Origin of the sequence: Stenotrophomonas sp. SMYL8 (assembly GCF_036320065.1) — a bacterium.
Taxonomy (GTDB): domain Bacteria; phylum Pseudomonadota; class Gammaproteobacteria; order Xanthomonadales; family Xanthomonadaceae; genus Stenotrophomonas; species Stenotrophomonas maltophilia_A.
On sequence record NZ_JAWIRR010000034.1, the window covers coordinates 1 to 47,915 of the forward strand.

36 protein-coding genes are annotated in these 47,915 nt (G+C 65.9%); 28 read left to right on the top strand and 8 right to left on the bottom strand.

The window, feature by feature from the left end; translation table 11 throughout:
* Positions 1 to 262: 262 nt before the first annotated feature.
* From V3B25_RS19265 to V3B25_RS19295, 7 genes are all read left to right on the top strand, one after another.
* On the top strand, positions 263 to 625 hold the full coding sequence (locus V3B25_RS19265; protein ID WP_329811380.1) for a NirD/YgiW/YdeI family stress tolerance protein: 363 nt from the start codon (positions 263 to 265) through the stop codon (positions 623 to 625).
* 337 nt (positions 626 to 962) lie between these two features.
* On the top strand, positions 963 to 1,472 hold the full coding sequence (locus V3B25_RS19270; RefSeq protein WP_329811381.1) for a CS1 type fimbrial major subunit: 510 nt from the start codon (positions 963 to 965) through the stop codon (positions 1,470 to 1,472).
* Between the two features lie 51 nt (positions 1,473 to 1,523).
* The gene (locus V3B25_RS19275; protein WP_329811382.1) at positions 1,524 to 4,256 is read left to right on the top strand and encodes a TcfC E-set like domain-containing protein; all 2,733 of its coding nucleotides are present in this window, start codon (positions 1,524 to 1,526) and stop codon (positions 4,254 to 4,256) included.
* Positions 4,253 to 5,389 (top strand): CfaE/CblD family pilus tip adhesin, encoded by a 1,137-nt coding sequence (locus V3B25_RS19280; RefSeq protein WP_329811383.1) that lies wholly within the window; start codon positions 4,253 to 4,255, stop codon positions 5,387 to 5,389. The genes V3B25_RS19275 and V3B25_RS19280 overlap by 4 nt, the downstream gene beginning before the upstream one ends.
* A gap of 17 nt (positions 5,390 to 5,406) precedes the next feature.
* Positions 5,407 to 6,114, top strand: coding sequence for a pilus assembly protein (locus V3B25_RS19285; RefSeq protein ID WP_329811384.1), 708 nt, complete (start codon positions 5,407 to 5,409; stop codon positions 6,112 to 6,114).
* A gap of 61 nt (positions 6,115 to 6,175) precedes the next feature.
* Positions 6,176 to 11,668, top strand: a complete 5,493-nt coding sequence (locus tag V3B25_RS19290; protein WP_329811385.1) for an ESPR-type extended signal peptide-containing protein — start codon at positions 6,176 to 6,178, stop codon at positions 11,666 to 11,668.
* Positions 11,669 to 11,737: 69 nt separating this feature from the next.
* Positions 11,738 to 12,481, top strand: coding sequence for a hypothetical protein (locus V3B25_RS19295; RefSeq protein WP_329811386.1), 744 nt, complete (start codon positions 11,738 to 11,740; stop codon positions 12,479 to 12,481).
* 281 nt (positions 12,482 to 12,762) lie between these two features.
* Here the strand turns inward: V3B25_RS19295 and V3B25_RS19300 are convergent, their stop codons facing one another.
* Together V3B25_RS19300 and V3B25_RS19305 are read right to left on the bottom strand one after the other, a co-directional pair.
* Complete coding sequence (locus V3B25_RS19300) at positions 12,763 to 13,407, bottom strand: hypothetical protein (RefSeq protein WP_010484059.1); 645 nt, start codon at positions 13,405 to 13,407, stop codon at positions 12,763 to 12,765.
* A gap of 368 nt (positions 13,408 to 13,775) precedes the next feature.
* Positions 13,776 to 16,199, bottom strand: coding sequence for a penicillin-binding protein 1A (locus tag V3B25_RS19305; RefSeq protein WP_329811387.1), 2,424 nt, complete (start codon positions 16,197 to 16,199; stop codon positions 13,776 to 13,778).
* A gap of 219 nt (positions 16,200 to 16,418) precedes the next feature.
* Here V3B25_RS19305 and V3B25_RS19310 point away from each other — a divergent pair, with 219 nt between their 5' ends.
* From V3B25_RS19310 to V3B25_RS19380, 15 genes are all read left to right on the top strand, one after another.
* On the top strand, positions 16,419 to 17,477 hold the full coding sequence (locus tag V3B25_RS19310) for a pilus assembly protein PilM (protein WP_010484061.1): 1,059 nt from the start codon (positions 16,419 to 16,421) through the stop codon (positions 17,475 to 17,477).
* Entirely contained in the window at positions 17,477 to 18,373 is an 897-nt protein-coding gene (locus V3B25_RS19315) for a PilN domain-containing protein (protein ID WP_049422632.1), read from the top strand. Before V3B25_RS19310 ends, V3B25_RS19315 begins: the two co-directional genes overlap by 1 nt.
* Complete coding sequence (gene pilO / locus V3B25_RS19320) at positions 18,370 to 19,026, top strand: type 4a pilus biogenesis protein PilO (protein ID WP_049400744.1); 657 nt, start codon at positions 18,370 to 18,372, stop codon at positions 19,024 to 19,026. The genes V3B25_RS19315 and pilO overlap by 4 nt, the downstream gene beginning before the upstream one ends.
* Before the next feature lie 26 nt (positions 19,027 to 19,052).
* Positions 19,053 to 19,559 (top strand): pilus assembly protein PilP, encoded by a 507-nt coding sequence (locus V3B25_RS19325; protein ID WP_010484064.1) that lies wholly within the window; start codon positions 19,053 to 19,055, stop codon positions 19,557 to 19,559.
* Positions 19,560 to 19,580: 21 nt separating this feature from the next.
* Positions 19,581 to 21,551 carry a type IV pilus secretin PilQ family protein gene (locus tag V3B25_RS19330; RefSeq protein WP_329811388.1) on the top strand — a complete coding sequence of 657 codons (1,971 nt, stop codon included), beginning with the start codon at positions 19,581 to 19,583 and terminating at the stop codon, positions 21,549 to 21,551.
* A gap of 172 nt (positions 21,552 to 21,723) precedes the next feature.
* Positions 21,724 to 22,749, top strand: coding sequence for a MoxR family ATPase (locus tag V3B25_RS19335; RefSeq protein WP_329811389.1), 1,026 nt, complete (start codon positions 21,724 to 21,726; stop codon positions 22,747 to 22,749).
* Positions 22,750 to 22,757: 8 nt separating this feature from the next.
* The gene (locus tag V3B25_RS19340) at positions 22,758 to 23,687 is read left to right on the top strand and encodes a DUF58 domain-containing protein (protein ID WP_049422629.1); all 930 of its coding nucleotides are present in this window, start codon (positions 22,758 to 22,760) and stop codon (positions 23,685 to 23,687) included.
* On the top strand, positions 23,684 to 24,133 hold the full coding sequence (locus tag V3B25_RS19345; protein WP_032127854.1) for a DUF4381 family protein: 450 nt from the start codon (positions 23,684 to 23,686) through the stop codon (positions 24,131 to 24,133). The genes V3B25_RS19340 and V3B25_RS19345 overlap by 4 nt, the downstream gene beginning before the upstream one ends.
* A complete protein-coding gene (locus V3B25_RS19350; protein WP_329811390.1) occupies positions 24,130 to 25,134 on the top strand; it encodes a VWA domain-containing protein in 1,005 nt (334 codons plus the stop codon). The genes V3B25_RS19345 and V3B25_RS19350 overlap by 4 nt, the downstream gene beginning before the upstream one ends.
* Positions 25,131 to 26,957 (top strand): tetratricopeptide repeat protein, encoded by a 1,827-nt coding sequence (locus V3B25_RS19355; protein ID WP_329811391.1) that lies wholly within the window; start codon positions 25,131 to 25,133, stop codon positions 26,955 to 26,957. Before V3B25_RS19350 ends, V3B25_RS19355 begins: the two co-directional genes overlap by 4 nt.
* Positions 26,954 to 28,669, top strand: coding sequence for a BatD family protein (locus V3B25_RS19360; protein WP_329811392.1), 1,716 nt, complete (start codon positions 26,954 to 26,956; stop codon positions 28,667 to 28,669). The genes V3B25_RS19355 and V3B25_RS19360 overlap by 4 nt, the downstream gene beginning before the upstream one ends.
* A gap of 57 nt (positions 28,670 to 28,726) precedes the next feature.
* Positions 28,727 to 30,046: a dicarboxylate/amino acid:cation symporter gene (locus V3B25_RS19365; RefSeq protein ID WP_049400752.1), complete on the top strand. Its 1,320-nt coding sequence runs from the start codon at positions 28,727 to 28,729 to the stop codon at positions 30,044 to 30,046.
* A gap of 474 nt (positions 30,047 to 30,520) precedes the next feature.
* Positions 30,521 to 32,518, top strand: coding sequence for a transketolase (tkt, locus tag V3B25_RS19370; RefSeq protein WP_132810703.1), 1,998 nt, complete (start codon positions 30,521 to 30,523; stop codon positions 32,516 to 32,518).
* A gap of 305 nt (positions 32,519 to 32,823) precedes the next feature.
* A complete protein-coding gene (locus V3B25_RS19375; protein ID WP_049422655.1) occupies positions 32,824 to 33,102 on the top strand; it encodes a type II toxin-antitoxin system RelE/ParE family toxin in 279 nt (92 codons plus the stop codon).
* 11 nt (positions 33,103 to 33,113) lie between these two features.
* Positions 33,114 to 33,419 carry a HigA family addiction module antitoxin gene (locus tag V3B25_RS19380; RefSeq protein ID WP_014038309.1) on the top strand — a complete coding sequence of 102 codons (306 nt, stop codon included), beginning with the start codon at positions 33,114 to 33,116 and terminating at the stop codon, positions 33,417 to 33,419.
* Between the two features lie 88 nt (positions 33,420 to 33,507).
* Here V3B25_RS19380 and V3B25_RS19385 read toward each other — a convergent pair whose 3' ends face one another.
* A complete protein-coding gene (locus tag V3B25_RS19385; protein WP_154264290.1) occupies positions 33,508 to 35,460 on the bottom strand; it encodes an acetyl-CoA hydrolase/transferase C-terminal domain-containing protein in 1,953 nt (650 codons plus the stop codon).
* A gap of 34 nt (positions 35,461 to 35,494) precedes the next feature.
* Complete coding sequence (locus tag V3B25_RS19390; RefSeq protein ID WP_154264289.1) at positions 35,495 to 36,052, bottom strand: flavin reductase family protein; 558 nt, start codon at positions 36,050 to 36,052, stop codon at positions 35,495 to 35,497.
* A gap of 118 nt (positions 36,053 to 36,170) precedes the next feature.
* On the opposite strand from V3B25_RS19390, the gene V3B25_RS19395 reads away from it, so the two are divergent.
* Genes V3B25_RS19395 through V3B25_RS19405 form a run of 3 tightly spaced genes read left to right on the top strand, consistent with a single transcriptional unit; the run spans position 36,171 to position 38,291 of the window.
* Positions 36,171 to 36,536 (top strand): BlaI/MecI/CopY family transcriptional regulator, encoded by a 366-nt coding sequence (locus V3B25_RS19395; RefSeq protein ID WP_049422658.1) that lies wholly within the window; start codon positions 36,171 to 36,173, stop codon positions 36,534 to 36,536.
* On the top strand, positions 36,529 to 37,731 hold the full coding sequence (locus V3B25_RS19400; protein WP_329811393.1) for a TonB family protein: 1,203 nt from the start codon (positions 36,529 to 36,531) through the stop codon (positions 37,729 to 37,731). Before V3B25_RS19395 ends, V3B25_RS19400 begins: the two co-directional genes overlap by 8 nt.
* The gene (locus V3B25_RS19405; protein ID WP_032127863.1) at positions 37,728 to 38,291 is read left to right on the top strand and encodes a hypothetical protein; all 564 of its coding nucleotides are present in this window, start codon (positions 37,728 to 37,730) and stop codon (positions 38,289 to 38,291) included. Before V3B25_RS19400 ends, V3B25_RS19405 begins: the two co-directional genes overlap by 4 nt.
* A 57-nt stretch (positions 38,292 to 38,348) precedes the next feature.
* Here the strand turns inward: V3B25_RS19405 and V3B25_RS19410 are convergent, their stop codons facing one another.
* The 4 genes from V3B25_RS19410 to V3B25_RS19425 form a co-directional block, all read right to left on the bottom strand.
* Positions 38,349 to 39,149, bottom strand: a complete 801-nt coding sequence (locus tag V3B25_RS19410) for an MBL fold metallo-hydrolase (RefSeq protein WP_201117203.1) — start codon at positions 39,147 to 39,149, stop codon at positions 38,349 to 38,351.
* Between the two features lie 11 nt (positions 39,150 to 39,160).
* A complete protein-coding gene (locus tag V3B25_RS19415) occupies positions 39,161 to 39,979 on the bottom strand; it encodes a S1/P1 nuclease (RefSeq protein WP_329811394.1) in 819 nt (272 codons plus the stop codon).
* 177 nt (positions 39,980 to 40,156) lie between these two features.
* Positions 40,157 to 41,566, bottom strand: coding sequence for a hypothetical protein (locus V3B25_RS19420; protein ID WP_329811395.1), 1,410 nt, complete (start codon positions 41,564 to 41,566; stop codon positions 40,157 to 40,159).
* A 195-nt stretch (positions 41,567 to 41,761) separates the two neighbouring features.
* On the bottom strand, positions 41,762 to 42,391 hold the full coding sequence (locus V3B25_RS19425; RefSeq protein WP_019338734.1) for an OmpW family outer membrane protein: 630 nt from the start codon (positions 42,389 to 42,391) through the stop codon (positions 41,762 to 41,764).
* A gap of 193 nt (positions 42,392 to 42,584) precedes the next feature.
* On the opposite strand from V3B25_RS19425, the gene gap reads away from it, so the two are divergent.
* From gap to V3B25_RS19440, 3 genes are all read left to right on the top strand, one after another.
* On the top strand, positions 42,585 to 43,589 hold the full coding sequence (gap, locus tag V3B25_RS19430; RefSeq protein WP_032127866.1) for a type I glyceraldehyde-3-phosphate dehydrogenase: 1,005 nt from the start codon (positions 42,585 to 42,587) through the stop codon (positions 43,587 to 43,589).
* Between the two features lie 125 nt (positions 43,590 to 43,714).
* Positions 43,715 to 46,384, top strand: coding sequence for a DUF2339 domain-containing protein (locus V3B25_RS19435; RefSeq protein WP_329811396.1), 2,670 nt, complete (start codon positions 43,715 to 43,717; stop codon positions 46,382 to 46,384).
* Positions 46,381 to 47,757: a DUF3999 domain-containing protein gene (locus tag V3B25_RS19440; RefSeq protein WP_201117198.1), complete on the top strand. Its 1,377-nt coding sequence runs from the start codon at positions 46,381 to 46,383 to the stop codon at positions 47,755 to 47,757. Before V3B25_RS19435 ends, V3B25_RS19440 begins: the two co-directional genes overlap by 4 nt.
* The last annotated feature ends 158 nt before the right edge of the window (positions 47,758 to 47,915 follow it).

A 47,915-nucleotide genomic window follows, 5' to 3' on the forward strand; every position in this document is an offset into this window, starting at 1 on the left:
CTGGCCAGAAAGCTGGCCAGGATCGCCTGGGGTGTCTTCAAAAGCGGCCGGGACTTCGATCCGGCCATGCTGAAGGTGGGTCAAGCCTGCTTCCAGCAGGCTTGACCACGAACATAGGATCTCGACTCTACAAAACCTTGCTTCAGGATCTGAACGAATTCTGACACTGAGTGTCGCTTTCACGTCTTTTCGGATCTATTGCATAGGCATCACATCCGGGGCGATAGAACCTGAGGACACTTACTCAGCCATGGAGACCACCATGAACCGACTGCTTGCCATTGCCCTCATCGCCACGCCGCTCACCCTGTTGAGCCCGCAGGGGTTCGCGCAGTACACCGGCCCAGGCGCAGGAACCGCTGTCAGCACCGTGGCCGATGCGCGCGCCCAGCGCGATGACCACCCGGTGGTGCTGCGTGGCACCCTGGTCGCCAAGCTTGGCCACGAGCGTTACCAGTTCCGCGACGCCAGTGGCCAGATCGAAGTGGAGATCGATGACGACGACCTGCCGCCGCAGGCCATTGGTGCGGACACCGTGGTGGAACTGCATGGCAAGGTCGATACGCATCGGTTCAAGCCGACCGACATCGATGTTGATCGCGTCACCGTGGTGCCTGCAGGCTGAGGCTCGCGGCAGCCGAGCATGGGCTTGGCTCTGCAGTAGAGCCACGCCGCGCGTGGATGGCGTGGAAATGACCGGAGAAGCTGTCTCTACAAAGGCGATGCAATGAGGTTTTTTGCATTCAACGAATGAGGGAAATTGCATAACCCTCAAACATTGAGCGCCTTCAAGAATCCTTCTTAACGTTCAACGTTTTAGGAATGCTTGAATGGCCTGCAGGACAATGGGTTCCTAACATTCTCTCCGTCGCCCGTAACCACCTCTGCGGGCGGCGCCTCCCTCCCTTTCTCCTTAGGGGAGGGGGGCTTTCTCATTCCCCCTTGTCCGAGAGAGACAACCCATGAACGCCATTCTCAAGAAGGCCGCGCTCGCTGCAGCGCTGGCTACGGCTTCGCTGTCCGCGCACGCCGTGGAAACCAAGATCACCGTCTATGCCGACGTCGACCCGACCTTGGCCCTGCTGCGTGATGACGGCAGCGCACTGCCGGACGCCGTCACCCTGACCCACGATCCGCTGCGTGGCCTGATTCCGGATACCCAGCACGTGCGCATCCACTCCAACGATGACGCCGCCGATATCGAAGCCAAGATTGGTGGTGCATTCGTGCTGGCCAACGGTGACGGTACGGTCACCGTGCCGATGAAGGTCAGCCTCAACGGCCGCGATCTGGGCCTGACCCCGATTGAGTACGCTGCGGCCGATCTGTTCACCGGTGCCGGCTCCACCCCGGGCGCTTCGATCTCGATGCCACTGGTCATCGCGCAGACCGCTCCGGCACCGCTGACCACCCAAGGTCGCTACGCAGGCGTCGTCAACATCGTGCTGAACCAGAAGGCCACCACGCCTTAATTCCCGCGCCGGCCCGCACGCCGGGCCGGCTGCCTTTCCAGCGGTACCCCCATGACCCCACACGCCCCCGCCATCACCCGGCTGGCGGTCGCGCTCGCCCTGGCGCTGGCAACGCCGCTGGCGGCGGCGCGCGGCGTCCCGCCCGGCTTTGAGGATCTGGTCGAAGGCCAGACCGAACAACTCGACATCCAGCTGTTCGGCCGCTCGGCCGGGCTGTCGCCGGTGCGTGTGACCCTGGAGCACGTACAACTGGAAGATCCAGCAAGCGTGCTGCAGGCGCTCGACCTGCCCGCCGAGGCGCAGGCCGCGCTGCTGCCCGCGTTGTCACAGCCCATGCCGCGCAACAGCCATCTGGCCTGCCGCTTCGGTGGCGCCACCGCCGGCTGCGGCTATCTCGATCCACCGGAAGACCCCGCCGCCGTGCGCGCCCTGTACGACGAGGGCGAGGGCGCAGTGCGCCTGTTCGTCGCCCGTCAGTGGATTCCGGGCAAGCCGGCTGCCGAGCGCTTCCACACCGTCAGCGCCAACGCAGAGAACGCCTTTCTGCACCAGCAGGTGATCAACGTCAGTGGCAGCCGCGACTACCAGACGCTGTCCGCGCGCGGCACCGGCGTGCTGGGCCTGTTCGACCGCGGGCATGTCTCCGCCGAATGGAACTTCAACCAGCAGCGCTACCGCAGCCGCGGCAGTGACAGTGAATTCCAGTTCGACAACGTCTATTACCGCCACGACCTGGGGCAGGCGCACTACCTGCAGGCCGGGCGCATGGATCGCCGCAACCTGTCCAGCCCGCAGGGCGGCACCTTCAGTTTCAGCATGCTGCCGCTGGACCGCTTCCAGGGCCTGCGCGTGGGCACTACCCAGGCCTACGTGGACGCTGATGCTGCCGTGCAGGCCACGCCGCTGACCGTACTGCTGGCGCGCGACGCACGCGTGGATGCCTACGACGGCACGCGGCTGCTGCAGACCTCCTACCTGCAGGCCGGCATCAACCAGATCGACACCCGCAACTTCCCGTTCGGCAACTACAACGTCACCCTGCGCATCTACGAAGACGGCGTGCTGGTGCGCAGCGAAGACGCGCCGTTCGACAAGGGCGGCGACTGGACCAACAGCCAGTGGCAGTGGTTCGTGCAGGGCGGCAAGCGCAACGAGCGCCGCAGTGATCGCTTCGATGGCGAACGCGTGGCGGTGGCCGGCATGCGCGTGCCGCTGGGCCGCGACGTGGCGATGGTGGCCGGCGCCGCCGACCTCGGCGGCTTCCGCTATGGCGAGCTGCGCGTGGACCTGCGCCGCCTGTACGCCTCCCAGGAACTACGCGCCAGCTTCGGCGGCATGCGCGGCAACGATGGCAGCACCGGCCAGCAGCACCAGCTGTCGTACCGTCGCACCGCATCCTGGAACATCTACCAGCAGCGCATGCGCGGCAAGGCCTGCCAGTTCGAGGCCGACGCGCGCGACCAGCTGGGCTGCACCAACTCGCTCAGCGCCTCGATGGCGCTGCCGCTGGCCGGTGGCAGCGCCTATGTGGGCTACACGCGGCGCCAGACCTGGCGCGCGGGGCGTGTCCTGCCGGGTGCGGAGGGCGACCCTCTGGCTGGGCTGGACCCGCTGCTGCCACCGCCACCGCCGTGGCAACCGCGCCGCGAGCCGCAGCTCAGCCGCACCTGGCAGGCCAGCTACAGCCGCAGCCATCGCTGGCAGGATTTCAGTGTCTCCACCCGCGTGGGTGTGTGGCAGCAGCGTTCCAGCGACAGCCTGCGCGGCAGTGACCAACGCGACCGCGGCATCTACCTCAACCTGAGCCTGACCCGCCTGCTGCGCGGCACTGCCGGCAGCGGCCAGCGCCGTTACAGCGTGGACGTGCGCCAGCCGCAGCATCAGCGCCCGGACATCAACTACAGCGTTGGCCACAGCCTGCGCCAGGACGTCGATGCACAGTACCGCGAGCTGTCAGCCGAACTGCGCGCCAACAACAGCGACCGCTACAGCGCCACGCTCAGTGGCCAGCTGCAGAACAGCCTGGGCCAGAGCGGCGCCACGCTGGCGCACTACCAGCAGCGCGGCCGCAGCGAGACCGCCTACAGCGGCATGCATAGCTCCGGTTTTGCACTGGGCAAGCGCGGTTTCTACTGGAGCGGCAGCAGCGGTGCCGACGCCGGCCTCGCCGTGCAGGTGGCCGACACCGACGATGTCGACCTGCGTGGCGTGGCGGCCGAACTGCAGGTGGGCGGCCTGCGCCGTCAACGCCTGCAGATCGGTGAGCGCCGGTTGCTGCCGTTGTCGTCGTACCAGTCGCACCGTGCCGAAGTGCAGGACGCCAGCACGCTGGACAGCATCGCCGCCATCCGCGTGACCGGCGTGGGCGGTGCACGGCCGATGTTCCTCAGCCCCGGGCGGCTGATGCGCATGCCGGTGCCGATCGAGGTGACCTACACCTTCATCGGCAACGCCAAGGATCTTGCCGGAGCGCCGCTGGGCGGTGCCCGCATCCTCAACGCGCCGGTGCCCGGCACCAGCGCCAACGGCGGCTTCGTTGCCGATTTCCCGCGTCGCGAGACAACGCTGTACCTGCTGCAGGACGACCGCCTGCTGCACTGCCCGCTGCAGGTGCGCGAGCGCCGCCAGGTGGTGCTGCTGGTGGGCGCCGTGCATTGCGAGCCGCTGGCCGTGGCCCAGCTGCCGGCAGAGATCCGCCAGCAGGCCCGTGTGACCCGCCTGCTGCAGGAACGCGCATTGATTGCCGCCACGCCCCAGACCGCTGCTGCAGGAGGAACGCCATGAACCGGCGTGTGTTGTTGGTGTTGATGCTGGTGTGTGCGCTGGTGGTGCTGGCGCCGAGGGCGTGGGCGCAGCGCCCACCTGATACGGATCCGCCCAGTGGTGTGATTGCGCACGATATCAAGATGGCGTGGGATCGCTCGGCGATGCCGGGGGATATCGAGATCATGCCGCCCAAAGCACTGGTTGCCTACGACACCGATCCTGACAAGCATTATGGGAAGCTCTACCTGACCTGCACCTCTCGCTCGGATTCTTCAACCGGTCGTTGTGAGACGGAAGACATCGCGTCTCTAGAAGCGAATGGAACTCCAATTCCTCTTCGGTTTCAGGAGCAGCGCGGTGGCATGACAAGAGATCTCACGATCGCTGGCGCGATCTATCGCGCGGATACCACTCAGCGATGTAGCACGGATTTCTGGCGAGTGCTGCTCTATCGGCTGGAATCTTCAGAATCTGGCAGATGTGGCTCGGACATTGCGGGTGGAACTGGGTTAGGGCTACTGCTTGACACGAAGGAGCTATCCAATCTCGTCGCTGGAACCTGGCGAGGAACTCTTGAGCTCCAACTTCGAAAGCCGCCAGCTCAGCATCTGGCAACTTACGTATTCAACTTCGATTTCACCGTCACCGATTACGACGCCATCTCGATCTACTTCCCCGGCTTCGACGGCGTTGCACCTCTGGTCAACATGGACCTGCGCTACGACCCCATCCGCAAGGTCGTCGCCGGGCGCAAGGACGTGGACATGTGCCTCTACGACGGCGTGGGTTCGCAGAGCGAATTCCTCGGCGTCACCGTGCGCGACAGCGGGCCGCGCCCGCCGCCAGCGCGGGACTTCGCGGTCTGGCATCAGGATGGCGGCAGCGACGATACCCAGCGCCTCGACTACCAGGTTGGCCTGAATTACGGCGGCAATCTTCTGCCAATGAAGCACGGCGAAGAACAGCTGCTGCGCGGCATCGACAGCGCACAGCTGCGCATGGTGCTGCTGCCAGGCATCAGTCAGCCCGTGTACTGCGTGCCCACGCCACTGACGCTGGAAACACCGCCCACGCCCATCGCCAGCAAACGCCCCGGTCTCTACGAAGGCGAGCTGACGGTAGAGCTGCGCGTGCCGACTGCCAAACCTTGATCCCACGGAGGCTCATCATGAAGAAACTGCTGTTCTGCCTGTTGCCGCTGAGCGCACTGCTGGCCCCGCCGGCACAGGCAAATCTATCCATTCATCCGATGCGTGCAGCGGTGGACGCCAAGCACGGCACGAAGATCCGCGTGTACTCGCAATCTACCCAGCCGCAGTACGTGCAGGCACGCCTGCTGCGCATCACCAACCCGGCACAGGTGGGTGAGCAAGAGATCGAAGTAGAAGCCGCCGATGCGGCGATTGCCATCACCCCCGGCAAGTTCGCACTCAGCGGTGGTGGCAATCGCCTGATCCGGGTGATTCCGCTGCAGTCAGTCGAGAAGGAGGCGGCCTACCGCATCTACTTCGAGGGCGTGAATGGCCCCGACGGCGCCATTCTGGAAGGCGACGAGCAGGCGGCGCAGGCCAACGTCGGCGTCAGCCTGGTCTGGGGGGCGCTGGTGAACGTCGTGCCTGCCAAGGGCAGCGTGGATCTGAAACTGCAAGGCAACACCCTGCGCAATACCGGCACGTTGCGCGTGGGCATCACCGGTGCGTCCGAGTGCAATGCCGGTGGCGTGTGCACGCCGCGCGAGCTGTCCACAAGTCTTTACCCCGATGCCGCGCTGACCTTGCCGTTCCAGCTCCAGCCGGGCAGCAGCCTGCAGTTGCAGTACCGCCTGTCGAACGACGGATATCGCGATCACGTAACGACCCTGGCGCCGAGCGCCTGACCTTCCATTGCCCCGCGCAAGCGCGGGGCTTCACTTCCCTTTGGTGTTAAGGAGAACAAGCATGAATCGAATCTATCGACGTATCTGGAGCGTGGCCAAGCAGTGCTGGGTGGTGGGTAGCGAGTTGAGCAGTCCACGCGGGAAATCCTCCCGGACCAAGCCGCGGTTGCTGGTACTGGCGGCTGTTGCATCGGTCGGGATGTCTGCATCAGCCCAAGAGCGCCCGAAGGATGAGTATGAGAACGGAGAGCCTCAGGAAGAGGTGACCAGGTTCCTGGCCAGCTCTCCCATGATCTCTTCGCTGTTCGCTGCGCAACCGCGCAAGATCGTGGTGCAAGGCGCCATCGTCAATGATGCCTACTACAAAGACTCAACCCTCAACGGTGACATGCAGATGATTCTGGGCTCGAGATCCAGCATCAGCGGTTGGGGTTCGGTGGCCGTCGGCACCGCGTCGGCGCTGTCAGGGAAGGGGAGCGTACTCCTCGGAAATGAGGCGATTGCAAAGGGTGACAGGAACGTGGTGGTTGGGTACAAGTCGGAAGCCACAAGCGGCTACTCGACGGTGCTGGGTGCGAGTTCGGTTGCGTCGGGCGTCGGCACCACTGCTATCGGTCACGATGCTCGCGCCTACGCTCAGAACTCCATAGCAGTAGGTAGTGGCGCCCGCACAGTTGAAAGCACGGCGGGTGTGTCCCGCATCGCGATCGGAGGGAATGCATTTGCGGGAACCGCTGGCTACTCGGGAGCAATCGCCTTGGGCGGAAACTCGCGTGCAGAGTTCAGCGGCGTTGCGCTCGGTCATCATGCGAAGGCACTGGCTGATGGATCGGCCGCCATCGGCGCCAACTCTGAAGCGACCGAGGCGGACTCGGTCTCCGTTGGCAACGCGTCGACCAAGCGACGAATCGTCAACGTGGCTGATGCGCGCTTGAGTGCGACAAGCACGGATGCCGTTACCGGCAAGCAGCTGTTTGCAACCCAAACCCTTGCGCAATCGGTCAACAATCGGGTGGATGCGACAGCACTGGCGCTTGGCAAGGGGGCATTGGCAGAGTCGAATACCACCTATGGCGCAAGCACGGCAGTCGGCAACAACGCCAAAGGCTACAACGGCGCGAGCGTTGCGCTAGGCGATGACGCGCGCGCCGGCGTCGATGTGGCTGGAAACAAGGCCAATGGCAGTTCAGGCGGTGTCTCGGTAGGTTCCGGCACCCGCAGTGCGCACGGCGCCGTTGCCATGGGTCACAAGGCTGTTGCGGGTGGCAATTTCTCCGTTGCGATCGGCTCCGATGCCGTCGCCAATGAGGAGTTGAGTACCGCCTTTGGAAAAACCAGTGTCGCAGGTGCCCAGCAGACGACGGCCTTGGGGAGAGGGACACAGGCAACGGCGAAGTTCGCCACCGCAGTCGGCAATCTTGCCAGGGCAACGGGCATCAATTCGCTGGCACTTGGAAACAGTGCACACGCAGGTCACGAGGACGCTGTTGCGATTGGCGCCGGGTCGGTGACCGCATCGGCCAGCTCCGTTTCGGTCGGCAGCGCCAGCAGGAAGCGGAAGATCCAGTACATCGCCGATGGTGTGGTGGGTGCCGGCAGCACCGATGCCATCACTGGAAACCAGTTGTTCCAGACAAATACCCGGCTCACGGCCGTGGAAAAGATCGCAGGCGATGTCACGGGTGAGCTGGCCGCAGTGAAATCAGTTGCGCAGGCCGCCACGAACCGCATAGATGCGACGACCTTGGCTTTGGGCAGGGGGGCCACCGCAGAGAACGGCAGCTTCGGTATCAGTACAGCACTCGGCAACAATGCCAAGGCCTACAATGGCCGTAGCGTAGCGCTGGGCGACGATGCGCGCGCTGGTGTTGATGCGGACGGCAACAAGGTGGCCAACCAGAACGCAGGCGTCTCGGTCGGCGCCGGAACCCGTAGCGCCAACGGCGCGGTTGCAACCGGCTTCCGTGCAAACGCAAGCGGCAACTTCTCTATTGCCGTAGGCGGTGACGCCAAGACCGAGGCAGAGCACGCTACGGCGGTTGGCTATCTGAGCAAGGCAGGCGCCAGCCAGGCCACCGCACTCGGGCGTGGCAGCGAGGCGACGGCGCAGTTCGCCAGCGCACTGGGCAATCTGGCCAAGGCTACGAACACCAGCTCTGTGGCGCTGGGTGACCGCGCTCAGGCCTCGCATGAGAATGCCGTTGCCTTGGGTGCAGGTGCAGTGACGGCCTCGGCCAATTCGGTATCGGTGGGCAGCGCCAGCAGGAAGCGGAAGATCCAGTACATTGCCGATGGTGCGGTGGGCGCCGGCAGCACCGATGCCATCACCGGCAACCAGCTTCATGCCACCAACCAGGCCGTGACCAAGGCCCAGACAGCAGCCGACGGCGCGACGACCACCGCCAATGCCGCAAAGGTGGAGTCGGGCAAGGCACTGGCCGAGACGGTGGTGCTGGGTGGCCTCGTCAACCAGTCCGCTGCCAATGGCAGTGTTCGTCTGGGTGAGAAGAACAGTGGCACGCAGCTGGATGTGCGCAACAGCGCCAATGCGAACCGCAGGATTCTGGGCGTCGCTGACGGGGCCATCAGCGCGACCAGCAACGAGGCCGTGACCGGCAAGCAGCTCCATGAAACCAACGCGAACGTGAATTCGGCACAGACGACAGCCAGCGCAGCGAAGGTCAGCGCGGACAAGGCGCTGGCTGAAACCGGTGTGCTGAGTGGACTTGTCGGTCAAGTCGCTGTCAACGGCAATGTTCGTGTTGGCGAGAAGAACAGCGGCACCGTGCTGGATGTGCGTAACAGCGCGAACGCGAATCGGAAGCTGACCGGCGTGGCCGATGGTACGGTCGGCGCCAGCAGCGATGAGGCCATCAACGGCAGGCAGCTCAATGCCACCAATGACAAGGTGGCGGCGGTGGAGGGCATTGCCAGGTCTGCGGGCACGGAAGCTGCCGTGGCGAAAGGGGATGCGACCAAGGCGCTGGCCGAGACAGCGGCGCTGGGCGGGTTGGTGGCGCAGGTATCTGCATCTGGCAATGTGCGCTTGGGCGAGAAGAACAGCGGTACAGTACTGGACGTGCGTAACAGTGCAGGTGGAAGTCGGACAATCACTGGAGTTTCGGATGGTACGTTGAATGCAGACAGCTCGGATGCGATCAACGGAAAGCAGTTGCATGCGGTGAGTGAAGTTGCGAATGGAGCTAGACGCTCAGCACAGGAAGCTATTGATCGAATTGGATCGATTGCGGAACAGTCCAAGTTCTTCCAGGTCGGCAGTGGTGGGCCGGACCAAGGTGCCAAGGCAGGCTTGGTAGCGGTTGCTATTGGAGACTCTGCCGAAGCCTCGATGACATCGGAAGGGGCTGTTGCAGTTGGTAGTTTTGCGGCTGCTCTAGCGAAGAATTCGGTATCACTGGGGCGAGCTGCTTATGTTGATGCTGCTGCAGAGAATGGATTTTCGCTCGGTGTGTTTTCAAGCGTTGAGGCGGGCAACGGTGTGGCGATAGGTGCAGGGAGTGCCGTCGAGAAGACTGCTTCGAACAGTGCGGCTATTGGTGCGGGTTCTGTTGCTGCCGAGGTTAATGTTGTTTCATTCGGAGCAGGATTGCTTCAGCGTCGTCTCGTAAACGTCGCGCGCGGTATGGCTGACCACAACGCCACCACCGTTTCTCAGCTCAATGATTCCCTCGCCACCCTCGGCGGCGGTGCAGGCATGGATGCCAATGGCAACATCATCGCCCCGACCTACGCGGTGCAGGGCGGAACGCAGAACACCGTCGAGGACGCACTGATGGCACTCGATGGCGCGGTTGTCACCGCCGGTCATCGCGCGGACAAGGTGGAAGGTCAGCTCAGCTCGATCTTCCAGGATTCACCTTTGGCCCGCGCTGACGGCTTGAGCCAGATCGCGCTGAATGGCGTGAACGGCATGGTGCTGACCAATCTTGCCGATGGCCGAGTGGCCCCAGGAAGCCGTGATGCCGTAACAGGCAACCAGCTGTACGCCGCAGAGCAGAAGATCTCGCAGAATCGGAATGATCTGGACGCGATGCGCAAGGAGCGGGAGATGGGGCAGCAGGCAGTGCGAGAGATGGATGCAAACGGCCCGATCGACTTCGGTGGTGCGCGTTTGACTGGTGTGGCCGAGGCGAAGCTTTCGGCTGATAGCTCGGACGTTGTGCGCGGCAGTCAGCTCTATGAGACCAATAGCCGCATTTCGGAACTTGAGGGCGACGCGCAGTTCATGAGTATCGGCTCAGCCCCCTTCAGTGAGCGTGCTGCAGCCGGTGTGGCAGGCGTTGCGGTCGGAAATTCAGCAAAGACTGGACTAGAAGGAGGAACCGCGGTGGGCACGTTTGCGGAGGCGATGGGAAGGAACTCCACCGCAATCGGTAGAGCGGCGAGTGTCTCTGTGGATTCCGAGAATGGATTCGCAATGGGAGTCGGTGCACAGGTCGGCGGAGGCGCGGGCGGTGCGAATGAGGGTATCGCGATTGGTGCTGGCGCAAGAGTTGGAAGCGGGGCTCACGGCTCGCTGGCACTTGGAAATAGCTCTCTAGCAGATGAAGAAGGAGTTGTGTCATTTGGGGGTGTCGGTATGAAGCGCCGCTTGGTAAACATCGCCAACGGCACCGCCAACCACAACGCCGCCACCGTCGGTCAGCTGCGCGGTGCGCTTTCCGCCCTCGGCGGCGAAGTGGATGCCAACGGCAACATCGTTGGCCCGAGCTTCAACGTGCAGGGCCACGTGCAGTCCACGTTGAATGGTGCACTGGAGGCGCTGGATGGTGCGGTCGTCACCAGCACCTCGCGCGTGGACAAGGTCGAAACCCAGCTCCGCTCCGTCTTCCAGGGCACCCCCTCGGTCCGCGCCGACGGTGTCAACCAGCTCACCCTCGCCGGTGCCAACGGCATGGTCATCGCCAACGTGGCCAACGGCCTGATCGCGGCCGGAAGCCGCGATGCGGTCAACGGTGGCCAGCTGCATTCGATGCAGCAGCAGCTCAACGGCCGCATGGATGGTCTGGAGCAGCGCATCGACGATGCCCCGGCGTCGCGTGCACTGGCGTCGTCCTCGGTGCCGAAGCCGCAGACCGAAGACACCCCCTTGGTGCCGCAAGGCAAGGACTCCCAGCAGGTCGCCTCGGTAGGCGAGGGTGACAAGCCCGCACCGCAGCCGAAGGCCAACAAGGACGACTCGCCGAAGCCGCAGGTCGACACCGCTGAGCTGGAGAAGATGCTGGCCCGCGCCAACGAGTACACCGATGGCGCGATCAGCAACTTCGAGCGCCGCCTGGACAAGATGGACAAGCGCTTCAACCGCATGGCGGCGATGAGCAGCGCGCAGACGGCGATGGCGATGAACACCGCCGGCCTGGCCACCTACAACCGCCTTGGTGCGGGCGTGGGTTACAGCGAGGGTGAGTCGGCCATGGCGGTGGGTTACCAGCGCGTGCTCAACGAGAAGGGCTCAGCCACCTTCAGCCTCAATGGTGCGTTCACCAACAGCGGTGAGCGCAGCATGGGCGTGGGTGTGGGCTTCGGCTGGTAAGCCATGGAGCCCCGGCGTGACGCGCGTAATCCACCCCGCCGCGCCGGGGTCCTCGCCCAGGAGATGGCGATGTACAGATGGGTAAAGGGAATCATCAGCTATCGCACGTTCTACATCTGGCGGGCGCGCTATCGCTACTACACACGGAACCTGGATCTGTGGACGCTGATGAGCGGGCTGTGCATCGCCGGTCTGTTGCTGGTGCTGTGGTACATGTGGCGGATGCTGAGCGTGCCGACGCCGCGCGTGCACCCGGAGACAGCGGCGCTGCGCATCGAGGGTGTCACCAGGGAGGCGATCCATCGCATCGTGCTGGTGCGCCACGCGGGCAGCACGCCGGGTGCTCCGTTCACTACGCCGGAGGAGGTGCGGGCGAGCACGCTGCGCACGATGCGGGTACGGCAGGTGATGGACAGCGAAGTGGTGTGGCGGCTGAAAGCCGACATGCTGGCGGACATCGCTGACTACATCATGGCCACAGGTGGGTGCTTTCCCTACGATTGCCGGCGGGTGCTGGATCGGTTGGACTACGTGCGCCAGGCCGGTGCGGAGAATGCGCAGATCAACGCGGCGCTGGCGACGATCCTGGAGGTGTCGATGGACCAGATGCCGTCGTTGGAGGCAGACGAGCATGAGCGGGTGAAGAGTGGTTGGTCGGATGGGTTCAACGACATCTACTACCAGTCCTGGGTGTTGCGGGACCTGCAGGCCATGCACGCACAGATGATGCGGGAATATCCGCAGCGTGCCCCCGCACCGTGGTTGCCGCGGCTGCTCAGCGACCCGCTGCGCGATACCCGTTTTGTCTGGTAGCGGGAGCAAGATGGGCATCATCTGCCAGAGCAGGTAACACCGCTTTTGTAGATTCGAGCTTGCTCGACTGCTCTCCGCTCAGCCATCGAAATGCCCGAAGCACAGTGCGGACCAGCGGTCCGCACCTACCAAACACGGGTGCAGCGCCCCTGTAGAGTCGAGCCATGCTCGACTGCTCTCCGGCCAGCCATCGAAATGCCCGAAGCACAGTGCGGACCAACGGTCCGCACCCACCCAAGGCAGGCGCCGCTGCGCTCGCCGGCCATGGACCGGCGCTACCGTTACCCGCCGATATACGCGGTGATCTCCGCTTCGGCCAGCACCTGCCGCAACTGTGCCACCGACGCGCGTCGCATCGGCTTCTCATCCACCGGTGACAGTGGTGCCTGGCGCAGGGCGTCGTAGGGCAGCACGGCCAGGTCGAAGGTCAGCTCTTCGGCACTGAACACCCACACCGGCACGTCCAGGCAGCGTTCGCGGTCCATGCGCAGGCGGCGGGTTCGCGATTCGGCGGGGATGCCGTGTTCGTCCAGGAAGCGGTGCACGGCTTCCGGGTCGTCACTGTGCAGGTGCAGCTGCACGGGGCTGTTGGCGTCGGCGGTGCCGTCCAGTACGGGGCCGGCCAGGCGCGGGGAGAAGCCGTGCAGGAACTCCAGAGCACGCATGGCGGCTTCACGGCGGCGCTGCAGTTCGTTGCCGTGCTGGGGCCCGGAGAACAGCCGCTGGTACTCGCGCAGGGCGTCTTCGATCTCGGTATTGCGGGGCAGGGAGGCATCGTCGTGGATGCCGAGCCGGCTGGCGGCCTTCAACTTGGCCTGGTGGTAGTCGCGGATGCCGCCTTCGGCCATCAGGCGGGCGGCTTCGTGGGCGAGGCGGTGGCGCCGCTCGCGGGTCTGGCTGGCAGCATGCTGACGGGCGCGATGCATGCGATGACTCCTTGTTGCGACCTGGCTACAGACTAGCGCACGGATGTGACATCTGCGTGGGTATGGCGGATGCAACCGCTTTGGTGGGTGCCGACCTTGGTCGGCACGGGGCGCCAACCAAGGTTGGCGGCTACCAGGGCAGCATCGGTGCCAACCAAGGTTGGCAGCTACCGGGGCGGCATCGGTGCCGACCAAGGTTGGCCCCACCCACGCTTTGGTAGATGCCGACCTTGGTCGGCACGAGGCGCCAACCAAGGTTGGCAACTACCGGGGCGGCATCGGCGCCAACCAAGGTTGGCAGCTACCAGAGCCGCATCGGCGCCAACCAAGGTTGGCATCTACCAGAGCGGCACCCGCCGAACCCTTCCTCAGAAGATATCGAACGCGGCGGCGTCGGCCTGCGGGGTATTGAGGTTCAGGTCGTAGTCGGTCAGGCGGTCCATGTCTTCCACCTTCACCCACTCGGTGGCGCCGTTGAGGGTGGCCTGGACCATGCCGCTGGGCGGTTCGTTCTGCGCGATCGGGGTGTCCTTCAGCGCGGTGCGCATGTAGTCGATCCAGATCGGCAGGGCGGCCTTGCCGCCGTATTCGCGGTAACCCAGCGAGCGGAAGTCGTCGCGGCCCACCCACACGGTGGTCACGTACGGGCCGCCGAAGCCGGAGAACCAGGCGTCACGGTGGTCGTTGGTGGAGCCGGTCTTGCCACCCACGTCCTCGCGGCCGAGCACCTTGGCCTGGGCACCGGTACCGCGCTGGACCACGTCGCGCATCATCGACACCAGCTGGTAGGCGGTGCGGGCGTCGATCGCGCGCGGGGCGGTGCGGGCATCCGGGTTGGCCGGTGCCGCCGGGGTTTCGACCTTGGCTTCGGCCTTGGCCGCGGCGGCCGGGTCCACCTTCGGGGCCGGGGCGCCGAAGTTGAAGCCGTCCACCACCTGGTTGACCGGCTGGTCGCTGCTGCCGGCGCAGTCGCGGCAGGCCAGTGCCGGGTTTTCCTTGAACACCAGATTGCCGTCGCGGTCATTGACCTGGTCGATCAGCCACGTATCCACGCGCGAGCCGCCGTTGGCGAACACGGCGTAGCCACGGGCCACCGACAGCGGGGTCAGCGAGGCAGTACCCAACGACATCGACAGGTTCGGCGGCAGTTCCGATTCGGCGAAACCAAACTCGCTGATGTACTTGCGCGCATAGTCCACGCCCATGCCATCAAGCAGGCGCACCGAGACCAGGTTGCGCGACTGCACCAGCGCCTCACGCAGGCGCATCGGGCCGCGGAAGCCGCCGCCGTCGTTCTGCGGGGCCCAGGTCTTGCCGCGGCGGTCGCGGAACACCACCGGGGCGTCGAGCACGATCGATGCCGGGTTGTAGCCCTTGTCGAACGCGGCCGCATAGACGAACGGCTTGAAGCTTGAACCCGGCTGGCGACGGGCCTGGGTGGCGCGGTTGAACTTGTTGCCGGAGAAGCTGAAGCCACCCACCAGCGCCTTCAACGCGCCGTTGTGGGCATCCAGCGAGACCAGTGCGGACTGGCCGCGCGGGATCTGGTCCAGCAGCCACTCACCTTCCTTGGCCCCGGCGCGCACGCGCACGATGTCGCCGCGCTGCACCAGCTTGCCCGGGGTCTTGTTGGTCCACTTGGCGGCGCCGGCCGGCAGCACGATCTCGCTGCGGTTTGCCAGCACCACCGTTGCGCTGCCATCGGCACCGGTGCTGGCGACGATGGCCGGCAGCAGGCCGGCCTGGCCGTACATGCCACGCAGGTGCTCGGCCAGGGCAGCGGCGTCTTCGGCGGCACCCACCTGCACCTGCTTCTCCACGCCGTGCCAGCCGTGGCGGTGGTCGTACAGCAGCAGGCCGTCGCGCACCGACTGGTTGGCGGCGGTCTGCAGGGTGGCATCGATGGTGGTGGTGACGTGGTAACCCTTGTTGACCACATCGCCGCCGAAGCGGGCGATCATTTCCTGGCGCACCAGCTCGGCCACGTAGGGGGCATCGACCTGCACCGGCGGTTCATGCGCGGTGGCGTGCATCGGCACGGCCTTGGCCGCGTCGGCCTCGGCCTGGCTGACGAACTTCAGGTCGGCCATGCGCTGCAGCACATAGTTGTCGCGGCGCTGGCGGGCACGTTCCGGGTTGGAGATCGGGTTGCCCGAAGACGGGAACTTGGGGATGCCGGCCAGCGAGGCCATTTCATCCAGGTCCAGCTCGTTCAGCTTCTTGCCGTAGTAGAACTCGGCGGCGGCGGCCACGCCGTAGGCGCGGTTGCCGAAGAAACTCTTGTTCAGGTACAGCTCGAAGATCTCGTCCTTGCTCAGCTCGGACTCGATCTTCCGCGCCAGCAGGATCTCGGCCAGCTTGCGGGTGTAGCTGTACTCGGAGCTGAGGAAGAACTGGCGGGCCACCTGCTGGGTGATGGTGGAGCCACCCGGCACGCGCTTGTCGTTGGTGGTGGCCAGCAGCCACACCGCTCGGCCGATGCCCATGTAGTCCACACCGCCATGCTCGTAGAAGCGGGCATCCTCGGTGGCCAGGAACGCCTGCTTCAGGCGCTCGGGCACGTCCTTCATGGTGATGGGGGTACGGCGGGTCTCGCCGAACACCGCCATCAGCTTGCCGTCGGCGGCATAGACGTACATGGGTTCCTGCATTTCCACGTCGCGCAGGGTCTGCACGTCGGGAAGCTTGGAGGACACGGCGTAGTACAGACCGCCCACGGCGGCCGCGCCGATCAGCGCCAGGACCAGGACAATCAGGAAGATCCAGCGCAGCCAGCGGCGGAGTCGAGTCATCGGGTTCAGATTCCGATTGCGAATTTCGTGGTCGCAGAGTATAGATTACGCAAGGTGGCGGCTGGGGTCGGCACCGGGGAGCGCAAGGGGAACAGTCAGGGGCTGCATGGTGAATCCGTGAGGGACTTCACAGCAGGGCCGTTGCCATTTGCTAAGAATACGTTATTAATGCTCGGGCGCAGGTCTTGCGTCCAAGTGCCCGTCGGCAGGGGAGAAACCGTGGGGCTCATCCCAAAAAGTCAGTCGCCGCTTGTAGGCGTCGACATCAGTTCGACTGCGGTAAAGCTTTTGCAGCTGTCCCGCAGTGGCAATCGTTTTCGTGTGGAACATTACGCTGTGGAACCTCTTCCGCCGAATGCGGTGGTGGAGAAGAACATCGTGGAAGTGGAGGCCGTGGGTGAGGCCATCCGCCGCGCGATGAACCGCTCGGGGAGCAAGGCCAAGCTGGCCGCTGCCGCCGTCGCTGGGTCGGCGGTGATCACCAAGGTGATCCCGATGCCGGCCGAGCTCGACGAGAACGACATGGAAGCCCAGATCGAGCTGGAAGCGGTCAACTACATTCCGTACCCGATCGAGGAAGTGAACCTGGACTTCGAGGTGATCGGGGCGATCCCGAACAACCCGGAGATGGTCCAGGTGCTGCTGGCCGCGTCGCGTTCGGAGAACGTGGAACTGCGCCAGTCGGCGCTGGAGCTGGGTGGCCTGCAGGCCAAGGTGATGGACGTGGAGGCCTTCGCCGTCGAGAACGCCTATGCCCTGGTCGCCAGCGAGCTGCCGGTATCCATCGAGGGTGTGGTCGCGCTGGTCGACATCGGTGCCACCATGACCACCCTCAATGTCCTGCGCGGCGGCCGCAGCCTGTACAGCCGCGAACAGGTGTTCGGTGGCAAGCAGCTGACCGACGAGATCATGCGCCGCTACGGCCTGAGCTACGAGGAAGCCGGACTGGCCAAGCGCCAGGGCGGGCTGCCGGAAAGCTACGAGATGGAAGTGCTGGAGCCGTTCAAGGAAGCCACGGTCCAGCAGATCAGCCGCCTGCTGCAGTTCTTCTACGCAGGCAGCGAGTTCAACCGCGTTGATCACATCGTGCTGGCCGGTGGCTGCGCCGTGCTGGGCGGTCTGCCGGAAATGGTCGAGGAACAGCTGGGCGTGCCGACCGTGGTCGCCAACCCGCTGGCGCAGATGACCCTGGGGCCGAAGGTGAACGCGCATGCGCTGGCCCAGGATGCCCCCGCGCTGATGATCGCAACCGGTCTGGCGCTGAGGAGCTTCGACTGATGGCACGCATCAATCTATTGCCCTGGCGCGCCGAACGGCGCAAGCAACGCCAGCGCGAGTTCTACGCAATGCTGGGCATGGCCGCGATCGGTGGCCTGCTGCTGTCGCTGGTGATCTGGTTCTACTACGACCGCCAGGTGAGCGGCCAGATGGACCGCAACGCCTATCTGGAAGCCGAGATCGAGAAGGTCAAGGAACAGAACAAGGAGATCGACCGCCTCGACGCGCAGAAGGAACGCCTACTGGCCCGCAAGAAGGTGATCGAGGAACTGCAGGCCAAGCGCTCGCAGATGGTGCACCTGTTCGATGCGCTGGTGCGCACGATTCCCGATGGCCTGGTGCTGACCGCGCTGAAGCAGGAAGGCGACGTGTTGACCCTGGAAGGCCGCACCCAGTCCAATGCCCGTGTTTCGGCGTACATGCGCAATCTGGAGACCTCCGGTTGGATGACCAACCCGGAACTGTCGATCATCGAAGCGCGTGATCCCGAGAAGGACAAGGACGGCAAGGTGGGCCCGCTGGCCGACATCAAGGCGCTGCCCTATGTGTTCGTGGTCAAGGTGAAGCTGCCGGCACAGAGTGAGGAAGTGGCCGGTACGCCAGGCCTCAACGCCGATGGTTCGGTGGCAACGCCGGCTCCGCCCGCAGTGGCACCGCTTGCAGCCGGCCCGGATGCAGCGGCACCTGCTGCACCGGCCGCCGGCCAGCCTGCTGCTGCACCGGCTGCACCCGCTCCCGCCGCCGCGCCGGTCAACGCACCTGCTGCCACCCCGGCCCCGGCTACGCCGAACCAGCCGGCAGCCCCGGCTGCAAAGCCTGCGCCGAAGCCCGAGGGCAGCCGCCTGGCGCAGCCGCCGCAGGCCTTCAACGCCCCGCTGCAGGGGGATCGCGCATGAGCCAGAAAATCGATCTGAAGAACCTGGATTTCAACGACATCGGCAACTGGCCGCAGAAGGCCAAGATCGTCTTCTGCTCGCTGTTGGCGCTGGTGATCATGTTCGTGGCGTGGATGCTGCTGATCAGTGGCAAGCGCGAGGAACTGGCCGGCCTGGAATCGAAGGAAGTCGAGCTGCGTTCGGAGTTCACCAAGCAGCAGGAGCGTGCGGTGAACCTGGCGCCGCTGAAGCAGCAGCTGGCACAGATGGAGCAGGTGCTGCAGCAGATGCTGCGGCAGCTGCCCAGCAAGACCGAAATGCCGGACCTGATCATCGACATCTCGCAGACCGCGCTGTCCAGCGGCCTGACCAACGAGCTGTTCGAGCCGGAACAGGAGCAGGTCAAGGAGTTCTACGCCGAGAAGCCGATCAAGCTGCGCATGGTGGGCAGTTACCACCAGTTCGGTGCCTTCGTCAGTGGCGTGGCGTCGCTGCCGCGCGTGGTCATCCTGACCATGCACGACATCAACCTCAAGCCCAAGGACAAGACCAGCGGCAACGCCCGCAGTGGTGCGCTGGAGCTGTCCGGCACGGTCAAGACCTACCGCTATCTGGATGAGACCGAGGTGCAGGCACAGCAGGCGGCTGACGCCGGCAAGGAGGAGAAGAAGTGATCCGTTCCCTCTTTGCGCGTTGTGGGATGGCTGCCGTCGTGCTGATGCTGGCCGCATGCGGCCGCGATGTGACCAGCACGCCGGGTGATGCACCGAATCTTGAAAAGTGGGTGGAAGGCGAGCGTGCGCGACCGGCGCAGCCGCTGGAGCCGCTGCCGGTGATGCAGCAGTTCGAAACCTTCGAATACTCCGCACAGGGTCTGCGCGACCCGTTCACCGATGCCTGGACCAATCCGCAGCAGGGGAATGGCGGATTGCGTCCGGATCCGAACCGGCGCAAGGAGCCGCTGGAAGGCTTCCCGCTGGACGCACTGGACATGGTCGGCACCATCGGCACCGGAGCCGCCACCGTGGCGCTGGTGATGGGGCCGGACAAGGTGACCTACCGGGTACGCCCGGGCGGCTACCTGGGGCAGAGCGACGGGCGGGTCACGGCGGTCTTCGAAGACCACGTGGAGCTGATCGAACTGGTGCCGGATGGCGCGGGTGGCTGGCTGGAACGGCCGGCAACGCTCTCGCTTGAAGATCAATGATCGTTTATTGGGGATAGCACGATGACCTTTCACCAAGCCAAGGGGCTGCGTCCCATCCGGCGCTTTACCTTGAACCGTGTCAGCGCGTTGGGAGTCGCGCTGATGCTGGCCTGCGCTCCGGCGCTGGCCGCCGCACCGGCGGAAAAGCCGGTGGGCGCCACCGTGGCACCGGCAGCAGCGCCGGCCGGCCTGTCGGTGGCCAAGATCGATTTCAAGCGCGGCGATGATGGCGCCGGGCGCCTGATCGTCCAGTTCGACGGCCAGGGCGCGGTTCCGGACCTGCGTACGCAGGGCAACAGCGTGGTGGTCGATGTCGGTAACGCCCGACTGCCGGCCAACCTGCAGAAGCCGATGAACGTCATCGACTTCGCAACGCCGGTGCAGCGCATCGACGCCAAGCCGTCCGGTGCCGGTACCCAGCTGGTGCTGAGCACCGGCGGTGCGGTCGAATCACTGGCCTACCAGAGTGGCAACGAGTACGTGGTCGAGATCAGCCCGCGGCAGGCGCCGGCCGCCGTCGGTGCAGTCACCGCCGGCAGCGTCACCCAGGCTGCCAAGGCTGTTGGTCAGCGCGGTTTCACCGGCAAGCCGGTGACCTTCAACTTCCAGGACGTGCCGGTGCGCACCGTGCTGCAGTTGATCGCCGAGGAATCCAATCTCAACGTGGTGGCTTCCGATTCGGTACAGGGCAATGTGACCCTGCGCCTGGTCAACGTGCCGTGGGACCAGGCTCTGGACATCGTGCTGCGTGCCAAGGGCCTGGACAAGCGTCGCGATGGCAGCGTGATCTGGGTCGCTCCGCAGGCTGAGCTGGCCAAGTTCGAGCAGGAGAAGGAAGACGCGCGCATCGCCATCGAGAACCGCGAAGACCTGGTCACCGATTACGTCCAGATCAACTACCACAGCGCCACGCAGATCTTCAAAGCGCTGACCGAGGCCAAGGGCATCGGTGGAAGTAACAACAACAGCGGTAATGGAGGTAGTTCATCGCAGGAGGATAGTGGCTTCCTCTCTCCGCGTGGTCGTATCGTCGCCGACGAGCGCACCAATACGTTGATGATCAGCGACATCCCGAAGAAGATCGCGCGCATGCGCGAGCTGATCGGTGTGATCGATCGCCCGGTCGATCAGGTGCTGATCGAAAGCCGCATCGTCATCGCCACCGATACCTTTGCCCGCGAGCTGGGTGCAAAGTTCGGCATCAGCGGCAGCCGCGACAACGTGTATTTCAGTGGCAACCTGGAATCCAACCGCCTGACCCGCGAATCCCAGGTCAAGGCGGCGCAGGACAATGCCAAGGCCGAGCGTGACTGGATTGCTGGCGGCCGCGTCGGCCCGCCGCCGGTACCGACGGGATCGGCCATTAACCGTGGCCTGAACTGGAGCCTGCCGGTAGCCGCGGCCAACAATCCCGGCTCGCTGGCGCTGTCGATCCTCAACGCAGGCTACCTGCTGGATGTGGAGTTGTCGGCCATGCAGGAAGAGTCGCGGGGTGAGGTGATCTCCAACCCGCGTGTGGTCACTACCAACCAGCGCGAGGCGATGATCAAGCAGGGCAAGGAAATCGGCTACGTCACCATCAGCGGCACCGGTGCTGCCGGTGGCGCCGGTTCCACCCCGAACGTGCAGTTCAAGGAAGTGGTGCTGGAACTGCGGGTGACCCCGACCATCACCAACGACAACCGCGTGTTCCTCAACATGCAGGTGAAGAAGGATGAAGTCGACCGCCTGATCGAACTGCAGGGCTACGGCACGGTGCCGTCGATCAACCGTCGCGAGGTCAACACAGCGGTGCTGGTCGAGGATGGGCAGACCGTGGTCATCGGTGGTGTGTACGAGTTCACCGACCGCAGCAGCATCAGCAAGGTGCCGTTCCTGGGCGACGTGCCGTTCCTGGGCAATCTGTTCAAGAGGCGCGGCCGCAACAAGGACAAGGCCGAGCTGCTGGTGTTCGTCACCCCGAAGGTACTGCGCGTGGCCAAGCAGAACTGAGCCCGCGCCTCCGCGAAACGCAGAAGGGCCGCCCTGCGCGGCCCTTCTGCGTTTCCGCCCGTAGATCCACGCCATGCGTGGATGGGCCGTTCAGCCGTTCTTGATGCCATTCGCAGGGCACCCTGCGATGATGTCGGGAACCCGTGCCGTCCCGCGCCGGTCAAAGGCCCCCATGAACCTGCCACCGCCGATGCCCGAAACCGTCTCGCCGCCGCCCGCGCCGGCCACCTCCCGCCTGCATGCCGCTTTCAGCCAGCTGCGCGACGCATTGTCGGCCGAGATCGTCGGCCAGGCCGCGCTGGTCGAACGCCTGCTGATCGCGCTGCTGGCCGATGGCCACCTGCTGGTGGAAGGCGCTCCGGGCCTGGCCAAGACCACGGCGATCCGCGCGCTGGCCTCGCGCCTGGAGGCCGACTTCGCCCGCGTGCAGTTCACCCCGGACCTGCTGCCGGCCGACCTGACCGGCACCGAGATCTGGCGCCCGCAGGAAGGCCGCTTCGAATTCGTACCCGGCCCGATCTTCCATCCGATCCTGCTGGCCGATGAAATCAACCGCGCGCCAGCCAAGGTGCAGTCGGCACTGCTGGAAGCAATGGGCGAGCGCCAGGTCACCGTGGGCCGCCACACCTACGCGCTGCCGCCGCTGTTCCTGGTGATGGCCACGCAGAACCCGATCGAGCAGGAAGGCACCTTCCCGCTGCCAGAAGCGCAGTTGGACCGTTTCCTGATGCATGTGCGCATCGGCTACCCGGACCAGGCCGCCGAATCGGAGATCCTGCGCCTGGCTCGCGAGCGAGCCCGTGGTGCGTTGGGCGAAGCCGCACAAGCGCCGGAAAAGCTGCCGATGCAGGATGTGTTCGATGCCCGCCGCGAAGTGCTGGACCTGCACATGGCGCCGGCGCTGGAACGCTTCTTGATCGAGCTGGTGCTGGCCTCGCGTGATCCGTCGCGCTATGACGCCGGCCTTGGCCGCCGCATTGCCTGGGGCGCCAGCCCGCGCGGTTCCATCGCGCTGGAACGCTGTGCGCGCGCGCGCGCCTGGCTGGCTGGCCGCGACTTCGTCACCCCCGATGACGTGCGTGCGGTTGCTGCCGACGTGCTGCGTCATCGCGTGCTGCCCAGCTACGAAGCCACCGCTGAAGGCTGGGATGGTGAGCGCCTGGTGCAGGAGCTGCTGGCCCGGGTGCCGGCACCCTGAGCCTGCGCATGACCGATCCATCCCTGCACCACGCCTCCTCCGTCAGTGACGGTGACGGGCTACGCCCGCAGCTGTCCGAACTGGTGGCGCTGCGCCGCCTTGCACAGCGACCGCCGCCGCCACGCCGTGGCCGCGCCGGCAACGCCGGGCAGGCGCCGTCGCCGCTGCGCGGGCGTGGCATGGAATATGCCGAGTCACGCGAGTACGTGGCCGGTGATGATGCACGGCATATCGACTGGCGGGTGACCGCGCGGACCGGTCGTGCCCACACCAAGCTGTTCCAGGCCGAACGCGAGCGGGTCAGCCTGATCGTGGCCGATACCTCGCCGGCCCTGTACTTCGGCACCCGCGTGCGCTTCAAATCGGTGCAGGCTGCACGCGCGGGCGCCGTCGCCGCGTGGTCGGCGCAGCGTCGGGGCGATCGCATCGGCGCCCTGCGTGGCAGCGACCGTGAACCACCGATTGCACCGGCAGGCGGCCCGCGTGGCGTATTGCGCGTGCTGGACGCGCTCACCCGCTGGTATGCGCAGCCCCCGGCCGATGACCTTGGCCTGGAACGTGCGCTGGACCATGCCGGTCGCGTCCTGCGCCCGGGTGCACGTGTGCTGGTGCTGGCCGATCCGCAGCAGGCCATCCGTATTCCGCCGGCGCGCTGGAGTGCGCTGGCCCAGCACCACGACCTCAGCCTGGTGCTGCTGGTGGATCCATTGGAACTGCAGCCTCCGTCAGCCGCGCTGCAGTTCCAGACCCTGCAGCAGCGCATCGGCCTCGACCTGCGACGCAGCGAGGTCCAGGCCCATTGGCAGGCCCACTTCGTCGAACCGCTGCAGGACCTGCGGCGCCAGCTGGGAGCGCGCCGCGTCGATGTGCAGGTGCTGTCCACCGACGCGCCCAGCGATGCCTGGCTGGCGCCATCACCGACCGAGGTGCCGGCATGAGCGCGAACCTGCCGCTGCGCGATGTGCAGGTGCCACCCGCCCCATCATGGTGGCCGCCGGCACCGGGCTATCTGATGATCGGCGGCGTGGTGCTGCTGTTGCTGGTGGTGGCGGCCTTCTTCTGGTGGCAGCGTCGCCGTCGCCGCCAACGCTGGTTGCAGCTGTTCGATCAGGAGCTGGCATCTACCGCCGATGCTGCTGCGGAACTGGCAGCCATCGCCGGACTGCTGCGTCGCGCCGCACGCCAGGCGCAGCCCGGCAGTGAATCCCTGCGCGATGATGCCTGGTGGCAGCGCGTGGATCCGCAGGGCACATTGCCGGAAGCACGCCGAAGCCTGTTGGCCGAAGGTGCCTATCGCCCACGCGTGGACGTCAACGAGGTGGCCGCAGTACGCCGCTGGGCGCGCGAGCGCTATCTGGCCATGCTGCTGGAGCGGCGCCGATGAATCTGCTGGCAAGTTACTGGCCATGGCCGGACCTGCAGCTGGCGTGGCCGTTGGCCCTGCTGGCGCTGCCGTTGCCGTTGCTGATGCGCTGGTGGAAGCGTCGTGCCGATCCCGGTGCTGCGCTGCGGGTGCCCTATGCGGCGACGGAACTGGAAGCGCTGGCCGGTGGCGGCCGCGTTGATGTGTCGTGGCTGCGCACGCTGCTGTTGTGGCTGGGTTGGTGCGCGCTGTGCGTCGCACTGGCTCGCCCGCAACAGCTGGGTGAAGCGATCACGCCGCCGCAGGAGGGCCGGCAGATGATGCTGGCGATGGACGTGTCCGGCAGCATGGGCGAGGGCGACATGGTGCTGGGCGGGCAGGCGGTGGATCGCCTGACCGCGGCCAAGGCCGTGCTGGCCGATTTCCTTGATCGTCGTGCCGGTGATCGCATCGGCCTGCTGATCTTCGGCGACCGCGCCTACACGTTGACGCCGCTTACGGCCGATCTGGCCAGCGTGCGCGACCAGCTGCGCGACAGCGTGGTCGGCCTGGCCGGGCGCGAGACCGCCATCGGTGATGCCATCGGCCTGGCGGTGAAGCGCCTGCGCAGCCAGCCTGAAGGCCAGCGCGTACTGATTCTGCTGACCGACGGCGTCAGCAATGCCGGCGTGCTGGAACCGCTGCGTGCCGCCGAAGTCGCGCGTGCCGAGGGCGTGCGTATCCACACCGTCGCCTTTGGCGGTGATGGCAGCATGCGCCTGTTCGGTATTCCCATTTCCGCCGACCAGGATCCGGTCGACGAGGCTACCTTGAAGAAGATCGCAAGCATGACCGGCGGCCAGTTCTTCCGCGCCCGCGACACTGCACAGCTGGCCGGCATCTACGCCGAACTGGACCGGCTGGAGCCGATCGCCGCGAAGGGACCAAGCCTGCGACCGCGAGAGGAACGCTATGTATGGCCGCTGGGCCTGGCCTTGCTGCTGGGCGCATTGGCCTGGCTGTGGCCGGAGCGTCGCCGATGATCGCGCTTGCTTCGAATCTTCCTGACTGGAACGTGCTGCACTTCCTGCGTCCGGAATGGCTGTGGGCGTTGCTGGCGCTGCCGTTGATCATCGCTGTGGCGTTGTATCGGCAGCGGCGCAGCGACGTGTGGCGAACAGCGGTGGATGCCCACCTGTTGCCGCATCTGCTGGCTGCGGGCACGCGCCGCCGTGCACGCCTGCCCTGGGCCGTGCTGCTGGGCTGGACCCTGGCAGCGCTGGCCATGGCCGGGCCGAGTTGGCGGCAGCAGGCGCAACCGATGTTCCAGGCCAGCGCACCGCTGCTGGTCGTGCTGGATCTGTCCAGCCGGATCAATGCCACCGATCTGCCGCCGTCGCGCCTGCTGCAGGCTCGGGCGAAAGTGGGCGAGCTGCTGCGTGCCCGCCAGGGTGGCCAGGTGGGCCTGGTGGTCTATGCCGAGGATGCCTACACCGTGGCACCGCTGACCGATGACGGCAGCAACGTCGCGCTGTATCTGGACGCGCTGTCGCCGGATGTGATGCCGCGCGACGGACAACGCGCCGACCGTGGCATCGACTGGGCGACGCGGTTGATGCGCCAGATCGGGGCATTGCGGGGGCAGATCCTGCTGGTCAGCGATCAGGCGGATGATGAAGCGGCACTGGCCGCAGCGCAGGCGCGCAGCCTCGGCATGCAGGTGTCGGTACTGGGGCTGGGCACATCTGCCGGTGCGGCGTACCGGGATGGCACTGGGCAGATCCGCCAGGCCGCGCTGGATGAAGGCAGCCTGCGTGCGGTGGCGACCGCAGGCGGAGGCCGCTATGCCCGCATCGCCACCGATGACAGTGATCTGCGTGCGCTGGGCGTACTTGATGCACGCGAGGGTACTGCGGCGCAGCGGCCCGGTGAGGGCAAGCAATGGCGTGATGAAGGGTTCTGGCTGCTGCCACCGGTGATGCTGCTGGCGCTGCTCGCTTTCCGTCGCCGCGCGCTGCTGGCGGCGGTGCTGGCGGTGGGCCTGTTGCCATGGATGAGTGATGTGCAGGCGCAGGCGCCTGCGGTGCCGGCCGCACCGCCGGCGCAGGGCACGCTGTGGAAGCGCGCCGACCAGGTGCAGCACCAGCGTCTGGCCGAAGGTGCGCAGGCTTACCGCAACGGTGATTTCGCCAGTGCCCGCAAGCAGTTCGAGGGCATCGACAGCGATGCGGGCTGGTACAACCTGGCCAATACGCTGGCCCGCCAGGGCAACTACGACGAAGCCATTGCCGCCTACGACCGCGCGCTGGCACTGCATCCCGGCATGGCCGATGCGGTCGCCAACCGTGCCGTGGTCGATGCCGCGCGCAAGCGCAAGCAGTCGGGTGGCAAAGGCCAGGATCAGCAGAAGCCACCGCAGAACGGGCAGCAGAAGCAGCAGAACGATTCACAGGGCCAGCAGAATCCGCAGGGCCAGCAGCCGCAGCAGGGCCAGCAGAATCCCGGTCAGGGACAGCCGCAGTCGGGTCAGCAGGGCCAGCCCAATCCCGGTGACGACAAGAACCAGTCGAGCCCGCAGCCCGGCGAGCGCGGCCGCGATGGACAGCAGGCGCCGCCACAGGTCGAGGATGCCAAGGCGCAGGCCCAGGCTGATAAGCAGCAACGCCAGCGCATGCAGCAGGCACGTGAGGGCAAAGGCGATCAGGATGGCAAGCCCGTTCCAGGCAGCGACGGCACCACCCCACGCCAACGCGAGGAGCAGCAGGCGGTGGAGGCGTGGATGCGGCGCGTGCCGGATGATCCGGGCGCATTGCTGCGGGCCAAGTTCCAGCTGGAAAACGAACGCAGGAAGAGGGAAGGGCGATGACGCGGGCGATCAACATGCACGGGCACTGGCCCCGACAGGTACTGGCGGCACTGCTGCTGTGGCTGCCGCTGCTGGCCTGGGCGCAGCCGCGTGCGTGGCTGGACCGCGACCGCATCGCGATGGGCGACACGGTCACGCTCAATGTCGAGAGCGACCAGGGCGCCCCTGACTTCACACCGTTGCGCACCGACTTCGACCTCAGCGGGCAGACCAGCAGCCGCCAGGTAGCGTGGAGCAATGGCAGCATGCAGCAGCGCAATCTGTATGGCGTGGCACTCACGCCACGGCGTAGCGGTGCACTGGTGGTGCCGGGCCTGCAGGTGGGCAGCGTACGCACCGCACCGTTGACCCTGCAGGTGGATGCCGCTGCCGTGGCCGGTCCCGACAGTAATGCGGTGGCGTTCATCGAAACCGTTGTCGATGACGAGACACCGTATGTGCAGCAGAGCGTAGGCGTGGTGGTGCGGTTGTATTTCGCCTCGCAGCTGGCCTCCGGCGAACTGGTGCTGGATACACCGGCCGGTGCGTCGTTGCAGCGGGTGGGCGATGACCGCACCGATGTGAGACAGGTCAACGGCCGCCGCTACAACGTGGTCGAGCGGCGCTTCCTGCTGATCCCCGAGCGCAGCGGTGCGCTTCGGCTGGCCGGTGCGCGCTTCAGCGGGCGCAGTGCCGGTGGCTTCTTTGACGACTTCTTCGGCGGCGGCGACGGGCGCATGAATGCCACCGGCGCCGATCGCACGTTGCAGGTGCAGGCGCAACCGGCACAGGCGCCGCAGCCATGGCTGCCGCTGCAGGGCCTGCAGCTGCGCTACACCAGTGCACCGACCAGCGCCCGTACCGGCGAGGCGGCCAACGTGGTGGTGGAGGCGATTGCCGAAGGCGCTACCCGCGCGCAGTTCACCGATCTGCCGGTGCCCGACGTCGGCAGCGCCGCGCAGGTGTTCGCAGAACCTGCGCAGTACGAAGAGACCTTCAATGGCAGTACGCCGCGGCTGAAGATCACCCGCCGCTATTCGATCGTGCCGCGCCAGCCGGGTTCGCTGGTGGTGCCGGGGCCGCGCCTGCCGTGGTGGGACGTGCGCAATGGCAAGGCACAGGAAGCGAAGCTGCCGGACCTGACGCTGGCCGTGGTGGCCGGTAACGGGGCTGGCAGTGCGCCACCTGCACCGCTGCCGCCGATCGACACCGATGCGGCGCTGCCGGATGGCGATGGCCAGGACAGCCGTATCGCGGCGACCGATCCGCGCGCCAGTGGTTTGTCCGAGCGTCCGTGGCCGTGGATGGGCGCCGCCATCGGCCTGGCGTTGCTGTGGCTGTTGACGCTGTTGTGGGGCTGGCAGCGAGGCCGTCGCCCGCGCGTGGCGGCACCCGTGGCGGCCAAGGGCGCTGTGCCGGCTGTGGCGACTGGACGTGCCGGCGTGGCCGAACTGCGCCGCGCGCTGGATGGTGAAGGGTTTGATCAGGTGGAAGCGCAGCTGTGTGCGATGGCCGGTGTCGAACGTATCGAGCAGGTCATCGCGCGGCTTGAGGATGCCGCCCAGCGCCAGGTGCTGCAGGAATTGCAGCAGGCCCGATGGGGCGGTCAGGGTGATCTTGCGCCGCTGCGCACGCGCCTGCGCGAGGTCTTCCGTGACGGACCGCACTGGTCGGCGGCAGCAAAGACCGCTGACACTGGCCTGGCGCCGCTGTATCCGCCGCGGCGAACCTGAACCGGCGCCGCTTGCGCGCTTTGTTAGAGTGCATTCATTTTTCGAGGAAACCCGCGCATGACAGCAGCTGCTGCCGACAAGAAGAAGTTGCCCCTGCATTGGAAGATGGGCATCGGCTTTGCGATCGGCCTGATCCTGGGACTGATCGTGCATGCCCTGGGCGGCAGCGTCGATGGTCTGCAGGCCGGTGCCAAGTGGGTAATGGACTACATCACCACCCCGGCGTCGGGCCTGTTCCTCAACCTGATCTTCATGCTGATCGTGCCGCTGATCTTCTCGGCGCTGATCATGGGTGTGTCGGAGATGGGCGACATCCGCGCCCTTGGCCGCATCGGCTGGAAGACCCTGGCCTATACCGTGCTGCTGTCCGGCATTGCCGTGGGCATCGGGCTGGTGCTGGTGAACCTGCTCAAGCCGGGTGTGGGCGTCGACCCGCAGGTCGCTGCGATGATGCTGTCGGAGAACGCCGAGCGCAGCAAGGAGATTGTCGCGGGCATCCACGGCACGCCGAAGGGCATGGACATGCTGCTGTCGATCGTGCCGAGCAACGTGCTGCAGGCCGCGTCTGACAACGGCGCGATCCTGTCGCTGATGTTCTTCGCGCTGATGTTCGGCATCGGCATGGTGCTGACCGACAACGAGAAGGTCGCGCCGCTGCGCCGCGCCATCGAAGGCGTGTTCGAAATTTCGATGACCCTGATCAACCTGGTCATCCGCCTGGCCCCGTATGCGGTGGCCTGCTTCATGTTCAACCTGGCCGCGCTGTTCGGCTTCGAGCTGATCGTCCGCCTCGGTGCCTACGTGGGCGTGGTGGTGTTGGCACTCGGCCTGCACATGGTGGTGAGCTACGGTACGGCCGTATGGCTGTCCGGTCGTTCGCCGCTGTCGTTCTTCCGCGATACCCAGGAAGCGACGGTGATGGCGTTCTCCACCGCTTCCAGCAACGCTACCCTACCGACCGCGCTGCGCGTGGCCGACCAGATGGGCCTGCCGCAGCGCGTGTCGCGCTTCGTGCTGACCGTGGGCGCCACCGCCAACCAGAACGGCACCGCGCTGTTCGAGGGCGTGACGGTGATCTTCCTGGCCCAGTTCTTCGGCGTGGACCTGAGCATCGGCCAGCAGATCATGGTGATGGCGGTCTGCATCCTCGGTGGCATCGGCACGGCCGGCGTGCCGTCGGGCTCGCTGCCGGTGGTGGCGATGATCTGCGCGATGGTGGGCGTGAACCCGCTGGGCATCGGCCTGATCCTGGGCGTGAACCACTTCCTGGACATGTGCCGTACCGCGCTGAACGTGACCGGCGACCTGGCCCTGACCACCCTGGTGGCCAAGGGCGAGTCGCACGATGGCCCGGCGCTGGGCCCGCAGCAGGACTGAGACCGGATTCCCGCCCCCGGACTCCGGGGCGGTAGTGCCGGCCGCTGGCCGGGTACGCGTCATCGCATGCGCGCTGCCGCTCCCACGTTTCGCGATGCGAATCGCGGGCCCCCCCTTACCGGCCTCCACCCCCCGGCGCCTATGGCGCAGCCCCCGAACTCCGGGGGCGGGTAGTGCCGGCCGCTGGCCGGGTACGCGTCATCGCATGCGCGCTGCCGCTCCCACGTTTCGCGATGCGAATCGTGGGCCCCCCTTACCGGCTTCCACACCCCCGCGCCTATGGCGCAGCCCCCGAACTCCGGGGGCGGGTAGTGCCGGCCGCTGGCCGGCAACTTCATGATCTTCATTGAATTCTGCGCAACTGCCGGCCAGCGGCCGGCACGACCGGGCAAGGTGAACCGACCCCCCGCCCGGCGACTATGGGACAATAGGCCGCCCGCACGTCCGCGGCCGCCTCCCGATTCCGACAGAACCATGACGCAGCCTACCCGTCGCCAGTTGGCCAACGCCATCCGCTTCCTTGCCGCCGATGCGGTTGAAACCGCAAAGTCCGGCCATCCCGGCATGCCCATGGGCATGGCCGACATCGCCGAAGTCCTCTGGAACGACTACCTCCGCCACAACCCGAGCAACCCGCACTGGTTCAACCGCGACCGTTTCGTGCTGTCCAACGGCCACGGTTCGATGCTGCAGTACGCGCTGCTGCACCTGAGCGGCTACGACCTGCCGATCGAGCAGCTGAAGCTGTTCCGCCAGCTGGGCAGCCACACCGCCGGTCACCCGGAACGCCACGAGACCCCGGGCGTGGAAACCACCACCGGCCCGCTGGGCCAGGGTTTCGCCAACGCCGTGGGCTTCGCCCTGGCCGAGAAGCTGCTGGCACAGCGCTTCAATCGCCCGGAACTGGAAGTGGTCGACCACCGCACCTGGGTGTTCATGGGCGATGGCTGCCTGATGGAAGGCGTGTCGCATGAAGCCGCTTCGCTGGCCGGCACCTGGGGCCTGCACAAGCTGGTCTGCTTCTGGGACAACAACCACATCTCCATCGACGGCAACGTCGAGGGCTGGTTCACCGACAATACCCCGGAGCGTTTCGAGGCCTATGGCTGGAACGTGGTCCGCGACGTCGATGGCCACGACCCGGAAAGCATCAAGGCCGGCATCGAGGCCGCGCTGTCGCAGAGCGACAAGCCGACCCTGATCTGCTGCCGCACCACCATTGGTTTCGGTTCGCCGAACAAGGCGGGCAAGGAATCCAGCCACGGCGCTCCGCTGGGCAAGGACGAGCTGGAAGCCACCCGCAAGCAGCTGGGCTGGGAATACGGTCCGTTCGAGATTCCGCAGGCGATCTACGACGGCTGGCGCGCCAATGGCGCTGGCACCCTGCGCCAGGCCGAGTGGGAACAGCTGTTCGACAAGTACGCCAGCCAGTACCCGGCTGAAGCGTCCGAGCTGACCCGCCGTTCGCACGGCGAGCTGCCGGCCGACTTCGTTGCCAAGGCCGATGCCTACATCGCCCAGGTGGCCGCTGAAGGCCCGACGATCGCTTCGCGCAAGGCCTCGCAGCTGGCCATCGAAGCCTACGCCCCGCTGCTGCCGGAAATCGTCGGTGGCTCGGCCGACCTGGCGCACTCCAACCTGACCCTGTGGAAGGGCAGCAAGTCGGTTGCCAGCGACGACGCCAACGCCAACTACGTGTACTACGGCGTGCGCGAGTTCGGCATGACCGCCATTGCCAACGGCCTGGCCCTGCACGGCGGCTTCATTCCGTTCGACGCCACCTTCCTGGTGTTCAGCGACTACGCCCGCAACGGCGTGCGCATGAGCGCACTGATTCCGGCGCACGCCATCCACGTCTACACCCACGACTCGATCGGCCTGGGCGAAGACGGCCCGACCCACCAGCCGGTGGAGCACCTGGCTTCACTGCGTTACATCCCGAACAACGACGTGTGGCGTCCGTGCGATGCGGTCGAGTCGGCGGTGAGCTGGAAGGCTGCGATCACCCGCCAGGACGGCCCGAGCTGCCTGGTGTTCAGCCGCCAGAACCTGCCGCACCAGCCGCGCAGCGCCGAGCAGATCGCCCAGATCGAGCGCGGTGGCTACGTGCTGGCCGATGCCGCCGGCACCCCGGACGTGATCCTGATCGCCACCGGTTCGGAAGTTTCGCTGGCCACCGAAGCCAAGGCCCAGCTGGATGCGGCCGGCCTCAAGACCCGCGTGGTCTCGATGCCGTCCACCGACGTGTTCCTGCGCCAGGATGCGGCCTACCGTGAATCGGTGCTGCCGAACGCCGTGCGCAAGCGCGTGGCGGTGGAAGCCGGTGTCACCGGCTTCTGGCGCCAGTTTGTCGGCCTGGACGGTGCGGTGATCGGTATCGACACCTTCGGTGCCTCGGCCCCCGCCGACCAGCTGTACAAGCACTTCGGCATCACCACCGCCCACGTGGTGGAAGCGGCCAAGGCGCTGTAAGCAGCCTCGCGAAGCAGGAAGGGAAAGGCCGGCGCACGCCGGCCTTTTCTTTGCTCGAGAGAAAAGGGGACGGAGGGGATCAAGTCGTTTGTGCACAAACGACTTGATCCCCTCCGTCCCTTTTTCGTCCGGCATGTTGCGCCCTGCGGCACCAGTGTCGCGTTGGCCTCTTCATCTAGCCTGCATTCCTTGCGAAAAGGAGGGCCTGCCGAGGTACCCCCGGAAGTAGTCATGGACAAGAAGAGCGGCGCAGAAACCCATGGTGGATTTGCGGGGTGTAAGGTGATGCCTTACACTGGCGCCGCATGATCGTCAGCTTCAGGCACAAGGGCCTGAAGGCGCTCTATGAGCGGGGCGACATGTCCGGAGTCCGTGCCGATCATGTGGCTCGGTTGCGGCGTTTGCTTCTGCAGCTGGATCAAGCCCGGCTGCCTGGAGACATGGGGCTGCCCGGAAATCGCCTGCACCCCCTGCGCGGGAGCTATAGCGGCTACTGGGCTGTAAGTGTCTCGGCGAGTTGGCGATTGGTGTTCCGCTTTCGTGGGCTGGACGTCGAACTGGTCGATTACCTTGATTACCACTAGGAGTCTGCTCGATGCCGTTGCATGATCCACCGCATCCCGGAGAGTCGCTGCGCGAAGACATCCTGCCGGCGATAAGCATGTCGATCAGTGCGCTGGCGCAGCATCTTGGCTATTCGCGCGGACAGCTGTCGACCATCATCAACGGGCACGCTGGCATCTCCGCGGAACTTGCATTCCGCCTTGAGCTTGCAGGTCTGGGCAATGCCCGCATGTGGCTGGCGATGCAGGCGGCATACGACCTGTGGCAGGTCGAGCATCGAGCGCATCCACCGATTGCCCGTCTGTATCTTGAGGATGCAGTGAGGATAGAGCGGTAGATCTACGCCATGCGTGGATGAGAAAAAGGGGACGGAGGGGATTAAGTCGTTTATGCACAAACGACTTAATCCCCTCCGTCCCCTTTTTTCAGGCGGTGCGTGCCAGTGCGAGGCGCAGCAGTCTCGCGTCCAGGCGCTCGCCGAAATCCTTCGGTGCCTGCAGGCCCATGCGCTGCAGGTACACCGCATCGCCGTCGCCAGCCGGTTGCCGCAGCGCTGCCCAGACGGTACGCAGTTTGTCGCCGCGGGTCTGCGTGTTGGCCTTCAGCCAGCCCAGCGCTTTCACCAGCACCTGCTCGATCTCGATGAAGTCGCTGCCCAACGGATAGTCGGGCAGGCTGCCATCGACGCGGAACGGTGCCAGTGCCGCGGACAGTGCCTGCGGCGTGTTGCGCTGCTGGCGCTCCGGATCCGGTTGCGTGGCCGCCAGCAGCTTGCGCGAGGCGTGTGCCTGCTGCAGCAGGCCGCCCTGGAACGGGGCCTCGGTGATTGCGGTCATCGCATGCACGCAGTCCTCGTCGGTCAGGCCGCGCAGGTCGGCGATGCCGTATTCGTTGAGGTAGATGTCGCGCAGGTGGCGTGGGATGGTGGTGTGCCCGTAGTTCCAGCGCACGTTGGATTCGCGCTGGCCCTTGTCATCGCGCGCGGCGCGGAACATCAGCACGCTGCGCGCTTCCGGCAGCGCATGTGCCATCGCCACGAAGTTGTACTGGCCGCCCACGCCGGACACCACGCGTCCATCGTCCAGCGCATCGGACACCGCTGCGCCCAGCGCGGTGGCCATCATGCAGGAGTTGAAGAAGCGCGCGTGGCGGCGTTGCAGGCGCTCCAGCGTCTCGTTGCCGCCGTACAGCTGGTTGATCTCGCTGATGCGGCGCATGCCGATCGCACGGCATTCGTCTTCCGGCAGCGTGCGCAACCACTCGTAGAACTCCGGCGAGCCCAGGTAGAAGGCGCCATGCAGATACTCGCCCTCGGCAGCCAGGGTGGCGTGGTCGATGGACAGCGTGCTGCCGTTCTCGATGCGTTGCATCAGCGCCAGGTCATCGTGCACCTTGCGCTTGATCACGCCGGTCTGCACCAGCCGGCGGAAGCCCTCGTTGAGCATTTCGCTGCAGCCATACAGGCCGACCTCGAACGGATCCAGTCCGCCGATTTCCTGCACCAGCGGGTGGCTGGCCAGCTGCGGATCCAGCGCATGCAGCACGCGCCGGTAGCGCGCGTTGTCGGTGTGGCGCAGCACCAGCGCATGGCTGAGCGCGTCGGCCAGCGTGCCGATGCCGATCTGCAGGGTGCCGCCGTCGCGCACCAGCGTGCTGGCATACAGGCCGATCGCGTAGTCGGCATCGCCGACCGGCTGCCGCGGCAGCCCGAACAACGCCGGGTACGGTGGTGGCGGGGTGATCACCAGATCGAAGAACGACACATCGACCGTGGCCGAGCCACCCAGGTAGGGTAGCTGCGGATCGATCTCGGCGATCAGCAGCGGGCGAGGCAGCCCGCGAGCGGTCATCGCATCCAGCGTGTCCTGGGTGATGTCGTTGTTGCACGACAGCGAGAGCCGGCGGTCGTTCGGCCGCATCGCCACCTTCTGCACGATCACCTGCGGCGCGCGCTGCGCCACCGCATCGGCGGCGTGGGTGTAGTTCAGGCTGGTATAGCTGGACTGCGCCTGCCGCGAGCCGAGCAGGGCGCCGGACTGCATGTAGAACTCTTCCACCTGCACATGTGCCGGCAACGCGTCGCGCGCGATCGCATCGGCATAGGCCAGGCGCGGGAAATCGTCGCCGAAATGGCGCTGCGCAAACGGCGCCATGAAGCGCGCTTCCAGGCCGTTGCCGCGCGCCTTCGGCGGGTTCAGCGACAGCGCGGTATACAGCTGCAGTGGCCGCGACGGATCGTGCTCGACGCGTGCGTAAAGAGCATTGAGCAGCCGATGCGGCTTGCCCAGTGCCAGCGGTGCCCCGATCCGCAGCGGCCCGTCCACGCGCGCAAACAACCAATCGACGGCGGCGTCCAGGTCGGTGAGGTGTTCGGTCATGCGCGGCGGTCCTGCGTGTGGGGGAGTGCGGGCATTACAGCATGTCGGGCTTGAACCGCCGTCGACGCGAGACTTCGGCGCCGGACACCATGAACTGCCCATCGCCGCGGTAATGCATCGTGCGCGGTAGTTTCGGCCGGGGCGCAACATGGGCGCGTACGATTTCCCAGATGAACAGGTTGTTCGACGCCACCTGGCTGTCGTCGTACAAGCGGCATTCGAAGCACGAATGGCATTGCCCGACCAGCGGTGCACCGACCTCGCGCGCCGGCAGCGCATCAAGCTCGAAACGGGCGAACTTGTCGACCTCGCGGCCGCTGCAGTTGCCGATGTCCACCACGGTATCGAGCAGTTCCACCCCCGGCACATTGATCACGCACTCGCCGCTGCCACGCGCCAGCGCATGGCTGTGGTTTGCGTCCCACAGGTAGGTGGCGACCAGCGAGGGCGAGAAGCCCATCACCATGTGCCAGCCCATCGTCATCAGGTTGCGCTGGCCGCGCCAGGCGGTGCTGACCAGCACGATCGGCCCGGGTTCGAGGAAGCGGCGGGCCTGCTCGACCGGGAATTCCTTCTTGGGCAGCGCTTTCATCCGGGGCCTGGGGCGGGAGGAATCGATGCTGGCGCAGCCGGGATGAACCTGGAGTCGAGGGGCTTGACAGACGATTCGATTACGCGCGTAATCGGGTCGTCGATTACGGATGTAAACCATGACCCCGATCAGCGAAGCCGAAGCCGTTGTGATGGAGGTGCTATGGCAGCAGGCACCGCGTAGCGCCGATGACGTGGTCGCCGCACTGGCCCACCGTGACTGGGCCGAGCCGACCATCAAGACCCTGCTCAACCGCCTGCTGACCAAGGGCGCGATTGCTGCCGAGCGCGATGGCCGGCGCTACCTGTACCGGCCGCTGCTGCAGCGGCCGGCCTGGGTGGAGGCGCAGAGCCAGGACTTCATTGGTCGTGTCTTCGAAGGGCGCGTTGCGCCGCTGGTTGCGCACTTCAGCGAACGCGGCCAGTTGAGTGCGCAGGACATCGCCGAACTGAAGAAACTGATCCAGGAGCTGGACCATGACTGAGCTGCTCGATGGGCTGTGGCAGGCCAGCCTGTGGCTGGCGGTGGGCGTGGTCGTGCTGGCGGTGCTGCGACCCTTGCTGGTGCGGCTGGGGGGCGTGGCGTTGGCCTACCGCAGCTGGTGGCTGCTGCCGTTGCTGCTGCTGGCACTGATGCTGCCGTTGCCGCAGGTGGCACTTCTGGAGCATGTGCCGACGCTGCCGCTGAAAGTGGTACCCGGCGCCGTCGAAGGCATGGCAGGGCAGTCGTTGCCGTGGGCCGGGCTGTTGCTGCTGGCATGGATGATGGGGGCGGTCCTTTGTCTGCTACGCGATCTACGTGCGCAGCGGCGCTTTGAACGTGGCATGGGCCAACTGTGTGCACGCGCCGATGGCAGCTGGCAGGCCAGCGCTGATCCCGGGCTGCCCGCGCTGGTCGGCCTGTGGCGTCCGCGCATCGTGGTAGGCCCGGACTTCGACCAGCAGTTCACCGCACAGGAGCAGGGCCTGATCCTGCAGCACGAGCGCAGCCACCGTCGCAATGGCGATCACTGGGCCAATGGGGCGCTGCTGATGGCACGCGCGGTGTTCTGGTTCCATCCGCTTCTGCCGTGGGCCTCCCGCCGATTCCTGCGTGACCAGGAGCTGGCCTGCGATGCCCGCACCATTGCCCCGCAGCCTGCGCTGCGCGGTCTCTACGCCAGCACGCTGCTGAAGGCGCAGCTGGTCCATCCGGTTGCGCCAGCGGTCTGCCATTGGCGCAGCCAACCCGTGTTGAAGGAGCGTATCGCCATGTTGAAGCAGTCCAAGCGGAAGGCATTGCCGTGGGTGTCGGGGCAGGTGCTGGTGGTCGGGTTGTGTCTGGGAATGGGCGCGGTGGCGTGGGCCAGCCAGGGCGGTGCAGCCGCAGACGGCCAGGCAGGGGCCGCCATGGATCGGGAGATAGAGGTCGAGAAGATGCCGCCGCCGTCCTATCCGAAGTCCGCGTTCGAACAGCGCCAGGTGGGCGTGGTGAACCTGCGCGTGGAAGTGGATGCCAAGGGCCATCCGACTGACGTCCAGGTGCTCAGCGCAACCAATCCGGGTGTGTTCGATGCGGTGTCGATCGCCGCTGCGCGAAGCTGGACCTATCGTCCGGCGATAAAGAACGGAAAGCCCGTTGCAGGGGCTGTGAAGATTCCGATCACCTATGCCATGGACAACACCGAGGACTCCCAGTGAAGACCGCGCCGCTGTTGATGATGGCGGCGCTGTTGGCAGGATGCGCGACCCAGGATCGCCTGACCACCGTTGATACCCGCAGCGAGAATGTCGGCCATCAGCGCCTGCAGCCGCAGGCCGGTGGCGGCAGCGGGCAAGTGCAGACGTACTCGCTGGGCGCGAGCGAGGGCTACCGGATGCCGCAGTTGTACGCGGCGCCGGATCCGGAGGTCGGTGATCGTGACCCGCGTGCGGAGCTGGCACCGACCACCATCTGCCTGCAGGTGGTGGTTGATGCACAGGGCAGTGTCGAACGCAGCGTGCCGCTGACCGATCGCCCTGAGTGCGCGGCAGGTGCTGCAGGCGAGAATGCGCCCCTGCTGCAGGCGGCGCAGGAAGCCGTGGCGATGTGGAAGTACTCGTCCGCAGCGGTCTGCCACTTCGCGGCTGGCAAGGTGCCTGCCGACCGTGGCGACTGTCGCGGCGCCGAGCGCGTCGAGCCGGTGGCGGTCACCCTGCAGTATGCCTTCACCTTCGAGATCGTGAAGGGACAGCACGTGGTGCGTACGCAGGGAAAATGACCGCTTGCGATGACCGGGGCAGCGCCGGGCCATGCCCGGCGAGCGCAGCGGCGTGGATCAGGCCCCGCCCTGGATGTTGGCCTTCACCGCGGGCTGCATCAGCTTGGGTTCTTCCAGCGTCGCATCGCGTGCCTGGCGCACGCTGACGAACTCCGCCTCGGCCACGCCGTCATGCACGTGGATGTTGTGCGCGCGCTGTTCGCCGATGGTGGTTTCGTTGGCGAATGCACGACCACCCGGACCGTAGTCGTGGCAGACGAACACGCGCGTCGCATCGGGCAGCGCCAGCAGGCGCTGGATCGAACGGTACAGCTGCGCGGCATCGCCACCCGGGAAATCGCAGCGGGCGGTACCGCCGTCGGGCATGAACAGCGAGTCACCGGTGAACAGCGCATCGTCGATCAGGTAGGCGATGCTGTCGCTGGTATGGCCGGGCACGGCGATCACCTGACAGCGCAGTTCGCCCACAGCAAAGGTTTCGCCATCGCTGAATAGGTGATCGAAGATGTCATCGGCCGCAGGAAGCTGCAGGCCGTAGCGCGGCGCGAAGGTGGCCTGCACCGCGCGGATGCCTTCGCCGATGGCCAGCGTGGCCTGCGGGAAGCGCTCCTTCAGGCGGCGCCCGGCCGACACATGGTCGGCGTGGGCGTGGGTTTCCAGCAGCCAGCGCAGCTGCAGGCCCTGTTGTTCGATGGCCTGCAACGCGGCATGCAGCGGCGCTTCACTGCTGGCGTCGGTATCCGGGTCGTAGTCCAGGACCGGGTCGATCAGCGCCGCTTCGCCGCTGGCCGGATCACTGACCAGATAGCTGAAGGTATTGCTGTCACGGTGGAAGAACGACTGCACCTGGACCGGCATCGGAACTCTCCTCAGCGCGTGCCGAGCACGCGGTTCAGCAACTGCGCCAGGTTCTCACCGGCCAGTCGCAGCTGCGCTTCGGCCAGCGGCCGGTAGCGCTCGGTGTATTCATCACCGATTTTACGCGTGGCCGGATAAACGCCAGCTTGCATGGAGATGCGGCAGCTGGCTTCGGCCCACGTCTGCGGGTCGCGCTGCGGGTTGGACTGGCGCGCCTGCTTCGGCGCGCGCTGGCTCTGCAGCAGCGGGAGATAGCCGGCGTCGTCCAGCTTGCGGGTGTTGAGCATGCCGCTGTCCCACAGCGAGTGCAGGTTGGTACCGCGGTTGCCGAACTGCAGCTGGAAGTCGTTGCCGCCCTTGTCGTGGGCGTAACCGGCGTGCATCGGCTGGTGGATATCGCCGACCAGGTGCACGACGAACTTCAGCGCCTGCAGGCGCTCGCCGTCGGTCAGGCTGCGGTCGCCGAGGATGGCGCTCTGTGCCTTCAGGGCCTCGACGATGCAGTTGCCGTTCTTGCAGTGCTTCGGTGCTTCGTAGTGGCAGTTGTCTTCGGCGATGTTGACGTAGTGCCAGCCGGCCGAGCGACGGCCCAGGCCCGGGTCTTTGGCGCGCAGCTGGTCGGCCCACGGCGCGATGCTGGCCAGCGTGGCATCCGGTTCGGTGGCCAGCAGGCGGTCCACTTCGGCGCGGGCGGTGGGGTTGAGGCGGGCGTGGGCGACTTCGGCGACCAGACGGTGGCCTTGCGCGCCCCAGGCATGGGCGGGGGCGGAGACGGACAGCAGGGCCGGCGCCAGGGCGGCGGCGAGGAACAGGGAGTGCAGGGCTTTCATGCGCACATTCTAGCGGGGCGCGAAGAGGAGGGGGCTGGCATGACGACCCATGGAGAGACAGTCACGTCCTCAGTGGCCTGTCTGGTCGAATTTGAGACTGGCACGGTCATCACTCTGTAAGCCGGGAGAGCGCTCCCACATGGCAAAGTTGACCATGCGGAAGGCGACGTTGAGGGATCAGTGCGTTAGTCGATAGAGCTCGAGAGGTATTGTGGTTATTTCGACGTCGACTTTGTTGGTCACGTTGCCAACGCGCTGCCATTTGCCCGTGTCAAAGTTCAGTTTCTCCACCTCCCGCCACCACTTGTTGAGGCCAATGATCCCGGATGCCGATTGCCGGGGGGCACGAGCAGTAACGACGAGATAGACCAGGGAACGATCGTCGCTGCCGTACTCGCCCACAAGGAATGATGAATTCGACAGCCAGCCTGAGACCTGGGCCGATGGAACGCCGAGATTGTTGTCGGCAAAACCCAGGTAGTTGACGTTTGCCAGTGCGGACTGGACCTGTCTCGTTACACCGAAAGTGCTTTGCTGATCCGAAGCCAGATTGCGAAGGTTGTTGCGTTTGTCGAGCAGTCCGAGCATGTCATTCCCATTCGGAACACTGGCGGCATTGCTGACATCGTGGGTAATGAAGTTCGCGAAGCCGTTGATGCCGAATGCAAAAGACCATCCGGCGAACCAACGCAGATCATGGAAGTTGGCGTACTCGAAAGGGTCCTGGGCCAGCGAGGGATGTGCGGATTGCACATTCTGGAGGTAAGCGACGGCAGTTTGCCCCCTGGATCTGGCGAGATTCGAAATGATCGACATGTTCTCGGACATCAGAAGGTCCTTCGCCGTTGGACACTTCCTGAATGACGGGGTAAATGGATAAATGTCGAAGGCGAGGTAGTCAGGGCGCACCTCGTCAGATACCCGGCGCGCAAACGTCGAGTAGCGTGCCACCATCTGTGCGGTTCTTTCAGGTTGCGAAATACTCGCTTCCATGCAATCCACACCATAGTCAGTGGGTGACATGGCGCCGGCATGTTCAGTGCCCGCATAGGAGCCCGCGTTGGCATGCAATGGGAACAGGTTGATGAACACCTTCATGCCTGCGAGACGGTGGTCGCCTTTGACGCATCGGTTCATCTCTGCGAGTGGAGAAATGTCTTTTTCTGGTGGTTCATCCTTGAAATGAAGACCAGCAAAGCTCTTGCCAAACTCGGCACGGAGTTTGACTAGAACTGGATCAATCCGTTCCTGAGTGTAAGTCTGGCAGTTGAACTTCCCGGCTTGGGTTGCAGATTCGAACGTCCAACGTTCATACGTAAAGAACTCAAGCCCTCGCGTGCTGATCGGGGTCGCAATGGTACGCAGCTGACTCAACGTTGCCGATGGTACGAGAAAACGCGTGACGCCGATTGCCGCAAGTTGATCGACTACTTTCTCCGCGATGGCGGGATTGTCCAGATAGCAGTCCTGGGCAAAGTCATCGCAGGATCCTCCAGACATCATTGCGAACGTTCCATCTGCAACGCCAGTGGCATGCGCCGTCGGAGCTCCTAGAAGGAACGCGATTGTTAGCCAAGCCAACTTCATGGTTGAGCTCCTTCTCTTGTCGGTGGAGGCCTGAAGATTCTAGTCGTATCTGCGCTAGTGGTTTCTTAGCATGGCATGGTCGGGGTAGGGAAATTCAGAACAAAAAAGCCCCGGCAATCACCGGGGCAACATGCTGCGAGGGTTTTGCGTGTATTGGGGGAGCGGGGGCGAAGCCCCCGCGCTCAACACACCGCTTTAGAACTTGAAGACGTACGAAGCGCCGTAGACCAGCGGATCGATGTTGACCGTGCCGATCTTCTCGCCGTTCAACTTCACCTTGCTGTCGATGTCGATCCAGCGCATGTCCACGCGCAGTGCGCCCTTCTCGCCGATCGCGAAGTCCACGCCCGCATGCGCGGCCAGGCCCCACGAATCCTGCAGCTTCAGGCGGCTGTCCTTCAGCGCACCGGTGGTGTCTTCGCTGAAGAAGGTCGTGTAGTTCACGCCCGCACCGATGAACGGCGACACCTTGCCCTTGCTGTTGAAGTGGTACTGCACGGTCACCACCGGCGGCAGCTGCTTGGTGCTGCCCACGCGGCCCAGGCCGTTGATGTTGATGTCGTGCTTGAACGGCAGCGCGGCCAGCACTTCGATGCCCAGGTTGTCGGCAATGAAGTACTCACCGGTGATGGTCGGCTTGACGTCGTTGTCGACGTCGACCTTCAGGGTGTGGTTGGCCAGCCAGCCGTTGTTCGACTTCGGGGCCACCTGGTGCACGCCGGCGGAGAGGGTCCAGTCGCCCTTGGACTGGGCCATGGCCGGGGCGGCGGCGAGGGACAGGGCGGCGGCCAGGCTGGCCACGATCAGGGGGGAGGTCTTGCGCATGGGGGTGATCTCGTTGCTGGGTGGATGCAGCCAGTCTCGGCCTCACATCGCGCTAACGCTTTGATCCGGATCAAATCCTGTCCGCCGGCCTGCTGCCTGCCGGGGCTGGCCGGCGGTGGCCAGCCCCGGTTTGCTAGACTTGTGGGCCCTATCCATCCCGCCGCACCCGTCGCGGCCGCAGGAGCTTGAGAACATGGCAATCAAGGTTGGTATCAACGGTTTCGGTCGCATCGGGCGTAACGTCCTGCGCTCGGCGGTGCTGAACTTCGGCGACGACATCGAAATCGTGGCCATCAACGATCTGCTGGAGCCGGACTATCTGGCGTACATGCTCAAGTACGACTCCGTGCACGGCCGTTTCAAGGCTGACGTGGCGGTGCAGGGCAACGACCTGCTGGTCAACGGCAAGAAGATCCGCCTGACCCAGGAACGCGACCCGGCCAACCTGAAGTGGAACGAAGTGGACGTGGACGTGGTGATCGAATCCACCGGCCTGTTCCTGACCAAGGAAACCGCGCAGAAGCACATCGATGCCGGCGCCAAGAAGGTCATCATGTCGGCTCCGTCGAAGGACGACACGCCGATGTTCGTCTACGGCGTGAACGACAAGACCTACGCCGGCCAGGCGATCGTCTCCAACGCGTCGTGCACCACCAACTGCCTGGCCCCGCTGGCCAAGGTCATCAATGACAAGTGGGGCATCAAGCGTGGCCTGATGACCACCGTGCATGCGGCTACCGCTACCCAGAAGACCGTCGATGGCCCGTCCAACAAGGACTGGCGTGGTGGCCGCGGCATCCTGGAGAACATCATTCCGTCGTCCACCGGTGCGGCCAAGGCCGTCGGCGTGGTCATCCCGGAACTGAACAAGAAGCTGACCGGCATGAGCTTCCGTGTCCCGACCTCGGACGTGTCGGTGGTCGACCTGACCGTCGAGCTGGAAAAGGAAGCCACCTACGCCGAGATCTGCGCGGAAGTGAAGGCACAGAGCGAAGGCCCGCTGAAGGGCATCCTGGGCTACACCGAAGACAAGGTCGTGGCCACCGATTTCCGCGGCGAGACCTGCACCTCGGTGTTCGACGCCGAAGCCGGCATCGCCCTGGACGGCACCTTCGTCAAGCTGGTCACCTGGTACGACAACGAGTGGGGCTACTCGAACAAGTGCCTGGAAATGGCCAAGGTCGTCGCCGCCAAGTAAGGCTGGCCAAGATCGCACGCGGACCCCGGCCTGGCCGGGGTTCGTCGTTTATGGGGCCAGCCCTGTCGTAGCATGGGGCGGTCGACCGCTGCCGCTGGGGCGCGGGATTGCAATGGAAGCATGCAATGGAAGCATTGATAGCCCTGGTGGTACTGGTTCTGCTGGCCATCCCGCTGCTGCTGGTGGTAGCGCTGGTGATGATTGCCGGCCTGCGCCGCCGTGTGGCCGCGCTGGAAGGTGCCTTGGCCGCCGCGCCGGCCGCCCGCCCGGTTGCAGCCGAGCCCGCGCCGGAACGGGCTGCGCCCATGCCTGCGGCCAGTGCCGATCTACCGTTCCTGCGGCCGGTCGCCGTTGCTGCACCGCCCCAGCCAACGCCGCTGCCGGTGCACGAACCGGTGCCTGCGGCAGCGGAGGCGCCGCGCCCGGTCGCACCACCGCCGGTGCCTTCCGCGCCAGTGCAGCCGCCGTTGCCTTCCGAACCGACGCTGCCGAACTTCATCGAGCGCGGCATCGGAGCGGTCAAGCGCTGGTTCACCGAGGGCAACGTGCCGGTCAAGATCGGCATGCTGGTGCTGCTGGCCGGTGTTGCCGCGCTGTTGAAGTACGTCAGTGACCAGGGCTGGCTGGTGCTGCCGATCGAGCTGCGCCTGGCCGGTGTCACCGTGGGTGCGCTGGGCCTGCTGGCGTTCGGTTGGCATCAGCGCGAGCGCCGGCGCTTGTTCGCACTGGCGCTGCAGGGCGGTGCCATCGGCGTGCTGCTGCTGACCATCTTCGCCGCGTTCAAGCGGTTCGAGCTGCTCAACCCCGGGTTTGCCTTCGCCAGTTCGATCGCGCTGGTGGCCGGGCTGTGCGTGCTGGCGGTGGTGCAGAACTCGCGCACGCTGGCGGTGCTGGGCATCCTCGCAGGCTTCATGGCACCGCTGTGGCTGTCCACCGGCAGCGGCAACCACGTGGGGTTGTTCAGCTACTACGCGGTGCTCAACGCCGGCATCTTCGCCATTGCCTGGTTCCGGCCGTGGCGCGCGCTGAACCTGCTGGGCTTCGCCTTCACCTTCGGCATCGGTACGTTCTGGGGCGTGCTGCAGTACGCGCCGGACAAGTTCAGCGGCACCGAGCCGTTCCTGCTGCTGTTCTTCGCCTTCTACCTGCTGATCCCGCTGCTGTACGCACGCCGGCAGCCCGCCGGGCGGCGTGACCTGGTCGACGGCAGCCTGGTGTTCGGTACGCCCTTGGTCGCCTTCTCGCTGCAGGCCGGCATGCTGCACGAGCAGCCGATGACGCTGGCGCTGTGCGCACTGGGCCTGGCGGCGATCTACGCCGTACTGGCGCGGGCACTGATTGCGCGCGCGTCGTACACCGTGCTGGCGCAGTCGCATGCGGTGCTGGCGGTGGGCTTCGCCACGCTGGCGGTACCGCTGGCCTTGTCGGCGCGTGCCACCGGCGCGGTGTTCGCGCTGGAAGGTGCAGGCCTGGCCTGGCTGGGCCTGCGCCAGAAACGCTGGCTGCCGCAGGTGTCCGGTGCGTTGTTGCAGATGGGCGCGGCGTTCGCTTTCGTGGCCGGTGGCGATCACTGGCATGAGGACCTGCGCTTCCTGCTCAACCCGACCGCGATCGGTGCACTGCTGCTGGCCGTTGCCGGCTTCGCGTCGGCGTGGAGTTACCAGCGCAGGGAGCGTCACGAGATCGCGCTGGTCTACTACCTGTGGGGACTGCTGTGGTGGCTGGGCGGCCTGGTGCATGAGATCACCCGGTTCTTCCCCTACCGCATCGAAGTGGATGCACTGCTGGTGCTGGCCGCGGTTACTGCATGGCTGGCCGCGGAAATGCAGCGTCGCCAGCCGGCGCGCGCGCTGGGGGTGACCGCACTGACGATGCTGGCGCTGGGCTTCCCGCTGGCGCTGATGCAGAGCGATGCGCACCAGCAACCGTTCGCCGGCTACGGTGCGCTGGCCTGGGCGGCGTTCGCGGTACTGGGTGTGCGAACGCTGCTGTGCCTGCGCCAGGGCGGCGACACCGTGGCACGCATCGCGCAGTTCCTGTGGTGGCTGCTGTGGCCGTCGCTGCTTTCGCTGCTGGCCCTGTGGGGTGGTGGCGAGGCCGGGCTGGCACAGGGCTGGACCACGTTGCTGGTGACGCTGCCGTGGCTGCTGATGGCGGCGCTGTCGCTGTGGCGCTGGAATGCGCTGCGCTGGCCGCTGGGTGCAGCGTTCGACCGCGTGCGCCAGCCGCTGCAGTGCGTGCTGTTCGGCCTGTTGTCGATCGGCTGGCTGTCCGGCCAGCTGTTGCCGGGCGATGCTGCGCCGCTGCTGTGGCTGCCGGTGCTGAATCCGGCGGAGATCGGGCAGTGGCTGAGCCTGCTGCTGCTGGCGCGTTGGCTGTACAGCGATCAGGCGCCGCAGGCGCTGCTGGGTATCCGCATGCCGCTGCTGTCATTGGCAACCTTCGTCGCGCTGACCAGCGTTGTGCTGCATGGCGTGCATCAGTGGGGCGGCCTGTCCTGGAACGCGTCGATGATGCGCTTCAGCCTGGCACAGACCAGCCTGACCGTGCTGTGGAGCGTGCTCGGCGTGATTGCCTGGGTGTGGGGCTCGCGCCGTGGCCAGCGCGTGTTGTGGATGGTGGGTGCGGTGCTGATGGGCGTGGTGCTGGCCAAGCTGGTCATCGTCGATCGCCAGCACCTGGGCAACCTGCTGGGCATCGCATCGTTCATCGCCTACGGCCTGCTGTGCACGGTCGTGGGTTATCTGGCACCGGCACCGCCGAGCGCGGCGCCGACCGTGGAGGAAAAACAATGAAGACGTGGAGCAGGGCGCTGCTGCCGGCGATGTTCGGCATGCTGGCCGCCGTCACCGCACAGGCCGCCGATTACCGTACCCAGTACGCCGAGCAGTGGCCGCTGACGTTGTCCAGCGCACAATCGGGTGCCTACCGTGTCGTGCTGGAACCGGCGATCTACCGTCGCGCCGGTAGTGCGGACCTGGGCGATGTGCAGGTGTTCAATGCCGCCGGCCAATCGTTGCCGTCGGCCTTGCTGGCGCCGGACCAGCCGCTGGCACAGCCGCCGGTGCAGCGTGAGCTGCCGTGGTTCGCGTTGCCGCCGCTGGCCGAAGCGCAGCGCAACGACCTGCAGTTGCTGACCGAGCGCGATACCGATGGCCGCGTACGCCGGGTCGAGGCGCGCGTGAGTGGTGGTGCGGTAGCGAACGGGCAGGGCGGTTGGCTGATCGATGCCAGCGTGCTCGGCCAGCAACCATTGGCGGCACTGGTGCTGGATTGGGCGGACAGTGGCCAGCCGTTGCAGGCACAGGTGCAGCTGGACGTCAGCGACGACCTGCAGCACTGGCGTGCGATTGGCCGCGACATTCCGCTGGTGGATCTGCAGCGCGCCGGCAAGCGCCTGCTGCAGCGCCGTCTGCAGGTGGATGGTGAAGCGCGCTATCTGCGCGTGCTGGCGCAGGGTGATGCCCGTCTGCCAACGCTGCGCAGCGTGCTGGCCGAGCTGCCGCCGGCACCGGCCACACTGCCGTGGGAGTGGTTGTCGCTGGAACCGACCTCGAAGCGCAAGGGCGAATACACCTTCGAGATGGATGGCCGCTTCCCGGCGGCGCGTGCTGACGTGGCCAGCACCGACAACAGCCTGGTGCAGTGGACATTGTTCAGCCGCGATGACGAGAGCGCGGAATGGCAGCGCCGTAGTGCACCGTGGATTGCCTACCAGCTGCAGCAGGGCGCCCAGGGCCAGCGACAGCAGTCCGCCGCCCAACCGCTGGGCGGCATCCACCGCGACCGTTACTGGAAGCTGGTGGCGAACCCGGCTGAAACCGCGACGGCTCCAACCCTGCGTCTGGGTTATCAGCCGGAAGTGCTGGTGTTCCTGAGCCAGGGCGCGGCGCCGTATGCGCTGGCGGTGGGCAGCTCGACTGCGCGCCGGATGGAGGCGCCGATCGGTGTGCTGATCGAGGAACTGCGGCAGCGCAATGACCCCTCCTGGCAGCCGACGCTGGCGCGCCTGGAAGGCAGCCCGGAACCGCTGGCCGGCGATGCGGCGTTGAAGCCGCAGCACGACTGGAAGTCGTGGCTGTTGTGGGCGTTGCTGGGGCTGGGTGTGTTGGTTGTTGGCGGCCTGGCGGTCAGTCTGCTTCGGCAGAAGCCGGCGCCTTCGGCGTAGGTTCCGGCGAACGGCGCAGCCCCTCGTGGGTGGGGTTGGTCGTGTAAAGCAACAGCCGCGCTTGGCCGGGGGGGGGGGGGGGGGGGGGGGGGGGGGGGGGGGGGGGCGGCGGGGGGGGGGGGGGGGGCGCGGGGGGGGGGGGGGCGGGGGGGGGGGGG

Coding starts and splice junctions, on each gene's coding strand:
- V3B25_RS19265 (WP_329811380.1), top strand. CDS start 263: ATGAACCGACTGCTTGCCATTGCCCTCATCGCCACGCCGCTCACCCTG.
- V3B25_RS19270 (WP_329811381.1), top strand. CDS start 963: ATGAACGCCATTCTCAAGAAGGCCGCGCTCGCTGCAGCGCTGGCTACG.
- V3B25_RS19275 (WP_329811382.1), top strand. CDS start 1,524: ATGACCCCACACGCCCCCGCCATCACCCGGCTGGCGGTCGCGCTCGCC.
- V3B25_RS19280 (WP_329811383.1), top strand. CDS start 4,253: ATGAACCGGCGTGTGTTGTTGGTGTTGATGCTGGTGTGTGCGCTGGTG.
- V3B25_RS19285 (WP_329811384.1), top strand. CDS start 5,407: ATGAAGAAACTGCTGTTCTGCCTGTTGCCGCTGAGCGCACTGCTGGCC.
- V3B25_RS19290 (WP_329811385.1), top strand. CDS start 6,176: ATGAATCGAATCTATCGACGTATCTGGAGCGTGGCCAAGCAGTGCTGG.
- V3B25_RS19295 (WP_329811386.1), top strand. CDS start 11,738: ATGTACAGATGGGTAAAGGGAATCATCAGCTATCGCACGTTCTACATC.
- V3B25_RS19300 (WP_010484059.1), bottom strand. CDS start 13,407: ATGCATCGCGCCCGTCAGCATGCTGCCAGCCAGACCCGCGAGCGGCGC.
- V3B25_RS19305 (WP_329811387.1), bottom strand. CDS start 16,199: ATGACTCGACTCCGCCGCTGGCTGCGCTGGATCTTCCTGATTGTCCTG.
- V3B25_RS19315 (WP_049422632.1), top strand. CDS start 17,477: ATGGCACGCATCAATCTATTGCCCTGGCGCGCCGAACGGCGCAAGCAA.
- pilO (WP_049400744.1), top strand. CDS start 18,370: ATGAGCCAGAAAATCGATCTGAAGAACCTGGATTTCAACGACATCGGC.
- V3B25_RS19325 (WP_010484064.1), top strand. CDS start 19,053: ATGGCTGCCGTCGTGCTGATGCTGGCCGCATGCGGCCGCGATGTGACC.
- V3B25_RS19330 (WP_329811388.1), top strand. CDS start 19,581: ATGACCTTTCACCAAGCCAAGGGGCTGCGTCCCATCCGGCGCTTTACC.
- V3B25_RS19335 (WP_329811389.1), top strand. CDS start 21,724: ATGAACCTGCCACCGCCGATGCCCGAAACCGTCTCGCCGCCGCCCGCG.
- V3B25_RS19340 (WP_049422629.1), top strand. CDS start 22,758: ATGACCGATCCATCCCTGCACCACGCCTCCTCCGTCAGTGACGGTGAC.
- V3B25_RS19345 (WP_032127854.1), top strand. CDS start 23,684: ATGAGCGCGAACCTGCCGCTGCGCGATGTGCAGGTGCCACCCGCCCCA.
- V3B25_RS19350 (WP_329811390.1), top strand. CDS start 24,130: ATGAATCTGCTGGCAAGTTACTGGCCATGGCCGGACCTGCAGCTGGCG.
- V3B25_RS19355 (WP_329811391.1), top strand. CDS start 25,131: ATGATCGCGCTTGCTTCGAATCTTCCTGACTGGAACGTGCTGCACTTC.
- V3B25_RS19360 (WP_329811392.1), top strand. CDS start 26,954: ATGACGCGGGCGATCAACATGCACGGGCACTGGCCCCGACAGGTACTG.
- V3B25_RS19365 (WP_049400752.1), top strand. CDS start 28,727: ATGACAGCAGCTGCTGCCGACAAGAAGAAGTTGCCCCTGCATTGGAAG.
- tkt (WP_132810703.1), top strand. CDS start 30,521: ATGACGCAGCCTACCCGTCGCCAGTTGGCCAACGCCATCCGCTTCCTT.
- V3B25_RS19375 (WP_049422655.1), top strand. CDS start 32,824: ATGATCGTCAGCTTCAGGCACAAGGGCCTGAAGGCGCTCTATGAGCGG.
- V3B25_RS19380 (WP_014038309.1), top strand. CDS start 33,114: ATGCCGTTGCATGATCCACCGCATCCCGGAGAGTCGCTGCGCGAAGAC.
- V3B25_RS19385 (WP_154264290.1), bottom strand. CDS start 35,460: ATGACCGAACACCTCACCGACCTGGACGCCGCCGTCGATTGGTTGTTT.
- V3B25_RS19390 (WP_154264289.1), bottom strand. CDS start 36,052: ATGAAAGCGCTGCCCAAGAAGGAATTCCCGGTCGAGCAGGCCCGCCGC.
- V3B25_RS19395 (WP_049422658.1), top strand. CDS start 36,171: ATGACCCCGATCAGCGAAGCCGAAGCCGTTGTGATGGAGGTGCTATGG.
- V3B25_RS19400 (WP_329811393.1), top strand. CDS start 36,529: ATGACTGAGCTGCTCGATGGGCTGTGGCAGGCCAGCCTGTGGCTGGCG.
- V3B25_RS19410 (WP_201117203.1), bottom strand. CDS start 39,149: ATGCCGGTCCAGGTGCAGTCGTTCTTCCACCGTGACAGCAATACCTTC.
- V3B25_RS19415 (WP_329811394.1), bottom strand. CDS start 39,979: ATGAAAGCCCTGCACTCCCTGTTCCTCGCCGCCGCCCTGGCGCCGGCC.
- V3B25_RS19420 (WP_329811395.1), bottom strand. CDS start 41,566: ATGAAGTTGGCTTGGCTAACAATCGCGTTCCTTCTAGGAGCTCCGACG.
- V3B25_RS19425 (WP_019338734.1), bottom strand. CDS start 42,391: ATGCGCAAGACCTCCCCCCTGATCGTGGCCAGCCTGGCCGCCGCCCTG.
- gap (WP_032127866.1), top strand. CDS start 42,585: ATGGCAATCAAGGTTGGTATCAACGGTTTCGGTCGCATCGGGCGTAAC.
- V3B25_RS19435 (WP_329811396.1), top strand. CDS start 43,715: ATGGAAGCATTGATAGCCCTGGTGGTACTGGTTCTGCTGGCCATCCCG.
- V3B25_RS19440 (WP_201117198.1), top strand. CDS start 46,381: ATGAAGACGTGGAGCAGGGCGCTGCTGCCGGCGATGTTCGGCATGCTG.